At 67.8% G+C, this 57552-nt stretch carries 51 protein-coding genes (2 of these 51 cut by a window edge); 33 read left to right on the top strand and 18 right to left on the bottom strand.

Going from position 1 to position 57552, the window contains the following annotated elements; genetic code table 11:
- Positions 1 to 560, top strand: the 3' portion of a protein-coding gene (locus tag OG734_RS19065; protein WP_330288720.1) for an NADP-dependent oxidoreductase. It extends 427 nt beyond the left edge of the window; 560 of the gene's 987 nt are visible here — the last part of the coding sequence; its start codon lies beyond the left edge, outside the window; it ends in the stop codon at positions 558 to 560.
- Between the two features lie 215 nt (positions 561 to 775).
- Here the strand turns inward: OG734_RS19065 and OG734_RS19060 are convergent, their stop codons facing one another.
- Positions 776 to 3214 carry a SpoIIE family protein phosphatase gene (locus OG734_RS19060; protein WP_330288719.1) on the bottom strand — a complete coding sequence of 813 codons (2439 nt, stop codon included), beginning with the start codon at positions 3212 to 3214 and terminating at the stop codon, positions 776 to 778.
- Between the two features lie 218 nt (positions 3215 to 3432).
- Between OG734_RS19060 and OG734_RS19055 the strand changes: the two genes are divergently transcribed.
- A complete protein-coding gene (locus tag OG734_RS19055; protein ID WP_330288718.1) occupies positions 3433 to 4485 on the top strand; it encodes a LacI family DNA-binding transcriptional regulator in 1053 nt (350 codons plus the stop codon).
- A 43-nt stretch (positions 4486 to 4528) separates the two neighbouring features.
- On the opposite strand, the gene OG734_RS19050 is transcribed toward OG734_RS19055, so the two are convergent.
- Positions 4529 to 5791, bottom strand: coding sequence for an MFS transporter (locus OG734_RS19050; protein WP_330288717.1), 1263 nt, complete (start codon positions 5789 to 5791; stop codon positions 4529 to 4531).
- A 138-nt stretch (positions 5792 to 5929) separates the two neighbouring features.
- Here OG734_RS19050 and OG734_RS19045 point away from each other — a divergent pair, with 138 nt between their 5' ends.
- From OG734_RS19045 to OG734_RS19015, 7 genes are all read left to right on the top strand, one after another.
- The gene (locus OG734_RS19045) at positions 5930 to 6967 is read left to right on the top strand and encodes a Gfo/Idh/MocA family protein (protein WP_330288716.1); all 1038 of its coding nucleotides are present in this window, start codon (positions 5930 to 5932) and stop codon (positions 6965 to 6967) included.
- Positions 6968 to 6992: 25 nt separating this feature from the next.
- On the top strand, positions 6993 to 7463 hold the full coding sequence (locus OG734_RS19040) for a heme-degrading domain-containing protein (protein ID WP_330288715.1): 471 nt from the start codon (positions 6993 to 6995) through the stop codon (positions 7461 to 7463).
- Positions 7460 to 8377, top strand: coding sequence for a hypothetical protein (locus tag OG734_RS19035; RefSeq protein ID WP_330288714.1), 918 nt, complete (start codon positions 7460 to 7462; stop codon positions 8375 to 8377). The genes OG734_RS19040 and OG734_RS19035 overlap by 4 nt, the downstream gene beginning before the upstream one ends.
- A gap of 22 nt (positions 8378 to 8399) precedes the next feature.
- Positions 8400 to 9311 carry a sugar phosphate isomerase/epimerase family protein gene (locus OG734_RS19030; protein ID WP_330288713.1) on the top strand — a complete coding sequence of 304 codons (912 nt, stop codon included), beginning with the start codon at positions 8400 to 8402 and terminating at the stop codon, positions 9309 to 9311.
- A 23-nt stretch (positions 9312 to 9334) separates the two neighbouring features.
- Complete coding sequence (locus OG734_RS19025; protein ID WP_330288712.1) at positions 9335 to 10474, top strand: Gfo/Idh/MocA family protein; 1140 nt, start codon at positions 9335 to 9337, stop codon at positions 10472 to 10474.
- Positions 10475 to 10524: 50 nt separating this feature from the next.
- A complete protein-coding gene (locus OG734_RS19020) occupies positions 10525 to 11487 on the top strand; it encodes a sugar phosphate isomerase/epimerase family protein (RefSeq protein WP_330293708.1) in 963 nt (320 codons plus the stop codon).
- A 602-nt stretch (positions 11488 to 12089) separates the two neighbouring features.
- The gene (locus tag OG734_RS19015) at positions 12090 to 13385 is read left to right on the top strand and encodes a hypothetical protein (RefSeq protein ID WP_330288711.1); all 1296 of its coding nucleotides are present in this window, start codon (positions 12090 to 12092) and stop codon (positions 13383 to 13385) included.
- Here OG734_RS19015 and OG734_RS19010 read toward each other — a convergent pair.
- On the bottom strand, positions 13297 to 14682 hold the full coding sequence (locus tag OG734_RS19010) for a sporulation protein (protein WP_330288710.1): 1386 nt from the start codon (positions 14680 to 14682) through the stop codon (positions 13297 to 13299). The genes OG734_RS19015 and OG734_RS19010 overlap by 89 nt on opposite strands.
- 274 nt (positions 14683 to 14956) lie before the next feature.
- On the opposite strand from OG734_RS19010, the gene OG734_RS19005 reads away from it, so the two are divergent.
- Genes OG734_RS19005 through OG734_RS18995 form a run of 3 tightly spaced genes read left to right on the top strand, consistent with a single transcriptional unit; the run spans position 14957 to position 18562 of the window.
- The gene (locus OG734_RS19005; RefSeq protein WP_330288709.1) at positions 14957 to 16723 is read left to right on the top strand and encodes an asparagine synthetase B family protein; all 1767 of its coding nucleotides are present in this window, start codon (positions 14957 to 14959) and stop codon (positions 16721 to 16723) included.
- 28 nt (positions 16724 to 16751) lie between these two features.
- Entirely contained in the window at positions 16752 to 17189 is a 438-nt protein-coding gene (locus tag OG734_RS19000) for an NUDIX domain-containing protein (RefSeq protein WP_330288708.1), read from the top strand.
- Positions 17190 to 17242: 53 nt separating this feature from the next.
- The gene (locus tag OG734_RS18995) at positions 17243 to 18562 is read left to right on the top strand and encodes a UDP-glucose dehydrogenase family protein (RefSeq protein ID WP_330288707.1); all 1320 of its coding nucleotides are present in this window, start codon (positions 17243 to 17245) and stop codon (positions 18560 to 18562) included.
- A gap of 17 nt (positions 18563 to 18579) precedes the next feature.
- Here OG734_RS18995 and OG734_RS18990 read toward each other — a convergent pair whose 3' ends face one another.
- From OG734_RS18990 to OG734_RS18970, 5 genes are all read right to left on the bottom strand, one after another.
- The gene (locus OG734_RS18990) at positions 18580 to 19269 is read right to left on the bottom strand and encodes a hypothetical protein (protein WP_330288706.1); all 690 of its coding nucleotides are present in this window, start codon (positions 19267 to 19269) and stop codon (positions 18580 to 18582) included.
- Positions 19270 to 19309: 40 nt separating this feature from the next.
- Complete coding sequence (locus tag OG734_RS18985; RefSeq protein ID WP_330288705.1) at positions 19310 to 21607, bottom strand: hypothetical protein; 2298 nt, start codon at positions 21605 to 21607, stop codon at positions 19310 to 19312.
- A gap of 50 nt (positions 21608 to 21657) precedes the next feature.
- Positions 21658 to 22203 carry a hypothetical protein gene (locus tag OG734_RS18980; protein WP_330288704.1) on the bottom strand — a complete coding sequence of 182 codons (546 nt, stop codon included), beginning with the start codon at positions 22201 to 22203 and terminating at the stop codon, positions 21658 to 21660.
- 999 nt (positions 22204 to 23202) lie between these two features.
- The gene (locus OG734_RS18975; RefSeq protein ID WP_330288703.1) at positions 23203 to 23769 is read right to left on the bottom strand and encodes an ImmA/IrrE family metallo-endopeptidase; all 567 of its coding nucleotides are present in this window, start codon (positions 23767 to 23769) and stop codon (positions 23203 to 23205) included.
- Positions 23770 to 23771: 2 nt separating this feature from the next.
- Positions 23772 to 24254, bottom strand: a complete 483-nt coding sequence (locus OG734_RS18970; protein ID WP_330288702.1) for a helix-turn-helix domain-containing protein — start codon at positions 24252 to 24254, stop codon at positions 23772 to 23774.
- Positions 24255 to 24493: 239 nt separating this feature from the next.
- Between OG734_RS18970 and OG734_RS18965 the strand changes: the two genes are divergently transcribed.
- The 5 genes from OG734_RS18965 to OG734_RS18945 are packed head-to-tail and all read left to right on the top strand — an operon-like array spanning position 24494 to position 28197.
- On the top strand, positions 24494 to 25411 hold the full coding sequence (locus tag OG734_RS18965) for an AAA family ATPase (protein ID WP_330288701.1): 918 nt from the start codon (positions 24494 to 24496) through the stop codon (positions 25409 to 25411).
- On the top strand, positions 25408 to 25875 hold the full coding sequence (locus OG734_RS18960; protein ID WP_330288700.1) for a hypothetical protein: 468 nt from the start codon (positions 25408 to 25410) through the stop codon (positions 25873 to 25875). The genes OG734_RS18965 and OG734_RS18960 overlap by 4 nt, the downstream gene beginning before the upstream one ends.
- A complete protein-coding gene (locus OG734_RS18955) occupies positions 25872 to 26393 on the top strand; it encodes a hypothetical protein (protein WP_330288699.1) in 522 nt (173 codons plus the stop codon). The genes OG734_RS18960 and OG734_RS18955 overlap by 4 nt, the downstream gene beginning before the upstream one ends.
- Complete coding sequence (locus OG734_RS18950; RefSeq protein ID WP_330288698.1) at positions 26390 to 27277, top strand: CBASS oligonucleotide cyclase; 888 nt, start codon at positions 26390 to 26392, stop codon at positions 27275 to 27277. The genes OG734_RS18955 and OG734_RS18950 overlap by 4 nt, the downstream gene beginning before the upstream one ends.
- Complete coding sequence (locus OG734_RS18945; RefSeq protein WP_330288697.1) at positions 27274 to 28197, top strand: S-4TM family putative pore-forming effector; 924 nt, start codon at positions 27274 to 27276, stop codon at positions 28195 to 28197. Before OG734_RS18950 ends, OG734_RS18945 begins: the two co-directional genes overlap by 4 nt.
- On the opposite strand, the gene OG734_RS18940 is transcribed toward OG734_RS18945, so the two are convergent.
- The 3 genes from OG734_RS18940 to OG734_RS18930 form a co-directional block, all read right to left on the bottom strand.
- Positions 28183 to 28914, bottom strand: a complete 732-nt coding sequence (locus OG734_RS18940; RefSeq protein ID WP_330288696.1) for a hypothetical protein — start codon at positions 28912 to 28914, stop codon at positions 28183 to 28185. The genes OG734_RS18945 and OG734_RS18940 overlap by 15 nt on opposite strands.
- A gap of 45 nt (positions 28915 to 28959) precedes the next feature.
- Complete coding sequence (locus OG734_RS18935; RefSeq protein WP_330288695.1) at positions 28960 to 29421, bottom strand: hypothetical protein; 462 nt, start codon at positions 29419 to 29421, stop codon at positions 28960 to 28962.
- 1479 nt (positions 29422 to 30900) lie between these two features.
- Positions 30901 to 32304, bottom strand: a complete 1404-nt coding sequence (locus OG734_RS18930; protein ID WP_330288694.1) for a TerD family protein — start codon at positions 32302 to 32304, stop codon at positions 30901 to 30903.
- Between the two features lie 627 nt (positions 32305 to 32931).
- Here OG734_RS18930 and OG734_RS18925 point away from each other — a divergent pair.
- From OG734_RS18925 to OG734_RS18915, 3 genes are all read left to right on the top strand, one after another.
- The gene (locus tag OG734_RS18925; protein WP_330288693.1) at positions 32932 to 33321 is read left to right on the top strand and encodes a TerD family protein; all 390 of its coding nucleotides are present in this window, start codon (positions 32932 to 32934) and stop codon (positions 33319 to 33321) included.
- 366 nt (positions 33322 to 33687) lie between these two features.
- Positions 33688 to 34611, top strand: a complete 924-nt coding sequence (locus tag OG734_RS18920) for a nucleotidyltransferase domain-containing protein (RefSeq protein WP_330288692.1) — start codon at positions 33688 to 33690, stop codon at positions 34609 to 34611.
- A 64-nt stretch (positions 34612 to 34675) separates the two neighbouring features.
- Positions 34676 to 36625 (top strand): hypothetical protein, encoded by a 1950-nt coding sequence (locus OG734_RS18915; protein WP_330288691.1) that lies wholly within the window; start codon positions 34676 to 34678, stop codon positions 36623 to 36625.
- 238 nt (positions 36626 to 36863) lie between these two features.
- On the opposite strand, the gene OG734_RS18910 is transcribed toward OG734_RS18915, so the two are convergent.
- The 4 genes from OG734_RS18910 to OG734_RS18895 all read right to left on the bottom strand — a co-directional run bounded on the left by OG734_RS18910 (position 36864) and on the right by OG734_RS18895 (position 43412).
- Positions 36864 to 37265 (bottom strand): XRE family transcriptional regulator, encoded by a 402-nt coding sequence (locus OG734_RS18910; protein WP_330288690.1) that lies wholly within the window; start codon positions 37263 to 37265, stop codon positions 36864 to 36866.
- Between the two features lie 678 nt (positions 37266 to 37943).
- Positions 37944 to 38630, bottom strand: a complete 687-nt coding sequence (locus tag OG734_RS18905; RefSeq protein ID WP_330288689.1) for an RES family NAD+ phosphorylase — start codon at positions 38628 to 38630, stop codon at positions 37944 to 37946.
- Between the two features lie 266 nt (positions 38631 to 38896).
- Complete coding sequence (locus tag OG734_RS18900; RefSeq protein WP_330288688.1) at positions 38897 to 41254, bottom strand: WD40 repeat domain-containing protein; 2358 nt, start codon at positions 41252 to 41254, stop codon at positions 38897 to 38899.
- Entirely contained in the window at positions 41241 to 43412 is a 2172-nt protein-coding gene (locus OG734_RS18895) for a hypothetical protein (protein ID WP_330288687.1), read from the bottom strand. The genes OG734_RS18900 and OG734_RS18895 overlap by 14 nt, the downstream gene beginning before the upstream one ends.
- 20 nt (positions 43413 to 43432) lie before the next feature.
- On the opposite strand from OG734_RS18895, the gene OG734_RS18890 reads away from it, so the two are divergent.
- Both OG734_RS18890 and OG734_RS18885 read left to right on the top strand, forming a co-directional pair.
- A complete protein-coding gene (locus tag OG734_RS18890; RefSeq protein ID WP_330288686.1) occupies positions 43433 to 44911 on the top strand; it encodes an esterase/lipase family protein in 1479 nt (492 codons plus the stop codon).
- A gap of 164 nt (positions 44912 to 45075) precedes the next feature.
- Positions 45076 to 45345 carry a hypothetical protein gene (locus tag OG734_RS18885; RefSeq protein ID WP_330288685.1) on the top strand — a complete coding sequence of 90 codons (270 nt, stop codon included), beginning with the start codon at positions 45076 to 45078 and terminating at the stop codon, positions 45343 to 45345.
- Between the two features lie 1036 nt (positions 45346 to 46381).
- On the opposite strand, the gene OG734_RS18880 is transcribed toward OG734_RS18885, so the two are convergent.
- From OG734_RS18880 to OG734_RS18870, 3 genes are all read right to left on the bottom strand, one after another.
- A complete protein-coding gene (locus OG734_RS18880; protein WP_330288684.1) occupies positions 46382 to 46642 on the bottom strand; it encodes a hypothetical protein in 261 nt (86 codons plus the stop codon).
- Positions 46639 to 46839: a hypothetical protein gene (locus OG734_RS18875; protein ID WP_330288683.1), complete on the bottom strand. Its 201-nt coding sequence runs from the start codon at positions 46837 to 46839 to the stop codon at positions 46639 to 46641. Before OG734_RS18875 ends, OG734_RS18880 begins: the two co-directional genes overlap by 4 nt.
- A 104-nt stretch (positions 46840 to 46943) precedes the next feature.
- A complete protein-coding gene (locus OG734_RS18870; RefSeq protein WP_330288682.1) occupies positions 46944 to 47771 on the bottom strand; it encodes an ATP-dependent sacrificial sulfur transferase LarE in 828 nt (275 codons plus the stop codon).
- Between the two features lie 42 nt (positions 47772 to 47813).
- Between OG734_RS18870 and larB the strand changes: the two genes are divergently transcribed.
- From larB to asnB, 11 genes are all read left to right on the top strand, one after another.
- Entirely contained in the window at positions 47814 to 48581 is a 768-nt protein-coding gene (gene larB / locus OG734_RS18865; protein WP_330288681.1) for a nickel pincer cofactor biosynthesis protein LarB, read from the top strand.
- Positions 48574 to 49872: a nickel pincer cofactor biosynthesis protein LarC gene (gene larC, locus OG734_RS18860; RefSeq protein ID WP_330288680.1), complete on the top strand. Its 1299-nt coding sequence runs from the start codon at positions 48574 to 48576 to the stop codon at positions 49870 to 49872. The genes larB and larC overlap by 8 nt, the downstream gene beginning before the upstream one ends.
- Positions 49873 to 49972: 100 nt before the next feature.
- A complete protein-coding gene (locus tag OG734_RS18855) occupies positions 49973 to 50650 on the top strand; it encodes a cyclase family protein (RefSeq protein WP_330288679.1) in 678 nt (225 codons plus the stop codon).
- Entirely contained in the window at positions 50640 to 51854 is a 1215-nt protein-coding gene (locus OG734_RS18850) for a DUF362 domain-containing protein (protein ID WP_330288678.1), read from the top strand. The genes OG734_RS18855 and OG734_RS18850 overlap by 11 nt, the downstream gene beginning before the upstream one ends.
- Entirely contained in the window at positions 51851 to 53254 is a 1404-nt protein-coding gene (locus OG734_RS18845) for an anthranilate synthase component I family protein (protein ID WP_330288677.1), read from the top strand. The genes OG734_RS18850 and OG734_RS18845 overlap by 4 nt, the downstream gene beginning before the upstream one ends.
- Positions 53251 to 53856, top strand: coding sequence for an anthranilate synthase component II (locus tag OG734_RS18840; protein WP_330288676.1), 606 nt, complete (start codon positions 53251 to 53253; stop codon positions 53854 to 53856). The genes OG734_RS18845 and OG734_RS18840 overlap by 4 nt, the downstream gene beginning before the upstream one ends.
- Positions 53853 to 54938, top strand: a complete 1086-nt coding sequence (locus tag OG734_RS18835) for a phenazine biosynthesis protein (RefSeq protein ID WP_330288675.1) — start codon at positions 53853 to 53855, stop codon at positions 54936 to 54938. The genes OG734_RS18840 and OG734_RS18835 overlap by 4 nt, the downstream gene beginning before the upstream one ends.
- Complete coding sequence (locus OG734_RS18830) at positions 54938 to 56314, top strand: aldehyde dehydrogenase family protein (protein WP_330288674.1); 1377 nt, start codon at positions 54938 to 54940, stop codon at positions 56312 to 56314. The genes OG734_RS18835 and OG734_RS18830 overlap by 1 nt, the downstream gene beginning before the upstream one ends.
- Positions 56311 to 57033, top strand: a complete 723-nt coding sequence (locus OG734_RS18825; RefSeq protein WP_330288673.1) for an SDR family NAD(P)-dependent oxidoreductase — start codon at positions 56311 to 56313, stop codon at positions 57031 to 57033. Before OG734_RS18830 ends, OG734_RS18825 begins: the two co-directional genes overlap by 4 nt.
- Before the next feature lie 64 nt (positions 57034 to 57097).
- Complete coding sequence (locus OG734_RS18820; RefSeq protein WP_330288672.1) at positions 57098 to 57346, top strand: acyl carrier protein; 249 nt, start codon at positions 57098 to 57100, stop codon at positions 57344 to 57346.
- A 36-nt stretch (positions 57347 to 57382) separates the two neighbouring features.
- A protein-coding gene (asnB, locus tag OG734_RS18815) for an asparagine synthase (glutamine-hydrolyzing) (protein ID WP_330288671.1) crosses the window boundary here: on the top strand, positions 57383 to 57552 show its beginning. The gene runs 1681 nt beyond the window's last position; 170 of the gene's 1851 nt are visible here — the first part of the coding sequence; it begins with the start codon at positions 57383 to 57385; its stop codon lies off the right edge, out of view.

Genomic DNA, 57552 nt, shown 5'->3' with positions numbered 1-57552 from the left:
TGACCGCCCGGTGCGTCCTGGACTTCCTCGCGCTCGCCCCCGGTTCGACACTGGCCGTCACCGGAGCCGGCGGTGCCGTCGGCGGCTACGTTGTCGAGCTCGCCGCCGCGCAGGGCCTGCGCGTCGTCGCGGTGGCGTCCGAACAGGACGAGGAGTGGCTGCGCTCCCGCGGCGCCGACATCTTCGTCGCTCGCGGCGACGACATCGCACAGCGCGTGCTGGACGCCGTGCCCGGTGGAGTCGACGCCGTCGCGGACAGCGCCATGCTGCACGAGCGGATCACGCCGGCGATCCGCGACAACGGCCAGCTCGCGGTCCTGCGTTTCTGGGACGCCGATCCCGGCCGCGGCATCACCGTGTATCCCATTAACGTCCGCACACGCGTCACCGACACGGCGGCCATCACCCAGCTGCGCGAACAGGTCGAGTCAGGTGAGCTCACACTCCGAGTCGCGGCAACCCTGCCTGCGCACCAGGCAGCCGAGGCTCATCGGCAGCTCGAGAAGGGCGGCCTGCGGGGGCGGCTCGTCCTTGAGTTCCCGCCCGCAGCGGCTACCTGAGCCGCCCGGCTGGACCAACCAGTACGGGCAGGTGCCGACCAGCTGGCCCACCCCCACCTGGTGTTCCGCGCCGAAGAATGCGAGTCCGGGCCCACGCCCGCTCGAAGAGCACCGGTACCGGCATCATCGGCACAACCGCCGTATGGGCCGTGGCCCGGTGCTCTTTCGCGTGTGGCACAGAGCAGCCGGGACTCGCTCATCGTCAGTGCGCGCCTCTACGGGCTCACGGGGAGGGCCTGCTCCGCCCAGATGGTTTTGCCCTCGGTGGTTTGGCGGGTGCCCCAGGTGGCTGTGAGCTGGGCGACCAGGAGGAGGCCGCGGCCGCCTTCGTCGAAGGTGCGGGCGCGGCGCATGTGGGGGGCGGTTCCGCTGGCGTCGTCGACTTCGCAGATGAGGTTCCGGGCGTGGATCAGACGTAGCCGTATGGGTGGGGCGCCGTACCGGATGGCGTTGGTGACGAGTTCGCTGACGACCAGTTCGGTGACGAAGCAGGCGTCGTCCAGTCCCCAGGCCTCCAGTTGAGCGATGGCCTTCTTGCGGGCCTGGGCGACGGCGGCCGGGTCCGCAGGTATTTCCCAGGTGGCCACCCAGTTGCTGTCCAGTGCTTTGGTGCGGGCGAGGAGCAGGGCGACATCATCGGAGGGGCGGTCGGGAAGCAGGGCGACCAGAACAGCGGCGCACAGGTTGTCCAGGGACGAGGACGGCTGCGCCAGAGCCTGGCAGAGGAGGGACATGCTGACGTCGATGTCCCGCTTGCGGGACTCGATCAGCCCGTCGGAGTAGAGGGCGAGGAGGCTGCCCTCGGGCAGTTCGATGTCGGTTGATTCGAAGGGGAGTCCGCCCAGTCCCAGTGGGGGGCCGATCGGGAGGTCGAGCAGGGTCGCGGTGCCGTTGGGGGTGACCAGGACGGGTGCCGGGTGTCCGGCGAGGGCGATCGTGCAGTGGCGGGACACCGGGTCGTACACGGCGTACAGACAGGTCGCGCCGACATCCCCGGTGGTCTCCGCTCCTGGGTCCGGCTGTGGGGCGTCTTTCTCCTCGGTGGACAGGCGGGCGACGACGTCGTCGAGGTGGGTGAGGAGTTCGTCGGGGGGCAGGTCGATGTCGGCGAGGGTGAGCACGGCGGTGCGCAGCCGTCCCATGGTGGCGGAGGCGTGGATGCCGTGGCCGACGACATCGCCCACGACCAGTGCGACTCTGGCGCCGGACAGCGGGATGATGTCGAACCAGTCTCCTCCCACCCCGGCCCGGGCGCCGGCCGGCAGATAGCGGGAGGCAACGTCCACGGCGGCCTGCGTCGGCAGGGCCTGAGGCAGCAGGCTGCGCTGCAGGGCGACCGCGGTGGCGCGTTGGCGGGTGTAGCGGCGGGCGTTGTCGATGCAGACGGCCGCTCTGGCGGCCAGTTCTTCGGCCAGCAGCAGGTCGTCCTCGCGGAACACCTCGGGGTGCTGGTGGCGGATGAAGACGACGACGCCCAGGGTCGTGCCGCGGGCGGTCAGTGGCACCGTCATCACCGAGTGCATGCCGAAGTCGCGGACCCGGGCGGCCCGGCCCCGATCACGTGTCGTCCACTCGGTGATCGCGGGGTCGCTCGCCTCGTGCAGCAGGGCGCGTCCCGACCGGAGGCTCTCGACCGGTGGGGAACCCTCCGGGTAACTGTCCACCTGGCCCGGGGCGACGACCCCCTCGGGGGTTCCCGGGTTCACGGACCGGTGCGCGACGCGCAGCAGGGGGACGGGGCCGGGTGGCGTGCCTGTTTCCGGCAGTGGTTCATATGTGCCGTCGAGGGAGGGGAGTAGGTCGACGCTGACGAAGTCGGCGAATTCCGGGACGGCCACGTCAGCCAGTTCCTGAGCCGTCCGTGTCACGTCCAGGGTGCTGCCGATACGCCTACTGGCCTCCGCGAGCAGCATGAGCCGCTTTCGGGCCCAGTGCTGCTCGGTCATGTCGTGCATGGCCACACCTACACCCTGGACGTGACCGCCTTCGTCCTTGAGCGGGGTGAGGACAACGGACCATGCATGCTCGTGGCCCTCGCTGGGGGTACTCCCGAAGATCTCCAGGGTCTGCGGCTCACCTGTCTCCAGTGCCCGCAGCATGGACCGCTCCATCCTGTCCATCGACGGATGGTCCACGATCTCCGAAGCCCGCAGCCCGCGCACGTCGTCATCAGTGAGGGCCACGTCACGGTGGGTGGCCTTGTTGGCTAGGCGCATGCGCAACCCGGTGTCGTACACCGCCATGTGGCAGCCTGCGACTTGCTCATGGTCCCAGCTCATGAGTGTGCTGTCGTCGGGCGGGGGTCGCAGCCCTCTCAGTGCGGAAACCAGGAACCATTCGCGCTGCCCGTCGGCCAGCGCTCTTCTGTGTGCCAGGACCTTGGCTTCCAGGCGGTGGCCGTCGCGGTGCCGGAGGGCGATCCGCCCGTTCCACCTGGGCAGCTGTGTGAGGGAGCGCAGCACCGGTTCGTTGATCTCCTCGACCAGCAGACCAGCTGCGGGTTGTCCCACGATCTGCGTGGGCGAGTACCCCAGCAATCTCTCGGCCCCCGCATTCCACCCGGTCACGAGGCCGTGTCCGTCGACGGTGACGTTTGCACTGAGCGTCTCGTCGACGACGTAGGCGGACACCCCTGGCACCTCGTCGGTGGCCATGCGGCCCTCCCTCGCTGCTCAGCTCGCTCGCGCGGAGATCATCGCCGTTTTCCGGCACGTGACTCGGGACTGGCGCGGCATATTTCTCTATTATCCCGCTTGTGTGGTCAGGCGACCGGGGCAGCCGTCAGCGGCGGTGAGGTGGTAGCGGTTGAGCAGGTGGGCCATGGTCGCCCGTTCTCCGCGACCGCCGCCCCCCACATGCGAGACTGGCACGCATGACGACCGGCGTGGAGGGCTCGCGGATCCCCAGGAGGGGCAAGGGCTCCGGTCGACTGCCGACGATGCAGGACATCGCCGCCCATCTGGGTGTGTCTCGTCAGCTTGTCTCGCTGGTGATGAGAGGTGTACCGGGGCCGAGCGCGGAGTCGAGGGAGCGGATCCTCGCCGCCGCGGGTGAGCTCGGGTACCGGCCGAACGCGTCCGCGCGCCTGCTGCGTCAGAACCGCACCCGTCTGATCGGGATGATGTTCGAGATGCGCAACCCCTTCCAGGTGCGCTTCGTGGAGAGACTCTTCGTTCGGGCGGCGGAGAAGGGATTCGGGTTGGTGCTCGGCCCCGTGACGGTCGAGAGGTCTACGGATGCCGTCGTCGCCGAGCTGATGGAGGAGCGCGTCGAAGCCCTGGTCGCGTTCAACCCCGCCCCAGGATCGGCCGCGCTCGCCGAGGCGTGCGATCTCGTTCCTGTCGTCTGGCTGGGCGACTGGGTGCAGGCGCCCGAGGTCGACAACGTCCACGTCGACGAGGTCGAGGGGCTTCGTCTCGCGATCGAGCATCTGGTCGGCCTGGGGCACCGTGACATCGTCTACGTCGGCGGGCTCGGCGGGCGCGTGGGGCGGGACCGCGCCGACGCCTATCGCGCCGCGATGACCACGTTCGGGTTGTCCGATCAGGCCGAGGTGCTGTCCAGCGACTTCTGGGAAGAGGGCGGCGCCGCGGCCGCGAGGGAGATCGTCGCGCGTACTCGGCGTCCGACGGCCGTGGTGTGCTGCGGGGATCAGTGCGCGGCGGGCGTGATGGCGGTGTTCGCGCGGTCGGGGATCCGGGTACCTGAGGACGTCTCCGTCGTCGGATTCGACGACAGCTACCTCTCGTCGTTGTCGTATCACCGGTTGACGTCGGTGCGGCAGGACGTCGAGGCGACGGTCGAGGCGACGTTGGGATCGGTACTTGAGCGGCTTGACGGAGACGACGGTCCGCGCCGTGTCGTCGCCACGGCGACGACACTCGTGGTGCGCGAGTCGACGGGGCCGGCGCAGACCGGGGCGTGACGGGTTCCTGCTGTCCCGCCCCGGCTCCGTAGGCCGCGAGGGCTCAACGCACCCCACGGATGGGGATGATGACGGCGGCGCCGATCAGGGCGACGATGCCCGCGCACCAGAGCAGTGCCGGGTAGTTGTCTCCGCCGCCGAGGCCGAGGAGGAGAGCGCCGAGCGCGGGCGCGAAGGACTGCGGCAGCGAGTTGGCGATGTTCAGGACGCCGAGGTCCTTGCCCGGCTTCCCCGGATCGGGCAGCACATCGATCACGAGAGCGTTGTCGACCGCGGTGTACACGCCGTAGGCCAGGCCCATGACGATCTCGGCGATGTAGAAGTGGCCCACGGTGTCGGCGTAGACCAGCACGACGAGCCCGATACCGAAGAGCAGCGTCGAACCCGCGACGAAGATCTTGCGGCGGGCGAGCCTGTCGGACAGCCAGCCGGACAGTGCGGCGCTCGCCATCAGGGCGATGGTGTACAGGAGCACGCCGGTCGCGACGGCTGAGACCGCCCGCTCCTCGGTGAGCCCGAGGTGGTCCTGCATGTAGAAGAGCCGGAAGGTCGTGAACAGGAACATCGCGAGGACGATCATGAACCGCGACGCCCAGGCCAGACCGAAGTCCGGGTGCTTCACGGGATTGGTCCAGAACGCGCGGACGATGGCCATCACGGAGAAGGACTCCATGGGGGTCTCCGGGATGCGGTCGGGGGTGACCAGCACGTAGACGACCACGCAGGCGACACCGACGACACCGGGCACGATGAACAACAGCGGCAGGTTCGCGACGAGGAGCGCGGCCGCGTAGATGCCTGCCAGGATCGCGATGTTCTGGGCGAGGCCGAGGACGCTGGATGCCCGTCCGCGCTGCGACTCGGGCACGTTGTCGGCGAAGCTGGCCATGAGCGCGGCGAACGCCGCGTTGGACGCGAGCTGACACAGCAGCCACGACAGCGTCAGTGTCAGCACGTTCGTCGAGAGGGCCACCGCGGCGAGGCCGACGAGCAGGAACACGATGCCGCCCAGCAGCCACGGCCGACGTCGCCCCCATCGTGTCCGGGTCCGGTCGCTGAGTGCCCCGAACAGGGGATTGCCGAGGATCGCTCCGATGGAGCCGATCGACAGCGCCACCGCTACGACGGATGCCGGATTGCCGGGGTTCAGCTCCTGGGCCTTGAGCTGCATGCTCACGATGACGGGCGCAAGGATCGCCACGAAGATCCCGAACTGGGCGAGTCCGATCGCGGCGATGTACCAGTTACTGGCGGATCGGACGGGGATCTGGTTCGTGACGGGGGGTGCGGGAGTTCTCGTCGCCATCGACGCCTCCTTGAGTCGTGTGCCGAACGCCCGGCGGAGCGCTCACCGATGAGGCGATTTAGCTCGTGCTAACCTGGCGTTCGGCCGACTTTAGCTCGTGCCAAATGGTTTGCCTATAGCGACGTCGAGGAGCGTGACATGCTGCCGTCCCGTCTGCCGGAGCCCCACCTCTATCTGCCTGGCACCGGAGAGCCTTCGCTTCGCTGGGGCATCGTTGGCCCCGGCTGGATCGCCGGCGAGTTCGCGAAGGCCGTGCGCAACCACACTGCTCAGCAGATCGTGGCGGTCGCCTCCCGCTCCCTCGACCGAGCGTCAGCGTTTGCCGCCACCCACGGCATCGGCCTCGCCCTGGGATCCACGGAACAGCTCGTGACCCATCCCGATGTCGACGTGGTCTACGTCGCGACCCCGCAGAGCGAGCACCTCACCGTCGGCCTGGCGGCGATCGCGGGAGGCAAGCATGTGCTGATCGAGAAGCCCTTCACCGTGAGCGCGGCCGAGGCGAGGACCCTCGCCGACGCGGCGCGGGCCGCCGGGGTGCTGGTGATGGAGGCGATGTGGAGCCGCTATCTGCCGCATACCTCGGTCATCCGCCGGCTTCTCGCCGACGGCGCGCTCGGGGAGATCCGTACCGTCTTCGCCGATCACGGACAGGCGATCACGGCGGACCCTGAGCACCGCCTCTACCGACCCGAACTCGGTGGCGGGGCGCTGCTGGACCTGGGCATCTATCCGGTGCAGTTCGCCTCGATGGTGCTCGGGGCCCCCACCCGGGTGACTGCCGTCGGCGGCATGACCAAGACGGGCGTCGACGCCCACTCGACCCTGGTACTCACCCACGAACGCGACGCGCAGGCGACGCTCCACACCTCGATCCTGGCCCGCACCCCGATGACCGCCGTGATCGCCGGAAGTGAGGCGACGCTCAGCATCGACGGCATTTTCTACGCGCCGACCTCCTTCACCCTCTCCTCGGCAGGCGATCCCTTCGGCCCGGAGCTCACCTGGAGCGACCCGACGGGCCTCAAGCTGTTCGACGGGCTCTCGTGGGAGGCCACGGCACTGGCGCGCTTCGTCGGCGAGGGCCGCACCGAGTCACCCGTCCACACGCTCGACGAGACCATCTCGATCCTCGCCACCATCGACGAGGCGCGAGCCCAGATCGCCGCGTCCTGACCTGCGCACCCGGAGGAGGGACTCCATGACGGATCTCATCACCACACTGGAAGGTCAGGAGAAGGAGCTGGTCTTCGAGTCGTTCGACCACGCTGATGCCTGGCGACTGGGCTCGGGCATCACCGCGATCGCGAAGAAGGCCGGCCATGCGGTCGGCATCGACATCCGGCGGCCCGGCCTGATCCTGTTTCGCGCCGCCCTGCCAGGCATCACGCCCGATCAGGACATGTGGATCACCCGGAAAGCTGCGGTCGTGCTGCGTATGGAGGCCAGCAGCGCGCTGGTGGACGCCAGGCTGTCCGCGGCGGGGGTCGACCCCGCTGCGATCGGATGGCTGGGCGCGGAGTACGCGGTCACGGGAGGCTCGTTCCCCATCCGGGTCCGGGATGTCGGTGTCGTCGCGGCCGTCACCGCCTCCGGTCTGTCCTCGCAGGAGGATCACGACCTCATCGTCGAAGGCATCCGCGCCCACCTCGCCCACGGAGGCAGCGCATGAGCGAGCAGGTTCCCCCACGACGGCTGCGGAGCGGTCAGCGTGCCCGCATCCGGGTCTGGAACCGTGCGACAGGGGCAGCCCGCACCGTGTACGAGTCGCACGACCGCCTGTACGAGGCACCCAACTGGACACCCGACGGGCGCCTGCTCGTCAACGGCGACGGACTTCTGTGGACCCTCCCCACCGACGGATCGGCAGCGCCCCGGGCGGTGCCGATCCAGGGGCTGCCCGACGTCAACAACGACCACGTCCTGTCTCCCGACGGCACCACGGTGTTCGCCTCGGCGAACGACTGGCACATCTGGGAGGTCCCCCTCGCCGGCGGCGCCGCCCGCAGGATCACCGCCGAGGACGGCGGGATGCACTTCCTGCACGGCGTCAGCCCCGACGGACGCCGCCTCGGATACGTACGTCTGGAACCCGAAGGCGACAACTGGTGGGCTTCGGCCACCATCCACACCGTCGGCGTCGACGGGCGCGACGACGTCGCCGTCACCACCGATCCCGGACCGGCGGACGGGTGCGAGTGGACGCCCGACGGAGCCTGGATCCACTTCAACACCGAACAGTTCTCCCAGCAGCCCGGCCACGCCCAGCTCGCCCGCGTCAGGCCCGACGGGACCGAGTTGGAGCAGCTGACCTTCGACGAGCGCGTGAACTGGTTCCCGCACATCGCCCCGACCGGCGACGTCGCCGTCTACCTCAGCTACCCGCCCGGCACCACCGGCCACCCCGCCGACCTGCCCGTCGAGCTGCGCCTCGTGCCGGTCGACGCCTGGCAGAAACCCACCACGCTCGTCGCCCTCGACGGCGGCCAGGGCACGATCAACGTGCCCAGCTGGTCCCCGGACGCGTCGGCGTTCGCGTTCGTCGACTACCCCTTCGACCCACAGAACACCCCCGGCGGCCAGTGATCAAGAAAGGGACCCCGACCCCATGACCTCCCCGCCCCTCACGCGCCGTACGGCGATCAATCCGCTGCCCTGGATCCTGAGCGACGGCGGATACCGACTCGACCGGGCCGTCCTGGACGAAGCCATGACCGCACTGTCCGCCATCGGCTTCACGCACTTCACCATCGAACTGCCCCCGGAGATGAGCCCCGCCGACTACGGCACGCTCCTGGCCGACCACTCGCTCGCGGCGGCGCCCGGGTACTTCTGCGCCCCTTTCCACGAACGCGAGCGTCACCACGAGGCAGTCGAAGCGATCAAACGTCACGCACAGGCGCACCTCGAGCTCGGCGTCGACAGCGCGTTCATCGCCGCCGACCTGCTGCCCGATCGCATGGCACGACCCGCCGTCGGTACGGGACACGACGCCGACCGGACGCTGGTCGTGGCCGAAGGCCTCGCCGCCGCGGCCGAAGCGGCCGCCGCAGAGGGCGTGCGCTACGGGCTGCACCCCCATGTCGGCTCCGCCGTCGAGATCGAGCAAGAGGTGCGCGCGGTGCTGGATTCCACCGCGGGCAGCGCGCTGTGGTTCGGCCCCGACACCGGCCACCTGCGCTGGGCCGGCGCCGTACCCGAGAAGCTCGTCGCGGACTACGCGGACCGGGTGCTGAACGTCCACCTGAAGGACGTCGACGCCGAGGCGGCGGACACCGCACGGCAGCGCGGCGAGGACTACTTGACGGCGACCGGCCACTCGAAGGTGTGGATGGAGCCCGGCCGCGGCGCGATCGACTTCGATGCCGTCCTCGCCGCGCTCCCCGACGCCTTCGACGGTTGGTACGTCATCGAGGTGGACGTGCCGAACATCGGCACCCCCGCACAGAGCAGCGCCGCATCGCTGGCGTTCCTGCGACAGCACCCCCACTTCACGGCCACGGCCGGCGGTGCCGAATGAGCCCTCGACCGGGATCGCTCCGGGTGGCGATCATCGGGACCGGCATGATCGCGGCGGCACATCTGCGCGCGGCCCGGGACGCCGGTGCCGCGGTCGTCGGCGTGCTGGGCTCCCTCCCTGAGCGGTCCCTGGAGGCCGCGGAGCGGTGGGGTGTCGCAACCGGTTACCCGAGCCTGCCTGAGCTGCTGGAGGCACGGCCGGACGTCGTGCACATCTGCACGCCCAACAACACCCACATCGCCTACGCGCACGCCGTCGTCGAGGCCGGGCTCCACATGGTCGTCGAGAAGCCGATCGCCACCAGCCTGACCGAAGCGCGCGAGCTGGCGGCCGCCGTCCACGATGCCGGAACGGTCGCGACGGTGCCGTACGTGTACCGCTATCACCCCCTGGTGCGGGAGATCCGCAGCCGTCGCGAGTCGGGCGCTCTGGGCGAGCTGCTGCTCGTGCACGGTTCCTACCTTCAGGACTGGCTCGTTTCCCCCGACGCGTCGACCTGGCGGGTCGACCCCCGGACCGGCGGCGCCTCGCGCGCCTTCGCGGACATCGGATCGCACTGGGCGGATCTGGCCGAGTTCGTCTCCGGTGAGCGGTTCACCGCCGTGACCGCCAGCACGTCCATCGCCTATCCCACGCGCCCCGTCGCCTCCGGCCCCTCCTTCGGCGGCAGCGCGCACGGAGTGCGCGTGCCCGTCGAGACCGAGGACATCGCGGTCGCGACGTTCCGCACCGAACGGGGCATGCTCGCGAACACCGTGATCTCGCAGGTCTCCGCCGGCCGCAAGAACCGGCTGTGGCTGGAGCTCGACGGTTCGCTCGGATCGGCCGTGTTCGACCAGGAGCAGCCCGAGTCGGTCTGGTTCGGAACCGAGCGTGGTGCGACGGTCGTCCGTCGTGGCGAAGGTGAGGTCGCAGGCGACCAGGGACGACTCAACCGCGTGCCACCCGGCCACCCGCAGGGCTGGCCCGACGCGTTCGCGGCGTTCTGCGCCGACACCTACGCTGCCGTCAAAGGCGAACAGCGCACCGGACTTCCCACGATCGACGACGGCCTGCGATCCCTTGAGATCATCGACGCACTTTTGCACAGCGCCGCCACCGGTGACTGGACCGAGATCGGTGCCGCTGACACAGTGCTCACCGCCGAAACGGAGAAGTCGTGACACAGCAGTCCCGTCACCCGGTCACCCTCTTCACCGGCCAGTGGGCCGACATGCCCTTCGAGGAGCTGGCACGCCGCGCCGCCGAGTGGGGTTACGACGGCCTGGAGATCGCCGCCAGCGGTGACCACCTGGATCTCGCCCGCGCCGACGAGGACGACGCCTACGTGCAGTCCCGGCTCGACATCCTCGACCGCCACGGGCTGAAAGTGTGGGCCATCTCCAACCACCTGACCGGCCAGGCCGTGTGCGACGACCCCATCGACTTCCGCCACCAGGCGATCCTGCGCGACCACGTATGGGGCGACGGCGACGCCGAGGGCGTACGGCAGCGCGCCGCCGAGGACATGAAGCGGGCCGCCCGCGTGGCCCGCAAGCTCGGTGTCGACGTCGTCGTCGGCTTCACCGGATCGTCGATCTGGCCCTACGTCGCCATGTTCCCGCCCGTGCCCGGCGAGGTCATCGACCGCGGCTACGAGGACTTCGCGAACCGGTGGAACCCCATCCTCGACGTCTTCGACGCCGAGGGCGTGCGCTTCGCCCACGAGGTGCACCCCAGCGAGATCGCGTACGACTACTGGACCAGCGTGCGCACCCTGGAGGCCATCGACCGCCGCGCGGCCTTCGGGTTCAACTGGGACCCCTCGCACATGGCCTGGCAGGGCATCGACGTGGTGTCGTTCATCACCGACTTCTCCGACCGCATTTACCACGTGGACTGCAAGGACACCCGCATCCGCAAGGCCAGCGGCCGCCAGGGCGTCCTCGGCTCCCATCTGCCGTGGGGCGACCCGCGCCGCGGCTGGGACTTCGTCTCGACCGGACACGGCGACATCCCCTGGGAGGACGCCTTCCGGGCGCTCGCGTCGATCTGCTACGACGGCCCCATCTCCATCGAATGGGAAGACGCCGGCATGGACCGCCTACACGGCGCGGCCGAGGCCGTGCGCTACATCCGCTCCCTGCTGTGGAAGCTCCCCGAGGCGTCCTTCGACGCCGCCTTCAGCAACCAGTAGAGGGCGGGACCCACTGGTTGCGGGTCGCGGCGGATCGCGGACTGCTGCGGTCGCGATCGTCGGACCCGTTGGTTAACCTCCGTTCCCCCAGAGTGCTGCATGGCCTGGCCGTCCCAGTCGGCTCGTACGATCGTGGTGCGCATAGTTGAGGAGATCCCTCCGAACCAGCCGACGGAGTGGGCCGCGACAAGGGCGGTCGCCGGCAAGCTTGGGACCGACGCGGCCGAGACGAGGCCGCGTTCAGATGGGGCCGGCTGTGCGAGCTGCTCCAGGACCACGGCACCCTTGAGACGACCGGTACCGAGCAGGGCACGCACTGCACCGTCCAACGACGCGTCTCCGCGCTACTCACGCCCGCAGTCGGCTCGCACCATCGGTCGCTGCCTCCGTCTTGCCGGCCTCACCTCCGTCGGGCGGCAAGGGCGTCGGCAGGGTCATCTGCGGGGAGATGGCTGTGCTGTTGATAGGGCATTTCGTTTGGGTGTCGCTCCAGTCGGATACGCCGCCAGGCCGTGTCGAAGGAAGGGTGCCCCGACTGGCGGCAGCCGAGCGGACAATATCGACCCCGACTGGACCTGGGGCTTCGAGCGCCGGGGTGCACCGTGATCCAGACCCTGCGCGCCCAGCATGCGCTCGCGCACGAGGGCAGTCCCGTTCGGCTGAGTCTGAAGACCCGCCCCGAGGCATTGGATACCGGACTGACCGCGGCCTTCACCCGGGCCCTGGGGTACGGGATCGCCGAGGAAGTGGGACTACCTCCCGAAGCGGTGGCCAGTCTGACGGTCGACGGCCCAGAATGGCTGTCGAAGACGGTCAGCGACGTCCGAGTGACCTGGCAACCTGTTCCACACGCTGTACGGTCCGACGCCGTTGCCGAGATCATGTTCCTTGGCGCCGAAGGTGTTCCGACCGGGCGGTACGCCGGACGACTGATCGCACAACGTTCGGGCGAGCTGGGCGCCTCGGTCGAAGCCGACATCCACGGCGCCCGGTTGCAGCTGCTCGTCCCGTTCGACCAGCGCATAGAGGGGACGGTGCGATACTCCTTCGACCTCACCGGCCGAGAGCCCGCCGAGGCCATGAAAGTGCTGCGGCTCTATCAGCGCATCCTGCGTGGAGGCTCGCTTCGTATCAGCGTCGACGGCATCGACTTCGGCTCCGGGAAGCTGTCCACCAGAGGTACCGACGAGGACAATGCCGAGGTCGAGAAGCTGCTGTCGTACCTCACGGATTTGGAGATCGTGCAGCGCTACTGCGAGTCCTACTTCCCCGCGCCGCTCGTCTACAGCGGCGCCGAGCGCATCGACCTGCGGATCGCCCGCCTGCTCATCGAGGGCCGGTGTGTGGCCTACCGGTCGGCGCGCACCGTGACCATCACCCTCAACGGCCTGGACTTCCCAGTGCTTCGGACTGTCCTCGGCCCTCAGCCCCAATGCCTGCGCTTCGGTCCTCCCGGCTTCGAAGTCACCGTCGGCGGCCACACCCTGGACATTGGCCCCGTCCATCTGTTCCACGCCCACGTCACGGTCGACAACGGTCAGCAGGCCATCGCAGCGCTCAAGGCCGGGCGGGCTGCCGACACGAAGGTCGTCTTTCGCCCCCAGGACGGCGAGCACTTCCGCCTCTATCTTGCCGATGCCCCGGACGGCTCCCGTCCTCTGGCCCCTGTTCCTTGGCTACCCCGATCCCCGCTGAGGGCCCGCAGCGCTACCTCCAGCCGCAGGACGGTACCGATGACGATCCACTCGGAGGCCGGTCGCCGTGCATGCGCTGTAGATCGGCTTTGCCATGTGGGTCCTTCGGTCGGCCTCAGGCGGCGACACCGAGTTCCTTGCGGGTCCGGTGGACGAACTCCCGGACGGCCGGCTCGCGTCGCCAGGGGGCGAGGGCGGTGTTGAACTCGCGTACGTAGTCCTTGGCGCGGGCGGACTGGACGCGGGCGAGGATGTCGACGGACCGGTGGCCGAGTTCGAGGCCGTGGTCGCGGGCCTGGAGGTGGGCGGTTGCGACGATGGCGAGGCGCATGCCGACGGAGCGGGTGAAGGCGCCGGATGGCATGGCGGCGGCTTGTCTGTTCCAGGCGAGGGCGGCCTTGGGGTTCTTCAGGTCCCGGAAGATCTCGGCGGCGTCCGCGGACAGGCGGGAGTGCGCGTAGAAGTCGATCCACGCGGGCTCGTCACCGCCGTCGGTCTTCGCCTGGCCCAGCAGGCTCTCGGAGGTAGCGAGGGCTCGCGAGGCGGCCCGCGGGTCGTTTTCGCGAGCGTGAGCGCGGGCCTCGATCAGCTTGGTGAATGCCAGCACTCTCGGTGCGGCCTGTCCCTTGGCGCGGTTGAAGGCGCCCTGGGTCATGTCGATGGCTTCGGATGCGAAGCCGCGCATGAGGGTCTGCATGGCCATGGTGGTGAGTACGTAGCAGCCGAGCTGTACGTCGCCGCCGGCGCGGGCGAGGCGGAGGGCCTGGATGAAGTGGCGCTGGGCGGCTTCGTGCTGGCCGACATCGAATGCTGTCCATCCGGCCAGCCGGGACAACTCGGCGGTGACGGAGAAGAGTTCGCGGCCGATCTCGTCGGAAAAGCTGCCTTGAAGGAGTGGGGCGGCCCGGTGGTCGAGGCAGTCGGTGACGGAGTTGGCCTTCCAGTTCCCGCCGCCGTACTTGGAGTCCCAGCGGCGGGCGTCGTCGGCGGCGTCGCGCAGTTCGTCGAGGTCGGCCCGGCCGACCTGCTTCCCGCCGCTGTGATCGGCGGTCTCGTCGGCGGGGGTGACGAGCCATCGGGTGACGGGGGTGGTGAACGCGGAGGCGGCGAAGCCGGATCCGGCCAGGAAGTCGCGGCGGTTCACAGAGCTCCAGAACATGGTGGCGACGCGGACGGCGTCGGCGGGGTCCCTGGGGAAATCCAACCCCACCGACGCGTCGATTGTCTCTGCCTCGCCCATACCGATGTCGCCCAGGTCGACGGGCCGTCCCAGCCGCTCGCTGATGGCCTGCGCCAGCAGCTTCGGCACCGGCCACTTCGGCGTCATGCCGCGGCGGCACCAGTTCGCCACGGACGTGTGCGAGTAATCCGTCTCCATCCCGGAGCCGTGGGCGAGCTGGTTAACGCGCAGAGCCAGGGACTTGTGGCTCGCGCCGCAGGCCTCGATGAGCCGGGCCAGGTCCGTGTTGGGCGGACGGGGCCGGCGGACGGTCGATGCCACGACCTTCTCCCTTGCCGGTGACGGGAACACGGGTCGGCTCGAACAGATGGCTGAGCACGAAGAGCCGTACACATTCCGCGTGTTGGGTCACTGAGGGTATTGCCTCTGGCTGCCGGGTGAACCGCGTCTGCGAGTCGTGAGCCCCCGTGCGAGCCCTCCCCACACGCCTTTGGGGCAGCTGTGATGGAGGTCAGGGCCGCCGCCGGAACTGGATGGATCTCCTTCCGACGGTGGCCGCCGTCAAGGCATCACCACACTCGGGGGTGACCCAGAAATGTGCGGAATCGCAGGACTGGCCGGAGCCGACGCCGTCCGCCACGAGCACACGGTCGGTGCCATGGGCGCCTCGCAGGCCCACCGCGGCCCGGACGGCACCATGCACGCAGCGTCATCCGACGGGCGGGCGGTGCTGGCGATGAACACGCTGCTGGTCGTCGACCCGCAGGCGATGCCCGGCCCCTATCTCGACCGTGAGTCCGGCGTACTGTTGGCCTTCAACGGCGAGATCTACAACCACCGTCAGCAAGCGACTGCTTGGGGCATCCCGCTCGCCGCCCGGGAGACGGATGCGCACTTCGTGCTGCGGGCCTGGGCGAAGATCGGACCGTCCTGCCTGGACGGGCTGGACGGCATGTTCGCCCTCGCGGTCTACGACCCCCGGGTCGGGAAGCTGTACCTCGCGCGGGACCGGCTCGGCGAGAAGCCCCTCTACTGGCGTCTGGACGGCGGCCGGCTCGCGTTCGCCTCCGAGGTCACCACCCTGACCGGATACGGACCGGCCCCGCTGGTCCTGCGGCCGGAGGTGATGGCGTTGGAGACGCCGGTCGGCGTCGACACCCCCTTCCAGGGCATCCAACTGCTGGCTCCCGCGACCCTGTTGACCTTCGACGTTGCCACTGGCTCCCTCCACCAGCACACCGGGTGGTCGCTGACAGGCCGACAGCCCTTCGCCGGCACCTACACCGAGGCCCTGGCCCGGTTCTCCGTGGTCCTCGCCGAGCAGGTCCCGCTCAGGGCCCCGTCCTGCGACTTCGCGCTCTTACTGTCCGGGGGACTGGACTCGTCGGTGCTGGCCTACCTGCTGCGGCCGCCGGTCTGCGTCACCGTCCGCTACCCGGGCCAGGACCGGCTGGACGAGTCGCAGATCGCCGCGACGATCGCCCGGGACATCGGCGCCGAACTGGTGGTCGTCGAGCCGGATCACCTCGACTTCACCCGGGTCCTTCCGCACATGGTGGGCGCCCTTGACTACCCGATGGGCAACGCGTCCACGTTCTCCGAGTACATGGCCTACCGGAAGGTCGCCGACCTCGGCCTGCGGGTCGTCGTCGGCGGGCTCGGCCCGGACGAATTCCTCATGGGCTATGTCTGTCACGCACTGGTCCTCTTCGGCCCCGACGCTGTGCTGAACGCCGGAATGGATCCCTACCGGCCACTGGCCGCCAAGCTCATGCACACCGCCGGGGAGAGCCTTGATCCGGCGGAGGCGCTCACCCGGCTCGTTCTGCGCGGCCCGGACCCCGAGGGGCGCATCCGGGACCTGATCGCGAGCGTGATGGGCCGCTCCGATGGTGATCTGGCCCGCGCACTCACCCTCGCGGACCTGGCGACGGCCTGGCGGCCGCTGGTGATGACCAGCGACAAGCTTGCCTCTGCCTTTGCGTTGGAACGCCGGTCTCCCTATCTGGCGAGGGAGTTGGTCGAGCTGTCCTACCGGCTGCCCGCGGAGTACAAGATCTGCCACCCCGCCGAGGGCAAGCGGATCCTGCGGGACGCGGCGAAGGCCCTCGGGCTTCCCCGCGAGGTCTGGGGCAGCCGGGACAAACTCGGCTTCGCCAGCCCGGTCCCCGCCTGGTTGAACGGCCCCCTCGCGGCCTGGGCCGACGCCCAGATCCATACCTCCCTCACCGAGGCCCCGGTCTCATGGCGGCCCCTGCTGGAGGGCGGCCTCAAGCAGGGCGGCCGGTTCGACCGCACACGGATGCAGGCCCTGATGGCGTCGGTCTGGTTTCACGACCAGACGGTGAGGGCTGCCGCATGATCTGCAACTCGCTTACTACGGTGTCCGGATGCACCAGGACACCACCTCCGAAGTCCCGGCCACCGCCCGCGGCGCGGTCGCGATCATCACCAACCGCCACGGCGAACTCCTCCTCCATCTGCGGGACGACCTGCCGGGCGTCATCGCCTGGCCGAACCACTGGTCGGTCCTGGGCGGCGGCTGCGACCCCGGCGAACACCCGCACGAGGCGATCGTCCGCGAGCTCGACGAAGAAGCCGGCCTGGCCGTCACCGGCCTTACCGAGATCTTCGAGATCCGCGACGAGCACGGCTCCGGACAGCTGATCACCTTCTTCTCCGGCACCTGGGACGGCGACGAGACCGCCCTGCCGCTGGCCGAGGGCGTCAAGCTCCAGTTCTTCGCACCCGAACACCTCGACATCCTCACGATCCCGCCGTTCATCCGGGACGGGATCCACCGCCATCTGGCCGCCCGGCCCGCCTGACCGTGTCCTGCACGGGGCCGCCGGGCGGCGGCCCCACCAGGAAGGACACGCGCGTGAAGCTCACCGTCATCGGCTGCGGCTACCTCGGCGCCACCCACGCCGCCTGCATGGCCGAACTCGGCCACGAGGTCCTCGGCATGGACTGCGACATGGACAAGGTCGCGATCCTCAACTCCGGCAAGGCCCCCTTCCACGAACGCGACCTCGACGACCTGCTGGCCAAGCACACCGCGAGTGGCCGGTTGCGATTCACCCCCTCGTACGCGGAGGCCGCCGCCTTCGCCGAGCTGCACTTCATCGGCGTCGGCACCCCGCAACAGCCAGGCGAGATGGCCTACGACCTCACCCACCTGTTCTCCGCCGTACGCCAGCTCGCACCCCGCCTCCACAAGCCGGCCGTGGTGGCCGTCAAGTCCACCGTCCCGGTCGGCACCGCACCCCGCATCCGCGACCTGCTCCACAGCTACGCGCCCGTAGGGGATGCGGTCGAGGTCGCCTGGAACCCGGAGTTCCTGCGCGAATCCTTCGCCGTCGAGGACACCCTCACCCCGGACCGGCTCGTCCTCGGCTTCGACGCCGAGCACTCCTGGGCCGAGACGGTGCTGCGGCAGTGCTTCGAGCAGATCATCGAGGCGGGGACGCCGACGATCGTCACCGACTGGGCCACCGCCGAACTCGCGAAGGCCTCCGCGAACGCCTTCCTCGCCACGAAGATCTCGTTCATCAATGCAATGGCCGAGGTCTGCGAAGCCTCCGGCGCCGACGTCGGCCAACTCGCCGACATCCTCGGCCACGACGCCCGCATCGGCCGCCGCGGCATGCGGCCCGGCCTCGGTTTCGGCGGCGGCTGCCTGCCCAAGGACCTCCGCGGCTTCATGGCCCGCGCCGGCGAACTCGGCGTCGACCAGGCCCTGACCATCCTCCGCGAGGTCGACGCCATCAACAGCCGCCGCCGCGAGCGCGTGGTCGACCTCGCACGCGAACAGTGTGACGGCGACCTCACCGGCAAACGGATCACCGTCTGGGGCGCCGCCTTCAAACCCGACACCGACGACATCCGCGACTCACCCGCCCTCGCCGTCGCCCACAAACTCCACGAACTCGGCGCCACGGTCACCGTCACGGACCCCAAGGCCCTCGACAATGCCCGCAAACTGCACCCCGAACTCGACTACGTCGACGACCCGATCGCCGCCGTCCAGGACGCCGATCTGCTGCTGCACTTGACCGAGTGGGCACAGTTCAGCCGTATCGACCCCGCGCGGCTTGCCGCTCGCGCTGCGAGCCTGAAGGTGATCGACGGGCGAGGAACCCTCACTCCTGACATCTGGCGCGAAGCCTGCTGGACGTTCCGCGCCCTCGGCCGTCCCTGACAGTCTGCGCATCGAGCTCAGGCCCGTGCGTCCCAGTCGGCCGGTGCCTGGCTGTCGCCGTGCACCGTCCGCAGGCGTTCGGCCGGCTCTGTGGCCCCGAACTCCATCAGCGCTCTGCACAAGCGGTCGACGATGAACTGCTTGGCGTCCGTGGGCAGAGCGCCGAAGGACTTCTCCAGGAGGCGGGCCGTCTCCACCCACGCGGCTCCCGGCGCCTTCGCAGCCACCTGTTTGGCGATCTCGTCCATGGCGGTCACGGTTTCGGCACTGACCGCCGCTGGGGTCTCCAGCAGCAGCTGTGCCAGCGCGATGGTCGGGTCTTCGCGCAGCAGGTCGCGGAACCGAACGTACTGGGCGACGCGGAGTTGCTGTTCCTCGCGGGCAGCACGCGCGGCAGCCCGGATGCGCTCGTGGTCCCGGGCATCCTGCAGGTCTTCCGGCCGCGCATGGACGTGCACAGTGGCCCACTGCACGAGTACGCCCGTGCCGGCCAGGTTCGCCGGCTGTCCCAGACGGGCGTTCGCGCGGTACTCCAGCTCGGCGTGGGCGAGGATCGGGCAGTCGGCTGACAGGAGCACGACCTCGTCGATGACATGGCATGCGGCTGCCGCCGCGGGATCGTGGTGGCGGGAATCATCCGCCTCCCACTGGCCGTGGGCGCGAACATCGAAGCGGTAGCCGCCGTCCGCACTCGCGGCGGTGAACACGAGATCGATGGAGCCGGAGCGCGTGGGCGGGGAGCGGCGTCTAAACATCTGCTGCGCTGCCCTGCGGCCGGGGTCGGTGGGGGTCCGCGAGCTGGGTACGGCGGAGCAGGTCGGTGCGTAACTCGTTGCGCCCGCCTGCGTCGAGAGCGTGGCCTTGCAGCATCCAGTGCTCGGCGAGACGCACCAGGTTCAGGAAGCGCTGGCCGCGCAGGTCATCGGTGGGCGAGTCGTGGACAGCGCATACGAGAGTGGTCAGAACGCGTTCGGCCACGGGGCCGCGGGTTGCTGCTGAGTCCAACCAGACGATGCAGGCGCGCCGGGCCAGAGGGCTGGGGTCATCGGCCTCCAGGACGGTGCGCCAGCCGTCGACCACCCAGTCGGGGACCGGGGCCGAGCCGTCGCCGAGCAGCGAGGGCCGTCCGTTTTTGTCGAGTTGCAGCGTCAGGTTCAGGAACGCGCTGGCGGCGGCCCTGCGGAGCGTCTCCTGGTCGCTGCCGAACCAGGAGGTCAAAGTGGCGTGGAGCCTGGGGCGCAGCTCGTCGTCGCTCCACAGATGGTTGACGGCCTCTCCGACGGCGTCCGCGACACCGGGTTTGGTGGACAGCGCGAGATCGCCCAGCCGTCGGAGCATCTGCTGAGGGTGGGCAGGAGCGAGGGACTGGAACACCCGTGCCAGCGTCTGCTGGAGGGCGGCGGTGGTGTCCACATGCGTCATCCAGGTGCCCGTCGCGTTCCGGGTGAGCTGGCCGATCTCCGGATCGAGGCTGGCCGCGACCAGGAGGGCGTGGGCATGCGGGGCGAGGTTGCGGTCCGCGGACCAGTCGGTGGCCACCAGACGCAGCAGCCGTGTGGTTCGGGTGGCCTGGAGATGGTGGAGGGCCCAAGGAGCCATGCGTTCGGCGAGCTGCGTCCCTTGGGGGTGCTTCAGTTCCAGGCACAGCTGGGCGGTCCACTTGGTGAAGGCATTGATGAGTTCTGGCCGGTCACGCCAGAAGTACCTCACCACCGCTTCGGCGAAGCCGGGACCCGGGAACCGGAGGGAGCCGTCAGGAAGCAGCTCTGCCTTGATCTGCCGCGCGAGTTGGATCAGTCCGGGACCTTGCTGCCCCGACAGGGGTTCTGCTTTCTCACCCTTCTCTCCGAACGCCGAGGCGAGCGAGGCGATCCGTCGATGGACGTTCTCGACCGGTGCTCCGTCATACACCGCGGCCAGAAGCAGGTAGTTGCGCTCGTAGCTGTTGCGGCTGTCGTGGGCGTGCCACTCGGCCAGTACCTCCAGCCAGTCCGACAGGGCGTTCCCGGCTGCCTTCGCCACCACGTCGAGCTCGTCGTCGCCCAGCTCGGTTCCCCGGCCGGCATCAGCCAGGTACTGGGCCTCGCTCTGGGCGATAGCGCGTGCCCACTGCCTGATCTGCCCGGGGCGCCGCGGAAGGCCCTTCTTGAATTGGTGATGATCAGCCCAGGCCTCGGGCTTGGTGACACCGGCCGATCGCAGACAGCGGATGAACAGCTGGACCGGGTCGGGCGCCCGCGGTGTCAGGGCGAGCGCGCCGGCGCCGTGGCCGATACGGTCCCATAGCTCGGAGCTTGTGAGCACCACCAGGTAGGACCCGTCGTCCTCCAGGTCGACGACATGGCTCAGTTCGAGCCCGAAATCACAGCTGGACGGGATGCTCTCCTCGGTGGCGCGCAAGTCCAGAATCCAGCCGGTCCGCTTCCTGCCACGCAGACCTTCCATGCTGAAGCTGTCACCGGCGTCGCGGCGGACTCGGCGAAGCGTCAGATCCTCTCCTTCCATCGACCTCAGCAGATGGAGTGCCGCAGTCCAGCGTCCGCTTCCGAGTCCGTCGGCGACCAGGACGAGAACCTGGTTGTCCCTGAGCAGCTTGGCGGCTTCGTCCTCGTTGCCGATCGGCAGGTAGTCCGCGAGCTGCTGGTCGACCCATTCGATCGGCAGGGGCGCGCCGCTGTGGCGCTGCACTGCCTCGAACCACTGACCGACGAGCAGACCGTGATTGATGCCCGCGTGGACGCCGACCTGCGGGACAGCGGGCGTACGGCTCTCGCCGTCACGTTGCTCCGCGGACGGCAGCGGATCCTCTGGGCGAGCGGCGTCGGGAGTCGCCTGTTCCGTCTCACCGGCCGCCTCCGGAGACTCTTGTGCCCCGGCGATCGGTGCCTCCACCGGATCCGGCTCCGCCCGCGGGTCAGGGACACCGGAAACCGGGGCACCCGAGTCATCGGGCCCCTGGTCGGCCTGTGCCTCCGCTGGGATGTCCTCGCGGGGCTCTGCTTCAAGCCGGCCACGGGAATCGATGTCACTGGTGGGGGCGGTCATGCAGGAACTCCTCGTGGCTGATGGGCGTACGGGGACAGGGGGAGCGGGAGTCAGCCGTGGCTCTCGATGACGGAGGCCTTCATACCGACGACCTTCGCGCCGCGCTCCACGGACTTCGCGTCGATCACAGACCTGGCCCCGCCACGGATGGCGTCCTCCGCCTCCATCCCGATGACCTCACCTGCCACCCGCTCGTAGCGGTGTTCCGTGATCGGGCCGGTCTGCGCACGGCGCTCGCCCTCGAAGGTGAAACGCTGCCCGTAGACGTCTTCCAGCGCTTCACGCACCCGGCCGAGTGTCTGCAGCAACAGCAGGTCTGACGAGCTGACCTGCGCAGGGTCCCGCTGGTAGTGCGCCATGCTCAGGGCGAGAGCGTCCAATACCACGAGATGGGCATTCAGCCGATCGGGATCGGCCCGCAGTGGCAGCCGCAACGCGCCGACGAGTTGCGGCGGCACCTCGGGGGACGCTTCCGGCTCCGGAGGCCTGCCGGAGCGGTGACGGGACAGCAGCGCGTCCAAGCGTTGGTAGAGGAAGGTGAAGGTCGCCGGCAACGCGCTACTGGCGACCATGGACAGGTCCACGGCGTCGGACAAAGGCTTTCCTTTCTCGGGCATGCATTACGGGTCGAGAGCAGAGGCCGTCATTCATACCGCCATCGGCCCGTGACTCAAATGCGGACGTCCAGGAGTGGCGCAAACCGAACCAGGGTCCAGATAAGCCAACGGTTTTTCGCCAATGAATTCGGCCGTCCGGTTATCTTTCCAGGGTGCAAGTTATGCGAGTGTGGAATGTGACTACTGTGACTCTGGCGGTGTATGTGCAGGTGGATGCAATGAGGCAGGCGTGTGACTGTGACCGTAGGACCGGTACACAATTTCATCTGGGTGCCTCGCCGAACGGGCGGCTCGCCATGCGGCGTCAAACGAAAGAGCCCATCCCGAAGCCCGGATGATGCCTATCGCCCGTAAGCTTGTGATAGGTGAGAGTGCGAAGCGCAGCGCCATCAGATTCACGATGTGAGTGTGGCATTCGGCAGCTCATGGGCGGATTGATTTTCAAGCCAACATAAGAGTCCGTCCCGGGTAATTCGCGACCCGTAGCTATCGCCTATCTGTTCGAAGTGGTGAGTCGGGTGCGCACATTCGGCCAGACCGTCGGCGGTCGGCGTGACAGCAGGAAGACACGAGGCGGCAGGTGAACCCGGGGACGGTGTGCGCCTGCGCCCACTCTCTTTCTCGGAACTGCGGCCCGCGTTGGGCCGGGCACCGATCACGACCGCCGCAGGGTCGCTCGGTGTCAGATGACGCGGCGGCTGGTGAGGTGAGTGACGGTCGTGCTCAGCCACCGGCCGGGCACAGATGGACTTCACCGTGACCAGGTTGGCAAACCACTCGGTGGCTACAACCCGGGCGCGCGTCTCGTGTTCCAGAGATGCGCCAGCACCGGGGCCAGCATCAGACGGATTTCCATCACCACCCGGCAGACCCTGGGCGCGGCCATGGCCTCGGAGATGCGGTCAGTCGCAAGGAGTCGATACTCGACTGCCTGCGCGGCGTGCCCCGCACCTTGAACGGGCACTCGTCCAAGAGGGTTCACTGCCCTCGGGTCGACCGGCTGCGGCGTGCTTGGAGCAGGACGCCGCTGGTGTTGAGGCGGAAGCGGGCCATGGGCACGCTGACTCCGGTTGCGTCCGCGAGGGTCTGGGCGTCGGCGCCCGCGTACGCGTGGCGGAGCAGAAGCTCACGGGGCAGCAGGAGACAGCCGGCCAGCCAGTTGGCTTCCTCCTCCTGTTCGGGGTCGCACGTGAAGAACGCGTGCCCGCCGATCTGCTGCAGTTCACGTACCTCGTGGCCGAGCAGGACGTGGGCCAGCTCGTGGGCGATGTCGCTTATGGTGCGTGCGGGCTCGTTGCACGGGTTGTAGACGGCGACGGTACGGCCGCCCGGCAGATGGAACGTGGCGGCGGAAAACGCACCGGGCTGCACGCTTTCGAGCTCTCGCAGGCTGTCCATGCCGACCAGCTCCTGCGCGTCGATCACCTCGACGCGCAGGTGTGCGGCCAGCTGGCGGATGTCCGGCGGGACGTCGGAGCGCAGACCGAGCTGTGTGCGTACGCGGTCCGCCAGCCGTTCCGCTTCCGACTTGAACCCTCGGCGCACCCTTAACCCCTTTCCTGGGCGGAGCCGCCCGTGTCGGAGGCCGTCAGCTTGTTCTGCATGGTGGCGAGAAGGTCGGCGAGCATGCGGCTGGCCTGCGGGGTGAAAGTAGACGCCGCGCGCAAGTGAACCTTCACCTCGCTCTCGCGGGCGGCCAGGCTCCCGTAGAGCTCCTTGACCAGCCCGGCGATCTTCTCGGCCGCGGCATCCGTGAGGTTGGGGTCACGCGACAGATGGAACGCGATGACATCCGGGGTGCTCTCCGTACGGAGCCGCTGGGGCTGGAAGAAACGCTCGGGAGAGAGACCCAGCCAGTCGACGAGCCGGGTGAAGTTGGCGAGGTCGGGCAAGTGGCCCTTCTCCACCCGGGCGAGGGTGTTGAACGGCACGTCGGCCTGCTCCGCCGCCGCCCGCAGGCTCAGCCCCAACTGTGCGCGATGTTGCTGCACAAGTGTCTGCAGCGCCTCGATGTCGATGGGCTCGTCCACTCCCGCCACCTCCTTCCGCCGGGCGTCTTTCAGCGCACCGTAGCGTGGCGACTCTAGGACGATCACCTGTGACTGATCATCCCACCCCTCCGCTATGTGCCCCCGAACTCGGTTGTACCTCCATCGGTACACGTCGTACAGTGTGAGTCAACGCTGGTCTCTCTGGCTGTATTCCGGACCCCCAGCACCGCTGTGCACTTCTGTTCGCCATGTCCTGTGGATCCGGAAAGGACCGCCTGATGAGCGAAACCGCACGACTGCACGCCTTCCCCCGCTCCCTGCCCGATGAGGCGACACAGGGGATCGCAGATGCCCGACTGCTGCCGGACGAGGAGTTCCGGGAAGCCTGGTCGAGCATCGCAATGCCCACTGACATGAAGGAGCGGATGCTCCGCGGCGCGGTGTCCAGCATCCGCCTGCGCCAGGCCGTCCCCTTCGATGCCGTGCCGCTGCACGGCATCACCCTGCTCACGGGTGCCCCGGGGGTCGGCAAGACCACCGTCGCCCGCGGACTCGCAGACAAGATCGCCCGCACCCTCGGCTCACCCATCCCCTGGATGTTCCTCGAGATCGACCCCCACGCTCTGGCCAGCGCCTCCCTCGGCCGTAGCCAGCGCAGCGTGGAGACCCTGTTCGGCACCGTCATCGAGGAGATGGCGATCGCCGGGCCCCTGGTGGTGCTGGTCGACGAGGTCGAGACCCTCCTGACCGACCGCGCGGCCCTGTCCATGGACGCCAACCCCATCGACGTACATCGCGCCGTGGACGCGGCCCTCGTCGGACTCGACCGGCTCGCCCGCCGCCACACGGAGGTCTTCGTCCTCGCCACCAGCAACTTTCCCGATGCGATCGACCCGGCTCTTGCCTCCCGTGCGGACAACGTCATCCGGGTGCCGCTCCCCGACCGTACGGCCCGGCGCTGGATCCTGGAGCACACCGTCAGAGCGATCGCCCGCGCATTCCCCGGAGCCCAGGCGCTGACCGCGGACGAGGCCCTCGACGCAGCCGCCGAGCGCGGCGAGGGCCTGGACGGCCGGCGTCTGCGCAAGGCGGTCGCCGCCGCGTGCGCTTACCGGCCGGAGACCAAGGGCGACCCCAACGGTGTGACCGTCCAGGACCTCCTGGCTGCCCTCGACCACGCCCGGGAGACGGCATGAGTGTCATCGCACGCCGCATCGCCTCGGTGCCCCACCGCACCTCGTCCCAGACCTGGCAGGCGATCGTCGACCTTCTCGCCCCGGATACAGGCCCCGCCCGTACCGCCCTGCTCGCGGTTGCCGGACCGGGCTCCGTGACCATCGCCGAGGAGTACACCAGCAACTCCGCCATCGTGGTCCTGCCCGCAACGGGCCCGCGCATCAGGATCCGCACGGTGCACGGCGGTGACACCCTAGACGCCGCGCAGAGCGAGACGCCTCTGTCGTCACGCCCTCTGGAGCAGCCCGGCTGGCACTTGTCACTGCCCTGCGCCGAGGACGACCTCGACGAACTGCGCGCGGCCCTGGCCGGACACCCGCAGATCAGCGTCCGCGCCCTCGACGACGACGTACCTGACGACACCCAGGCTCACGCGCGCGCGTCCCGGATCGTCATCAACACCGACGAGTTGGAGCTGTCGTGAGCACTGCCGTCCACGTTAATACCCATGCGCACGCCGTCACCCATGTGTCGACCGGGCTCATCAGAGGCCTCCGGCGGATCGTCAAGGAGAGCGGGCTCGACCCGGCCAAGATGACCAACCAGTGGCCGATCCTGGAGAGCGGGGTCGAGGCCTGGCTCACCTCCCGGCACCTGCGTTCCCTGGTGCTGGAGATCCACGACCCGAGCCGCCGCTACGGTGACGACCTCGTCGGGCGCTTCGACTTCACCATCGACTACGGCTACTACCCGGATGCCGACGGCGAGTTGTGGCTCGACCCGGACACCGTCTACTACGCCGTCCGCAAGGCCGGTGCCGTTCCCTCCAGGTGCGACTACCGCATCGTCGCCGACAACAAGCCCGGTCGTCCGGACGTCGCCGGATGGTCCACGACCAGCCTGCGGTCCACGGCCGGATTCACCCGCCACGAGGTCGGCACCGCCATCGGCGGCGGCAGTCTCGGCACCGGACTCTCCTACTACGCCCGGACAGGATCATGATGAACGTCAATGAGGCCTTCGAGAAGTTCCGCAGCAACCTGGAGATCACATCGACGGAGTCCGCCCAGGCCAGCAACCGTCAGCAGCGCATGCGCGAGCAACTCGACGACAGCACCCTCGACATCGCCGACACCTTCCTCACCGGCGCCTACCGGCGGGCGACCAAGACCAAGCCGCTGGCGGACGTCGACATCATGGTCGTGCTTAACGACAGGGCCTACCTCGGCAAGCACCCGCACGAGGTCCTCGAAGCCGTACGCGCGATCCTGGCACCGATCTACGGCGAGGACCGGGTGTGCTGCGACCGGCGAGCGGTACGCGTTGACTTCGGCGTGAAACTGGTCGACGACCTCACCGGCGACGTGGTTTCCTTCGACGTCGTGCCCGCCTTCATCGAGGACGACCACTACCTGATCCCCGACGACGTGCTCGCCGAGTGGATCTCCACCAACCCAAAGATCCATGCGGACCTCGCGACCCAGGCGAACAAGGACTTCTCCGAGCAGTGGAAGCCCCTCGTCAAGATGGTCAAGACGTGGAACCGCGAGCACGGCCACCCCATCGAGGCATCGTTCCTCATCGAGGTCATGGCCCTGGAGCTGATCAAGGGTGACTGGGTCGGGCCCTACCCCAGGGAACTGCGCCAGTTCTTCGCCACCGCCGTCAACGCCATCACGGAGCGGTGGCCGGACCCGGCCCACCTGGGCCCGGATGTCTCCGACATGTTCGTCGGCCAGCCCGAGAAGCTCCAGGCCGCCCAGACAGCGCTGCGAGCCGCAGAAGCCGCGTGCACGGAGGCGCTCCGACTCGAACGCGCGGGCCGCACCGGCGATGCGCTGGCGACGTGGCAGCTCCTCTTCGGCCCCCTCTTCACCAAGTCATGACCACCGGCCAGCAGCCTCCCGTGCCCCCCGGCACCTCCAGCCGGATCAAGGAACGCCAGGACCAGCCGGAGCACCTCAACAGGCTGCTGGCGTACTCCCACCTGTACCGGGCGGCGATGTGGTGGCGCCGCATCAGAACCTGGGGCAACGTCCTCCTCGCCCTGACCGCGCCCCTCTTCGCGATCTTCTTCCCCGCGAGCGCGGGCACCCGCGGGGCCATCGCCGCTGCATGGCTGGTGCTCGGACGGACCGTGCTCTCCGGCCTGGAGCAGAGTGCCACCCTGCGCGCCGTGAACATCCAGGAGCTGTACGACACCAAGCTTTTTCACCTGCGCTGGAACCAAGCCCTGGTAGGCCGCCAACCTGTCCCCGACGACGTCTCCTCAGCTGCCCGTCGCATACCCGACCCCGCTCCCTATCTCGCCTGGTACAGCGTCGACCTGGGTGACACCCCTTGGCCCGGCGACGTCTTGTTGTGCCAGCGGCAGAGTGCGGTCTGGAGCCGACGGGATCACCACGCGTACGGCACCTTCCTGACGATCGTCGGAGGCACATGGACTCTCGCGGTCATCATCTTCGCGCTCGTACGCGACATGACGCTTCTCGACTTCCTCGTGGCGCTCTTCCTGCCCAGCGCAGCAGCGCTGCTCGACACCATCGAACTCGCTCGTAGCCATTGGCAGCAGTCCACCAAACGCCGTCAGGTCGAGGACGACATTCACGATGTGTGGGACAAGTACCAGGCCAGTCCCGGCGACATCCCCGTCGAAGAGTGCCGACGCCTCCAGGACGCCACCTATCTCCTGCGACGCGACGGCCCGCCCGTGCCCAACTGGTTCTACAAGCTGCGCCGGCCCGAAGCCGCCGCCGTCACGAACGAGGGCACCACAACCTTGCGCTCGTCATCAAACCCCAGTTGAACCCGCCGTTTCGTCGCCCTCGCCCTCTTCGCCGTCTTTCACCGCGGGCTCTTCCACCGCTTCGTTGTGAGGAATCCGAGGCGTACCATCGGCTTTTCGCAGTCGGCACTCCGCGATCGCGAGCTCGTCCTCGAGATCCGCCAGTGTCTGCTCGCCAATCAGCACAGCAACGCGACAACCATCATCGACAAGACGCACTCGGTCCCCGGAAACGGACACGCGCCGAACCAGGTCACTCAAACCAGAAGGCAGCGCTGAAATCGGCAGGGTATCGCTCGAAGCCAGCGGCACCTGCCCGGATGCGCATTGATGAAACAGCAGATTGAGCACACAATCCCGGCGTGCTGAGTTGCTTGAGCGATCACGTGCCAAGGCCTCCGAGACTGCGTCGCTGAGAAAATCCTCCGCACTCTTCCCTGTCGCTCTTGCCAACGTGCGGATCCGCCTTCTGTCCTCCGGAGTGAAAGGAATGCTCATGCGCAGCATTCCGTCCGGCCCGGGAAACAGGGTGCAGAGAACATCGATGGGAAGAGTCTCCTCAAGCCTGCGCCATACCTTTTTGATCGCCTGATTCATGCTCTTCGCCGATACGAGGACGGCGATGCGCTTACCGTCAGAAGACGAGGCCATCGGCATCCCGCCAGCTCGTTTTGCGGATTGCAGCTCAACACCGCTGACAGTTCGAGTCAGAATGATCTCGATGGCATGCAGGGACATCAATCCTCCAGGCGAAAGAAAGATTTACCGAGTCTTCTGGGCGGCTCAGTGGAGAGAAATCATGCCGTCAGGAATCCAGCCCTCTACGTAGCCCGACACCAAAAGGGCTACACCCTCTGGTGAGATCTCACGGTGGCGGTCCTTGAGCTCGCTGATCCCCCATCTGGCATGTTTTGTGGAAGTCCGCTGAATCGAGTCGGACTCCTCGGAGTCGATTCTTACAAGCAGGACGTGCGCAACCGTCGGGTGCTCGTGTTCCCAGCACTCGGAATCCTGCGTTTTGCGAACCCCGTAGACGGTTCCGTACTTGGGATTGTGGATCTGGAACTTATCGGCCAGGAATTGTGTGGCCGCGTCACGGAAATCGGCCTCGGGGTCGAGTAGTACCCGGGGGACCGTCCAGCCGCTGCAGCAGGTGCCGCACAGCATGAGGCGGTCCTCGTCGTCCACGAGGAGTAGGTAGGCGCAGCGGTCGAAGTGTGGCTGTGGGAGGTGTGAGTCAGGCACGGAGTAAGGCTGCACAGTGAGCTACTCAAGTAGCAACTTGAAGGCCGTCCGATGGGTGAGTGGCTGACCCGTGTCAGATGTGCGATGTGTGCCGACGCCGTGCCTGATCGGTCCGCCCGGGCTGCACAGGTGGCAGCGAATCAGGGCCTGCCCTGTCGAGTGCGACACGTGCCGTGAGCTGCAAGAACGCAAGAGGGACGTTTGAGATTCGCGCTACGGCGTTTTAGGGCTCTGCAGGGGATGGGGTCTGACCTGCGGCGATGGAATTTCCCACACATCCCACGAAGGCGGGGGCTTGTGGGAAACCTTGTCGATAAGTCCAGGAGATGCATTCTCGGCAAGGACACAAACCCGCTGGTCAGGAGTGGTGCCACGTCCCCTGCGTTGTTGCTCGTGCAGACAACATGGCGTACCAACTACTGACCAAGGACAGGGTAGCGGATGCGGACGGGTGCGGGTTGAGGGGATCGGGTCTGATGACCCCGGTGACGGATGCAGATGCTTCTGACCTGCTCGTTCTCTCGTTGACGAAGAGTCGGCAGCCGACGTTCAGAGGGTTGGAGGGGAACGCGGTTGGACCGTTCTGTCCCCTGCGTTGCTTTGTGGGTGGGCTTGGTGCTGCCACGGGGCGACCTGGCGTGAGGCCATCCCTGCGGGGCATGGGGCGGCGGTAGTGCCGAGAGTGCACATGGGTCTGTGGCCCGCCCGGTTGCGGGCGGCCGGTAGATCCGCTGCAGGCGATCCGGGCGGGGCGTCTGATGGTCTTGTGGGAACCTGGGCGGGCCGGACTCTTTCAGGGACTACATGCGCTTCAAAAGCGGCTGGACGGCGTTCGGTTCGCCCTGTGGTGAGCGGAGAAACATGTCCATGCAGGGATGCGTGGCTGCTGCGATGGCGTTGACTCGCGGCACCGCCGGTTCTTCGAGACCGCAGTCCGCGGAACCAGCTGTGCCTATCCACCCGGATTGCTCACAGGTTCAACGAGGAACACCGGGACCTGCCCGATGCGGGGAGCGCTTCTCGTTCATTCTCCTGAGTTCGCCGACGCGCTAAAAGGGCGCGAGGGAACCCTGGACATGCCGTACCGCCTGCGGCGCGGACCCTCGGACGTTGTGGTGTTCTCCCCTTGATTGACAACCCCGAATGGAATGCGGACGCGCGGAGTCATCTGGGACGTTCCTCTGAGATGCATTTCCTGGTCTTCGAAGAGTGCGCTTGAAGCAATTCTGATGACCGGCCGGTTTTCGAGGCTATAAGGTGGCACGGTGGCATCTCTTTTGTGTTGGAATGGTTTACTGGCCCCTTCGGTTGCGGAAATTGTATCCATTGGCGGGGCCCAGTCGGCCGCCAGTGTTTATGGATTCCGGAGGGTTCCGCCTTGCGGGGCGCGGCTTCCAAAGCACAGTCAGTGGCTGACCTGTACCGACCGCAGCCCAAGGGAATGTCAGCAGGGGTGAGAAGGGTTTCTTCGTCACCCCGTTATTCGACGTCGACCCCGTAGGCGCGGGCGAGGCCGTCGAGCCCGTCTGCCCAGCCCTGGCCGAGTGCTCGAAGTTTCCACACCGGATGGCCGTCGGCGCTGTGCCGGTAGAGCTCGACGATGACCATGGCTCGGATGGAGGGGTCGGCGGGAGGCATGAATGTCCAGGCGGTGCCGCCCGAGTAGTCCAGGTCCAGGGCTGCGTGAGTGAGGGATCCGCAGGTCAGGCCGGCGTCGACATCCATGTTGATCGCGACGGCCACCCGCCGAACCCGGTCGGGAAGGGCGGACAGATGGACTGTGGCGCGTTCGACCGTGTGCGTTCCCTCCTGCTGTTTGCCGAGGAGACGTGCGCTACCGCCGGCGGCGGAGGGCTGGTTGTAGAAGACGAAGTCCTCGTCATCGGCGACTCGGCCGTCATCCCCGACCAGGAACAAGGTGAGGTCGGCGTCGGCTCCGGCGAAGCTGAAAGAGGCGCGAAGTCCCAGCCAGGCTTCCTCGGGCAGGACGAGGGTCTGACCCGGGACGAGCGCCGCAGACGCGGCCGGAGGCACAACGGGCGCGGGATGTGGCCGAGCGGGAGTCTGCTGCTTCCACTCGGCGAACGGTCTGATCCGGTATGGCTCGTCGACCGTGGCCGGGTTACCGGGAGGCGTGTTGGTGCCGAGGGCGATGTCCAGGTCGGCAAGGGAGGGTTCGTCGGATTCGGGATCGTCCTGGGCGCCGTCCAGCAGGTCTTGGAGGCCTGATACGCGGGCGGCGTCCAGCGGCTTGAGCGTGCTCGAGAGGTTGCCGGAGGAGGTGGTCGTTACGGAGCAGGCGGTGTCCTGCCCGATGTCCAGGAAGCGCAGGGCGTCCTCTGGCTTCCGCCAGGGCGTTGACTCGATCGCATGCCGTGTCCAGCGGCCGTACACGACGAAACCGAGTCGCTGGGTGTCGGGCAGACGAGTGATGACGGCCAGGTCGATGGCCTCGATGCCGGGCGCGGTTGCGAAGCCCTCTTTGAGGGTGGCGACGATGTTGGAGCCCATGGCTGTCAGCCACCACAAGATCCGGTCGCGTTTGGTGAGGTTCTTCAGGGTCGGACGCCCGCTGGGTGTCAGGCCGGCGGTTTGGGTGGGCATTGTGTCGAGGTCCTGTTGTCGCATTACGACAGAGAGGACCGGGCCTTCCACGCCTACCGCGCAGCCGGCTGCCGGGTTGTCGGAGAAGGCGGTGTTCACTGCCTCGCAGACGGTGGCCTCGTCGTTGGAGAGCAGCGCGTCCCACCACTGCTCGACTTCGGTGGCCATCTGTTCCCGGACTGCGTGAAGACGTGCTGTCTCCGCGGCCAGGTAGGCGGGGGCGTCCTGTTGTGCGCGCTGTTTGGCAGCAGCCCGCTCGGTACGTGCCAGTCGGCCCACTCCTTGAAGGTGAAAGGCCTGGGCCTCGGCGAGAGCCCACGGCAGGCCGAGCTGTGGAGTTCCTGGGATCGGAGGCGGTTGTGCGGAGGCGAAGGACTGCAGGTGGACGCTGGTCATCTGCCGCCTCAGGTCTTGCAGCTGAGCGATGGCGGCATCACGCTCTGCCTCTTGTTGAGCTCGCTCCGCCTGGCGGCGCGCCCGCTCCAACTGGGCGACCGAGGGGGCGACCGACCGGGTCTGCGCGGTACGACGATGAGTGCTGGTCCGTCGGCGATTGCCGCTGAGGGAACTCGACGCGTAGAAGGGGCCGAGTCCCGTCGATACCCTCGCGCCGCCGCTGCCCACACTCAGCCTCGCCGCACGTGGACCGACGGAGGTCCGCACACCGCGTGTGGAGACCCGCACACTCAGCCCAGGCACACCGACACGGAAACCGAATCCCATGGCCACCCCTCTCTCCGGGGGCACAGTGTGGCACTGGCAGACGTTTCGGGAGTATGTACGAGCCTCATCCGCCTCTGGGAAGTTCGTCATCTGCGGTCGGGAGGTAGTGGCCGTACGCGGCTCAGAGGGCGAATTCTGTCCAAAGCCGGGACGGTCGGGCAGCAGGCGTCTAGCGTTTCCCTCTTGGCGATCAAGGGGGCGAGGATGCAGACGGCGTCGTTGCGTAAAGGGGAGAACACCGGGCTGATGACGGCGCCGGTGGTGCTGTCGGTGTCGGTTCAGGGCTTGGCCGCGGATGTCTCGGCGCTGTTGCTCGGAGCTGACGGCAGGGTTCGGAGTGACGACGACCTGGTCTTCTACAACCACCCTGCCCAAGACGGCGTTTCAATCGCCGGCTCGGCAGTCACGGCCGATCTTGTGCGCGCGCCGGCCGACGTGGACCGAATGGTTGTCGTGGTGAGCGCTGATCCGCTGCAGCCAGGTGCGGTCTTCACCCGGGGTCACCGAGGAGATGGCGCGCTTCCGGTGCAACACGACCGGCGTGGCCAAGCAGGTCCGACGGGGACCTGGTAGATCTTCAGCCTGATCAAGGCGCGCGCCGCTCCTCAGGTGAGAGAAGGGCGAGGTCTGCACTTCCCGTCGTCGTGAGCTGAGACCTGGAAAGCCGTTGCGCCGGGCGACGCCTCTCGGAGTGCCCACCCCTGTGGCGCTGTCGCAGTTCCGAGGAGCAGACCTGGCGTCCCAAGCCAGGCATTTGCGCAGCGCACTGCTGAGGGGTTGAGTTTCGTCGAGGGCGGCCCGCGCCCTGCCGCAGCAGGTCAGTAGGTGTGGATTCCGCAATGGCTGATCGTAACGACGGCTATTGACGATGGGAGCGGCAGCCGATAATCCCAGACAACCGGGATGGAGTGTTGTGAACCGCCCCTTTTTGCTTGGGGCATGGAGCTTACGATCGCCTGGGGGACGCAGAAGGCAGGGGGAGGGAGCGCGGTGAAACGCGAGCGGGCCACCACATTGGTGACGGAGATGCTGCAGCGTCTTCATGAGGGTGCCGGTTGGCCGCTGGAGTTGGTCGACGCCGTGTACTTGTTCGGCTCGTACGCGCGTGGCGCCCTGGAACCGCACGACGTGGATATTGCGGTGGACTTCCACCGCGACGAGCAGATGGACGCGCGTCTCGTCTCCTACCTGGTCTCCTCCGCACGGGATCCTCGGATCGATCTGCGCCAGGCGCTGATCGGGCGTCGTCGCGGCATCCAGTTCCAATGGGAGGCGTCCGAGCGGCAGCAGTTGGAGCGCGAAGGCGTTGCCATGCTTCTCCTGTGGCGCCGGGGGGACACGCTGGAGCAGGCACTCGCCGTGCTGCACGGCATCAAGGAGGACTCCAACGCCGGGCGGGCGCCGCGCGACGACATGATCGAGGAGTTCGAAGGCCTTGACCGGTACATCCCTCGGCCGATCCGTCACGACCTGGTCCAATGGCGGGACGCCGGACAGGTCACGATCTCCCGTCTCACCCTCCCCGACGCCGACGTCATGCCCCCAGGGCGCGAGACGGTGATGGCCATTGACGGTCGCTGGAACCTCGACAGCCCGCTGCGCCGAACCGCGCTTTCCGCGCTGGAGCATGCGCGGAGTCTGGGGGCGGCGATCGAGGACATCGAACTCGCCGGCGAAATGCTGTCCACCTCTACGCGGAGCTCAGGCCGGCCCAACGAGCCACGATGGTGGATCAACTGGCAGTGGCGCCGCTACCGGGCCATCCCCCGCTGTCTTGCCGAGGGCGATGGCTGGCTCGAGATCCCTCACCCGACCCGAGTCGGCCCGCTCGATGCCCTTCTGTTCGTTCCGGGTCTGCAGTGACCCGGGGCGGGACCTTTCGACATGCTGAGCACGCACACCGACATTCTTTGATGGAGAACCGCTCGTGACCGGCCAACACTCCGACCCTGTGCTGTCCTCTGAATTTCTCCTCACGGCGATGGCCGACCGCGGCCCGGACGACCCCGTGGTGCGGCTGGCGGCGCGGCAGGTCCGCTCGGACCAGCCCCGATACGACCGCTCCGTCCTCGCTGAGGCTCTTCTGTCGGGCCCTCATGCCGAGGATGCGCCCGCGTGGCTTCTGGAGGCGGCCGTGGCGGCGGATCTGGACGCCGAGACGGAACCGTCCCACTTCGACCGTCGGCCGATCCTGGTCCCGCTCGCGCTCGGGCACCCGTCATGTCCGGCGTCCCTGCGGGACCAGACACTGAAGCGGTGCACCGCTGAGCAGTTGGCCCAGTTCGGGAGCTCACGCGTCGCGGAGCGGCTCGCCGATGCGATTGCCGACGAGGTGCGTGCCCGCGGCGGTACGCCGCCGCCCATGACTCCCCAACTGCTGGAGGAACCCACCCCGGCCCACATCATGTTCCGGCAAGGCCCGCTGCACGACCTGGTGTTCGTGGCAGCTCGCGACACGCTTCCCACGGCCCCCGACTTCGGCGAGCCGGGCGAGGGAGAGGACGTCACGGAGAGGCTGGAGCGGCACAGCCGGGCGTACGAAGCCTGGGAGCGCATGTGGCGCCAAATACTCAATCAACATCTGGACCGTCACCGGGCGTTCGTGGACTGGGCCAGGGGCACCGATGCCGAGCGGACAATCGGCGACGAGTTGCTCGGCAGCCTGCCCTGGACGGTCGAGCCGGAACTGCTGACCGAGCTTGCCGAGGCCGACCTCAGACGTTTCCCCTACGAGCTCCTGCTGGCCCAGGCCTCCCGTATGCGCCGTGATGGAACGGACAAGCAGCAGGTCCTGGATCACTTCGCCGCGGAACTGCTCGCCCTCACGGACGAGGAGCAGACCCGCTTCCGTCGTCTCCTGGGCCGTGAGAGCACCACGCTGCTCGACATGGGGTGCGAGGCGCCCGTCACCTGGGTGCAGCACACCGCATCCGGAACCTGGCGTCACCTCCTCAACCCGGCGCAGGCCAAGGACGGATACCGATCGGTCGCCTGGCGGGCCTCCGCCACCACGCTCGCCGACCTCGCGGCGAGGTTCGCCGAGACGGCCGTCCGTGCCCTTCCCTTCTGGGAAGCCGAAGACCGGTACTCGGTCATCAACGCGGACAAGGTGGCCTGGGTACGCGACATGTTGCTCCACCTTCCGACGGTCACCGAGGACGTCAAGGCCGGGGTCCGCCCGATCGCCCGGCATGCGCGTAAACGGTTGGACCTTCGTCATCCCGGCCTTCAGGTGCGTTACGACCAGCGCCGCGAGATCGAGGAGATCCTCGACACCATCGAGCGCGTCCTTGCCGACCCGCCGTCGTCTGTCGGCGCGGATCGCCGCCGAAGCGCACTCGGTGCCCCGGGCGAGGTGACCGTGCGCGAACTGGCTGGCGTCCAGGTACAGGCACTGACCGAGTACCTGGACCGGCACCCCAGTGACGATTCCCTTGTCGAGAAGGCTCTCCTCGCCTGCGCCGCGAGCGGGCATCGATCCGACGACGACTTCGAGGAGGTACTGCGTCGGCACGGTTCCCCGGACACGGTGCTTCTCCGTCTCACCGAGGGCCTGCGCGGGAATCTCGGTGGTGGCCCGTCGTGGCGCGAGGCCTGGACTCGCCTGGTCCTGGCCAGGCCGGACATCAGGCTGGAACTGGTACGTGCCCTGCCGGCTTGGCCAGCGTTGCGCGCCCGTGGCGGCCGTCACGCGCGCGCACATCCGGCAGTGGTCTCCGCGGTACGCGAGGCCCTGGGCGCAGATCAGGGCGCGTGGGACCGATTCGCGACCTGCCCAGCCACCTACTCCGGGCCGACAGCCTGGCTGCGCCTGGGCGATCTGCTGGATGCTGCTATCACGGGAGCACCTTGGCCCAAGCCACCGGGCAGCCGATGAGCGGTCCGCGAGGGCTGAAGACACGGTTCCTGGCAGCAGGTGGGACTGCCGACGCGGTCCGGAACGCACCCTGGCCTCGGCTGACGGCTTGATGCGTTCGATGACGGAGAGGCAGTGGGCCTGTGACAGTTCCAAGGAGCTGTGTTTTCTTCTCCCGTGCATGGCAGTGCCGCCCCGCGGCACTGCCTATGGGGCGGCACAGGACTTTGCGCTGCCATGTGTATCCAGCTGCAGTGAGTCAGCCGCCGTCAACGTAGGCACGGGCGGCGACCATGACGTCCTTGAAGCGCCCGTCGGCGATCACCGTTAGAGGGGCTTCGTCCTCGAGCTGCGGGTTCATCCCGATCATCCAAGCACGCGCGGTGTAGAGGCTCTCGGCATCCTGGATGAGCTGGAAGACCTGCAGGGCCGCGCGGAGACGGTCTTCGGCTTCCTGGCGCGGCGCCGAATCACCGGAAGCCCACTTACCGACCTGTCGGGGATCGCTGATGTTGGTGATTCGAGCGGTCAGGCGCTGGCCGAGGTTGTCCTGCAGGAAACGGGCGATGTCCGCGATGGACATGCGCACGGTGGTGACGTGGGCTCGCTCGGCGCTTGCCGTGCTCTTGGCGGTTGCAGGATTGTCGGCTGTGGTGGCCATGGCATTTCCTCCCTCGTGCTTCTGACTGCACGCCTGGCCGGTGGACGGCCGGTCGCGTGTCAGGCAACGGGTGCAGGACTTGGCTGCGGACAACTCGGCCTGCTGCATGTCCGATGGACTGCAGATGAAGGCTCGACGCCGCTAGCTGTCTGTGACGCTTCTGATGGGTGGCTCCGTGGGGAAGCGTGACCTCTACGGACCCTGACGGCGCTAGACGCCTGTGGTCAGCATCGCTGCATGCCGGTCTCGGAGACAGATCCGGTGCGGGGCTGACTGAGGGGGTGCAGGCTGTGCAAGAGCTTGGTGCGACGCCAGTTGCTCAGATGGCTGGCCTGCGGAGCGCCGTCAGGAGGTATCAGCGCGATCGCAGGTGTGGCGATGGCGGCTGCTGGTAAGTGGCGGCTGGCTGTGTTCACGGTCTCTCCCCAATGGTTCATGAGTTAAGGCTACCCAGAATCCACCTCTAACTCCACCGTTTTTGCGCTAACTTCTGCTGCCTGATGATTCGTCAAGATCGGTTTGCTGGGCCGACATTGAATCACTGACATGCGGTTTTGACCCGCCCAGAGGTCTGACGGTGTCAGGTGGCGACTGGGGTTTTCCTTCGTTCGGGTTACGGGATTGGTGGAGGTTTCAAGGCGGGTATGACCAGGAAATGGTGGGTGTGATGCCGCTGCGTCAGCGGATGGTGAGTCCGTACTCCTCGGCGACTCTGCGCAGCCCCTCGGTCTCCGGCCAGATGGGCTGGCTCTCCACTTCCTCCAGGTCGACATCGTTGAAGATGGCCCAGCACTGACGCATCCCGAAGCGGGAGCGGTAGGCGATCCCGTGGACCAGCCGGCCCTGTTGCGGGTCGCGCTGGGCGATCGCCCAGGCGGCGATCTGGCGTGTCACCCTGCGGTTCGTGCCCTGGATGTGTTCGGGGGTCAAGTCGGTGATGTCGAACCGCTCCAACTCTTCCTTGAGCTCTTCCGACAGTGTGCGCAGGGTCTGCTCGTCGTCGACGTCCAAGAACTGTGCTTCCTTGGCCGGCTGTAATCGCACGAGCGTGTGGCGGGTGCGCCAGTCCTGGGGAAGGTGGCCGGGATTCATGAAGTAGGGCTCGTTCCAGTCGTCCCCGATGAATTCACGCAGTTCGGGATCTACGCGGAAAGGTTCCAGTGCCTCGGCGAAGCACCCGTCAAGGTCGGATGCGCAGTACAGGGTGCCGTAGCTCACCAGGCTCCACCGGTTGCCCCCCGAGCGGCTGTCGTCTTCCCGGCTGATCTTGTCGTACTTGCGCGGGTTCTTCGCCTTTCCCAGGCGCCAGACCCCGCGCTCCGGTGCCGGTATGAGACTCACCTTTAACGGTGTGCCCTCGCTCATGGGCCGCTCCTCACTCGGGTACTCACTTGCGCGTGTCGGTTCTCAGATCGAGTTTGCCGCTTGCCGCGTGTGTGGCAGGGGCGGGCGTGCTTCGCTGCGCTCGGAGGGCGAGGCTCCGTCTTCAGGACATCCGCCTCTCACGCACTCGCGGGTGCCCAGGCGTCTGAACGCGGCAGAACGATCATTTTCTGCCGCTGGGAAGGTAAGAACAGCCGATCCTGCCGATCCCATGAGGGGCGCACGAAGGATTTGAGGGGGCGCACGGCCTATCTCGTAGGTGATAGGTCCTCCAGGTCCAGCTCGAGAACGGCGACCCCGGCCTCTCCCGCCATGGTGAGGACGACACTGCTGGTCGATTGGCCGGAGAGATGCGCGGACAGCGTATGCACAGGACTTCCCGTGGCCAGCTGCAGAACACAGCGCGATGTCGCCGCTTCCCAGAATCGGATCGTGCCGTCCCGGGAGGAGCTGGCGACGTAGGGGCGAGGAACATCGGCGAATGTCGTCCAGGTGGTGATGGCCTCGACGGCATCGGTGTGTCCTTGGAGCGGCTCGCCGATGGGCGCGAGGGCAGCAAGATCCCACAGGCGCACAGTGCCGTCGTCTCCACCGCTGGCGAGGAAAGGAGGCAATCGCGAGAGGCCCGCGTTGATGGCCACGGCATTGACGAAGCCCTGCCGACAGTAGAAAACATGCCTGGGCGTACCGCCTGTGGTGTCCCACAGGCGCACTGCCCCATCAGTGCTGCCAGAGGCGAACCAGTCCGCGCCGACTCCGTCGGACGCCGCGGCCACCGTTCGAACGGTGTAGGGGTGCCGCCACAGTTGTAGCGGTTGTCCGCTGTCCAGGTCCCACCACCGGACTGTGAAGTCGTCGCCGCTGATGGCCAACCGTCGTCCACCGCAGGCCACGGTCGAGGCAAGGGTGCGTACCGGCTGGGAGTGCCCCTTGAGAAGGATGTCGGCAGCAGTGCCGCGCACGGGGTCCCAGGACCTGATGCTGTGGTCGGGTGCCGCCCAGAGGAGCAAGCGCCGGCCCTGGTTCTCCGGTGCCCAGGTGAGGGTGGGCGGGGGGCGCTCCGGGTCGCTGCCGAACGGGCCGGTGGCCGTGCCGCTGAGAGTGTCCCAGACCTGGGTCTGTGCGGTGGCGTAGCTGACGGCCAGGTGCGGGGCGGCAGCGGAGTCCGGGGTGATTGCCGCGGCCACCGCGGCGGGGGCTGTGGCGGTGCCCGAAATCGCGTGGTGGATGGCGCGGGTGTCCCACAGTCGGACGGTGTTGTCCCGGGCTGTGGAGGCGAGTCGATCGGTGCCGTCGGCAGAGATGGTGCGCAGGGCGGTCACGGTGTCCGTGTGCCCCGTGAGCTGACCGGTCCGCCGTTCGGCGCCGATGTCCCACAGAGCGATCGGTGGTCCCGAGGCTGCTGAGGCGAGCAGGTCCAAGCCGTCGATGTGCAGTGCCGCCAGGGCGGTGACGGGCTCTCCCTCCCCGGGGAAGATGGCTTGGGAGCCTGAGGCCGTGTCCCACAGAGTGATGGAACCGTCGCTGTGGCCGGTGGCGAACCGGCCGGGCACTGTCGTGTCGGTCAGGGACCTGACCGGAGCGCCGACAGGGTACTCATGCAGTAGCCGGTGATCTGCGATGTCCCAGATATTCAGTGTGTGGCCGACGCCGACCAGCACCTGCCGACCGCCGGGGCCGTCGGCGAGGGCCAGTGCGAATGCGGCCTGCTCCAACGGGTGGGCGTTCATGTCGGCCAGGTGGTGTTCCTCCGAGTGCTCGCGCCACAGTTTCACCGTGCCGTGTCCGTCGACCGCTGCCACGGTCAACGCCCCTGCGTCGTCGCGGTATCCGGTGACAGCGGAGGTCCAGGTGTGTCCACCGAACGCCCTGTGGTCGAGCAGTGTTGCTCGGACCGTGTCCCAGACGCGTACCGTGCCGTCGGTGCTGCCCGAGACAAGCGCTCCACCACCGGTGGAGTGCGGCACGAAGAACAGGCACCGCACATCACCATCGTGTGCGGGCATCCGATCGCCGACAGGTGCACCGGTGGTCGTGTCGATGAATTCGATGCTGCCCGACACATTGCCCAGGGCCAGAAGCGCGGCACCACCGGGGCCCTCGGCCGTGGTCAGCGACAGACTGCGGCGGCTGAGAGTCGCGAGCACGTTGGATGGGGGCGCCCATCGTGACCAGCGGACACACAGCCGGGAGCCCGCGAATTCTGCGGCCTCCTGAGGGAGGAGCTGGCGAGGGACGCCGGGAAAACGCAAAGCGGTGTAGGCCAGGTGCAGGCTAGAGCATCGGGAGGAAAGATCCGCATCCTGGAGGTAGGGCTCGACAGCAGCCCATGCAGTGAGCCACGCCCGGTCCGCGTGATGGGCGTGCGGCAGGTTGAGAAGCCCTCGGACACCGTCGCCGGTGATCCACGGCAGCAGGTCGGGCGGCACATGACTGTCATCCAGTTCGCCGCCGAGCGCGGCATGGTGAGCCAGATATCGGCTCAGATAGGGATGCGGCACGGTCACCGCATCAGGCCTGACCAAACGCGCCAGTGCGGCCGCGATGCGCGCATGAGTCTGCTGCTCACCGGCATGGGGATCTCTCTGCTGGTCATCCAGATTCATCCAAGGCCCTCCTCGTCTCCTGCGGCGGCAGCGGCCACCGGCGCAGCATGACTCCGAGTTGCTCGTGGGCGGGCCGGTACACGACATGGTCATCCTCGACGTCATGCGTGAGATATCCGGCGAGTCGGCCCACTAGAAGGCGCCGGATCTTCTCGTCGGCGTGATCGAGGCGGTTCTGCAGCAGCTCTGAGGCCACGGCCGGCCATACCTGGGCCCAGGGAATCCCCCGGCCCAGTCCGAAAGCGGTGGCGCGCAGCAGCGCGAGTGCCTCCTCCTTGTTCAGGCCGTCATCGGTGACCTGGTCGAGGTCCTGCTCGAACAGGCCCACCGTGCCTCGGTCGAGCTGTGAGAGCCACAGTGGGTCGCTGAGCAGCGTGGCTCCGTCGCGGCGGCGTAATTGTTCGGCGGCCAGACGCGCGTCGAGGAAGGACCGACCCACATGACGCGCCACACAGTCCGCTGCCGAGGCCACCACCGTCGGGTCGGTGCCCCAGACCGCGCCGGCCAACAGAGCGGCCGAGTAGGCAGCGATGTCCGCCTGCACCCCCTCACCATCCGTACGTACTACCTGCGCTGCCGGAAAGACGATCAGCAGTTCCTGCAACAGCCCTCGCAGTCCGGTGGCGACGGCTGCTTCCGGAGTACCCGGGCTGGTGCTGCGGACTCCGAGCAGAAGACGCAGTCCCGGGCGAGCGGGCGGCGATACGGCCGACATGAAGCCGACACCCTGCGGGGGGACGGAGATGCTGCCTGCGCTGCCGGGCACGCCGGCGCAGGCGGCGAGAGGCACGAGAACATCGCGAATGCAGGCGACCGCGTCGGGGGATTCGTCGAGGCCGTCGACGACCACAGTGACCGTGTCTTCCTGACGGGTCGTGAAGAAAGTCCGCAACCCTTCCTGCCATTGCCGCACTGCGTCTGTCGCCGGTTGCGCGCGGTCCTGCTCACAGCCCAGGCGGGTGCCGATGGCTTCGATCAGGCTCAACGGCCCGCGGTTGCGGGCGGACACTGCGACTTGGATGGACCCCTCGTCCGGAACGCTGTCCGCAGGTGCCTTGCTCACGGCCTCCGCGTAGCGCGGTGACGCTCGGAAGGCGGAATCGCTGAGGGTCACCGTCCGGGCCAGTACCGCGGACTTTCCACTGGCTGCGGTGCCCGTCACGATGAGGACGCCCGAAGGACCTCTGACGAAGCTCGTCAGCCGGCGGTTGAGTTCCTGGCGGCCGGAGAAGTACCAGCCGGGATCATCCTTGCTGGCGCGGCCGCTGGCGCGGTCCAGCCAGTACTCCAGTTCCTCGGGCGTGGCCGCGACCTCCTCCCTGGCTCGGGTGACCACCTGCGGCTTGGGCTGGTAGCCGGGGTTGGGCAGCGTAGGGACAGGGGCGCCGAGCTTGCCCTGGAGGACCGTTCGTGGGCCGGCCAGCGAGAGATCCCGCTCTTCGTTGAGTCGTTCGGTGGCCTGTTCCAGGGCCTGGATGAATTCGGAGATCGACAGGTGAGGGCGGGCGATACCGGCCGCGTCCTGCAGCCACTCGTAGGCCCTGCGCAGGACGACGGCGAACTCGCGGCCCAGTACCGGGAAACGGGTCGACGTTGTCGCCACGACGTTCAATGTCCTCTCCGCGGTCCCTGGCCGGGCAAGGTCGCGGGCGAGAGCCTTCAGCTCCACGTCGATGCCTTCCGCCTCACATGCGTTGACGATCACCAGCACATGGCGGGCGCGAGAGTCGAGAGCGGCGATGACGACCTCGTTCGTCGGCATGCCCGTCGCCAGCAGCCGATCGGTGTCAGTGCCTGGCAGGAGCAGAAAGTGTCTGGTGGATGTGCCGACAGCGCCGTGTGACGTGATGTACAGAACCAGCGCCTCGTCTTCTGTCGCCTCCCGAATGCCGGAGGCGTGCAGAAAGCGCTCCACATCATGACGTTCTTGCGGCGCACGCAGAACGGTCTGTACAAATCCGTTCCCCGGTGCCGGCGCGGCTTGCCACCACGCAGTCACGACCGACAGTTGTTCCTCGATGGCTTTGGCGAACTCGGGATCCCCGTCTTCCACGGTCACGATGACCAGTGAGCCGGAGTGCGCCACCCGCGCATCCTCTTCATCCTTTGACGAGTTGGCCTGCCCGGCTAAGCCAATCTCCCCGTGCTCCCCCTGCATGTTCTCTATTGTTCACAGCCATGAACCATCATGGGCCAGAACATGCGAAATCCGCAGCCGGCGCATCGGCTGTGGTCGCCGACCTCACCCAGGACGCCGTCGTCATCGTCCCGGGCATCATGGGCAGCGAGCTGTACGACACCGTCACGCAGAAGACCATCTGGGGCTTATCTGGCGTTTCATGGCTCCTGAAGGCATGGACCCGGTCCAAGGGCCTTGAGCCACTGCGCCTGACTCCGGAGGAGTTGGAAGGCAAGACCAACCGGATCAAGGCCACTCAGCTGATGCGCCACTCGTCCTGGACTCCCTACCTCCAGGGGTTCGAGCCTTACACCGACCTGATCAAGGCTGTCCGCGGTTGCGTCGCCGATTCGGCCGCCGTCTTGGAGTTCGCCTACGACTGGCGTCTGCCTGTCAGCGTTAACGGTCGCCTTTTGGCTGAGGCCGCACGCCGCCACCTGACTGCCTGGCGGCTGCATCCCGCCCACGATGCAGCCCGCCGCAACCGTGTCGACGAGCGACCCGCACGCCTCGTTTTCGTCGCCCACTCCATGGGAGGTCTCGTTACCCGCGCCGCCCTTGATGCCACGCACGACAGTGACTTGGCCGACGACACCCGCGCCGTCCTCACCCTTGGCACACCCTTCTACGGTGCGGTGAAAGCAACCGCGATCCTCAACACCGGGCGCGGCACCCCGGTCCCGCTCCCGCATCGGCAACTGCAGTCCATCTCGGCCACCATGCCCGGCCTCCATGACCTTCTGCCGCAGTACGCCTGCCTCGTCGACGGAAACAATGTCCGTCGCCTTACCCCCAGTGATGTGACAAGCATCGGCGGTACTGCCGAACTCGCCCAGGCAGCAGCTGACTTCCACGGAAAACAGGTCCACGTCATGCTGCCCGGGCACTGGGCCGTTGCCGGCACCAACCAGGCCACCATGCAAAGTCTCACGATCCGTGATGGCGTCGTCCAACCGCATCACCACGGAGCTCGCCAGCACAGAAGTGGCGACTTCATCCGCGACCCGCGCGGCGACCTGAAATTCTTCGACGTGATGGGTGACGGCACCGTCTACAAAGATTCCGCAGCCGTAGGACCCGCTGTCACACCACTTCCGCTCCACCACGGCGCCGTTGCCTCAGATCGCATCGCGCTCAAGGCCGTCGCGGAGATATTGAGGGACGACGAACACCTCGGGCCGCCCCAGGGCGCACCCGGCTGTGGACTGGAGGTCCCCGATCTTGTGGATGTCGGAGCCCCTTGGACCATCGCGCTCAGTGGCGTAGATTCCTTGGCCGGTCTCCGATGCGAAGTAGCTGACGTCGAGGGCCGGAACTCGCAGGCCCTCAAACTGGGCTGGGGCGACGGATACATCAAGGCCAGGACCATTGTGAGCGCTCCGGGTCTGTATCGCGTCATCGCCCGCACCATCGACGGACACACCATCACTCAACTTGTACTGGCCAGTGAACCCGGCACTATGCAGGAAGTGGATTAAGAGCGGGAGGCCCGCCACCGGGGTGCCTCGTCATCGGGCTCGTCCGGGCTTGCAAAGTGGAAGGGCACGCTGAAACGTCCGGCCAGAGCAGTGCCAGTTCTCACGGCTTCTTGTGACTCTGGCCAGGGCGGTACCTGTCCGTTGAAGATGCGGAGATCCGAGCCATGGCGGATCATCGCGAGCTCGACCTCGCCCTGCGGGGCGTCCAGGACAGCGACGAGCACCACGAACCAGCCGTCCGTGTCCCCGTCCCATATGGCTTCGACCGCAGCCGGCTGCCCGGGCAGCTGGCCGATGCGAGTGGCCAGCCTCTCCACATCCCTCGGGGGATCGGGTTGCCGGACGATTCGGTCAGCCAGGGCCTGATAGCGAGCCATCACCACGCGCTGGCAGTCGTGCAGGCCAGGATGCGGAGCCTGGGCGCCATCCTGTAGAACCTGAACCGCTTCCAGCGTCACCCGGATCGCCTGCAGCCGACGGTCACTCAGGACGAGAGCGTCGACTTGCTCACGTACCGGTGCCGGCAACGCATCCCACCACCATGTCTCCACAACGGCATTACAGCCGACCGAGTAGTGCCCGACTCCACTGGGGGCGGGGCCTGCGCCTGCTTGCGCAGCTTGTACGCCGACAGTTGCCGGTCGAAACCTCATGTGGTTGCGATGTTCTTGATGGCGCCGACGTGACCGTCGTCTACTGCCGCCCAGGGGAAGCGTTGAGGGCGCGATGGAGGGTTCAAACCGACGAGAGTATGAACCGCTTCAAGTGGCTGCGCGTCACTCGCAAGAAGAACCACCGGCGTGATCCCAGAACGCGCCTTGACCTGCAGCGATTCTCTGAGCGTTTCCGAATCGGCGGGTCTGCGTTCTGGAGCCATTTCCTGGCCCCCCGCTGACCTGCGGCGATGGAGTTTTCTACAAGCCCCACGAAGGCGGGGGCCTGTGGAAAACCTTGTCGAAAATCCAGGAAGTGGATCTTCGGTGAGGATCACAAGCCCGCTGGTCAGATGTGGTGCGACGTCCCTCCGCAGTGTCACTTGAGCAGACAGCGCGACGTACCAACGACCGACCAGGGACAGCGTAGCGGATGTGCGCCAGCGAGTGTCCTCTGTATAGGGGCAGCAAGGCGGGACGGCGAGCCGGACTACCTCTGACCTGCCGTTTCTGTGGCTTGCGGCGAATGATTGGTGGACGTCGCGGTACGCCGCCGCTGCCACTGGCCGGCGGCGAGCATGCCGAAGTTCGGGCCGACCAAGTGGCGGCACCGTCTGCGATGGCCGCCTCCACCACCGTCCCGATCCACGACCATCCCGGTCGACCACCGTCCCGCGCCGGTCCGCTCCGGGTGGAGCGGACCGCCCCTACTGACCTCTTCGGGGTGTTGCCGGGGGGACGTGCGCTGATCCCTTCGGTAGGCCGGTGCTATGCGGTACGCGGTACACGCAGGGTGGCGGACCAGCCGCGGGCCGGCTCAGTCGGTGGTGGCGGTGGGCTGGTCCCAGCCTTCCCAGTGCAGGAGGCGGCCGGTCCCGGCCTTGGCCTCGACACCGTGGTCGGTCATCTCGAATTCGCCGAAGGCCAGGACGTACAGGGCCGGATCACCGGGCGCGAATCCGACGTCGATCGGCCGGTGCAGGTCGGGCTCGGACGGCAGGCCACGGATGGACCAGTCGTCCGGGTCGGCCATCAGCAGGTGTCGGCCGAGTTTCGGTCGGCCCGGTGGCAGTGTCATCGGGGCCTCGTCACGAGCAGCGTGATCACCAGCTGTCCGGCGAGCGGGGAACCCGGCGGGGCGACGGCGAACTTGGTCGCCGCGACGTGTGCCTCGAAGTCCAGCATGGCTTGCTCCGGGGGCGGAAGCTGGTCATGGTTGGCGAGCAGGAACGTCGGCTGGGGCCCACGCTGAGGCTTGAACTTGGGGTCGGTCACCGGGATCCCGCCGATGAAGTCCGGCCAGCCGGACCATGCGTCTTTGCGGTATGCCGTCGCCCTCGGGCTGGTCCGGCTGCTTGCTCCCTGCCTCAGTTCACAGGTCAGGAGACTGATCCGGATCGGTAGTGGGTGAGCGTGCCGTGCACTACGAGTCCAGTGGACGAAAGGTGCTGCAGCACGCTGTCGATGAGGCCTGCGTTCGTCACATCGGTGTAGGTCTGCTCGTCCAGTTCGAGGCGGAACTGGTCTGCCAGGAGGCGGACACGCAGATCGCGCGGATGAACACCGGACTCGGTGAGGAAAAGGCGGGCCGCCGCTTCGGATCTCTCGACCAGGTTCAGCCGTCCGATCGTGACAGGGACACCGACAGCCAGCCGCGAGGCCAGGCAGGGACTGGCAGGTTTGTCCGCCACGTCGAGCTCCCAGGCCCGGGCCAGGGCTCGGATGGCGGACTTGTCGAATCCGGCGTCGGCCAGCGGTTCGACGACCCGGAGTTCCCGGGCGGCGCGCAGTCCCGGGCGATGCGGGGCCCGGCGGTCGCCCAGGTGGGTTCCGGTGGCGACGTGGCCCAGGCCACGTGTGACGGCCAGTTCGCTGAACGCGCTGAGCATGGTCTGTTTGCAGAAGTAGCAGCGGTCTCCGGCGTTCGCGCGATACCCGTCGACCGACAGCTCGTCGACCGGGACCAGGACGTGCTCGGCCCCCATCGCTTCCACGAGGCGCTGCGCGTGGGCGAGTTCCGTGCGGGCCAGGCTGGGGGAGTCCGCCGTCGCGGCAACGACCCTGCCCCGCGGCAGAGATCTCAGCGCGGCAGCCAGGAGGACGGTGGAATCCACACCGCCTGAGAACGCGACGACCACCCCGCCCAGGTCCGAGAGCCGGCCGAGCAGGCCCTCGACGATGGCCGAGAGGTCGGGGGGAGACGTCATGGGAGTCCTCGGAGTCATTGCGCTGACTGTTACTACTTGTCTATGTTTACTAGAGTGACATTCCCTCAACTAGACAGTCAACGTATTGTCGAGGTCGAGTCAACAGCTCGGCTCGACATCGATCGCCGTCGCCGGACAGGAGTGCCGGAGGTCGTCTTCGCTGAGGGCAAGACCCCCGATCAGTCACTGGAGTTGTTGGCCCGGCTGCGCGAAGCGGATCCCGGCAGTCCGGCTCTGGCCACGCGATGCCCCGACGAGGTGCTCTCCCGGGCCGCTGGTCACTTCGCCGGCGAACAGGTCGAGATCGACCGGCTGGGGCGCACCGTCGTGGTGGGCGAACTGCCCGTACCGCGGGGCGAGGTCGTGGTGCTCGCCGCCGGTACCTCGGATCTCCCGGTGGCGCGCGAGTGCCTCACCACACTTGCCGTACTGGGCACCACGGGACGGCTCATCGCGGATGTCGGCGTCGCCGGCCTCCACAGGCTGCTCGCAGTACTGCCGCAGCTGGACGGTGCGGCCTGCGCGGTCGTGATCGCCGGTATGGAGGGCGCGCTGCCGAGCGTGGTGGCGGGGCTGATCTCCGCACCTGTCGTAGCGGTACCCAGTCCGGTCGGTTACGGGGTGAGCGCCGGCGGATTCGTGGCTGCGATGGCCATGCTCTCGTCGTGCAGTCCCGGTGTTGCGGTGATGAACATCGGCAACGGTTTCGGAGCCGCCGTCCACGCCGCGAAGATCGCCCGGCAGACCGCGCCCGCAGCCCCCGCAGCCCCCGCAGCCCCCGCACGGAGCGAGGAGAGGTCGCATGACTGAGCACGCATCCACAGGGGGATCCCCCGAAGCGCTGCTGACAGCCCATCTCGACTGCTCCACAGGCGTAGCCGGAGACATGCTTCTCGGAGCGCTGCTGGACGCCGGCGCCAGCCTCGACAAGGTCAACCGGGCCATCGCCTCGCTCGGGATCCCGGGGCTCTCGATCAGCGCCCGTGCCGACCGGCGGGGCGGGTTGGCCTGCACCCGGGTGGATGTCGCCATGCCGTCCGTGCCTGACCGCGAGCGCCACCTCGGCGATGTGCAGGAGCTGTTGGACCGGGCCGAGGAGCTGAGCCCGGCCGCGGCGCACTTCGCACATCACACCTTCTCGCTCCTGGCCGACGCCGAGGCGACCGTCCACGGCACGAGCCGGGAGAAAGTTCATTTCCACGAGGTGGGGGCGTTCGACGCGCTCGCCGATGTGGTGGGCTGTGCTGCGGCGCTGGATGACCTCGGGCTTCTCGCCGAGGACGTGAAAGTCACCTGTACCGCACTCGAAGCGGGCACCGGACACGTCAGGGGTGCGCACGGGGTACTGCCGGTACCGGTCCCTGCGGTACTGGAGATCGCCCGTGTCTTCGGTCTGCCGTTGGCCGGCGGAGCGTTGCCCGGTGAGTGCACGACTCCCACGGGCGCCGCCCTGGTCGCCGCGCTGGCGCGGCCCGGTGATCCGCCGGCGATGCAGATCACCGCCGGCGGATACGGCGGCGGCACCCGGGAACTGCAGGATCGCCCCAACGTGACTCGAGTCATGATCGGCCGTTCGCCGCAGGCGCCCGCCTCCGGTCACGACACGGTGATCGTGCTGGAGAGCATGGTCGACGACATGGACCCGAGGCTGTGGCCGGGGACGCTGGAGGCGTTGCGCGCCGCCGGCGCATGGGACTGCTGGATCACCCAGGTGACGGGTCGTGGCGGACGCCCTGGCCAGCTGGTGACAGCGCTCTGCCGGGCAGGGAACCGCGCTGCGGTGTCCGGAGCCCTCTTCGCGCACACCTGCACGCTGGGCGTCCGGTGGTGGAGTGCCGAGCGGGAACTGATGCCTCGATCCATGACCCGGGTGGAGCTCGGGCCTGCCGACAACCGTCAGTCCGTGCGGGTGAAGATCGGAGGGAGCGGCGCGGAACGCACCGTTCAGCCGGAGTTCGTGGACGTCGCCAGTGCGGCAGCGGCTCTGGGCCGCCCGCAGCGCGCGATCAACGAGTGGGCGGTCAGGGCTTACTGGGACGAGTTCCGAGCCTCGGCCCTGGAAGCCTCCCCTCGGGACGGAACCGCCCACGACCGGAATTGACTTTTGTTAAGGGTCAGTCAATTATCACGGTGAATGCATTGACAACAGTCATCAATGTGCCGCAGTGTTGTCTCGCCATGATCGCGAACAAGGAGACATTGTGCCGCGGCTGATTGATCTGACGCACGGTTTCTACGAGGGAATGCCTTCCTATCCGGCACCGTGGTTCCCCAAGTTCACCGCCGAGCGAGCGATGACCCCCGAAAACGACCCGAACGGTACGGAACGTACGTTTTCCACGCTGCACCTGTTCCCCCACAACGCCACGCACATCGAGTACCGGTTGCACTTCTACCCCGGCGCCGAGGGCATCGACGCCGTGCCGCTGGAAACGCTGATAGGTCGCGCCTGCGTCGCCGACCTGTCGCACAAGGGGGACCTGGACCCGGTCACCGGCGAAGATCTGGAGAAGGAACTCGGCGAGGTCTGGCAGCGTGGCGACCGCCTCCTGATCAGGACCGATTACGTGCGCCGCGCCTGGGGGCGTGAGGACTACTGGGACAAGCCGCCGTACCTCACCCCGTCCGCGGCGGAGTGGGCCATCGACAACGGCGCTTGCCTCGTGGGCTTCGACTGTCTGACGGAGCGCCCCGGCGACCGTGAATCGCCGGTCCATCACGCACTGCTCGGGGCCGGCATTCCGCTGATCGAGTACTTGACCAACATGCACGAGCTGTCCCAGCAGGTGGTGCAGCTCATCGCACTGCCCGTCAAGGTCGCCGGAGTCGAGGCCGCTCCGGCGCGGGTCGTAGCCGTGGAGAACGACGATGCAAGTTGATTCCGTGAACCCACCGGCCGGAGCCGGCTACTCCGTAGCGCTCACTCGCACCGACCCGCGGGCCGACGTGGCGCAGATGGAGGCGGCCCTCGCTCGGCTGCTCGACCTGCTCGGCAACCCGCTGAGCGGACTCAAAGCCGGCCAGACCGTACTGATCAAGCCCAACATGTTCCAGGTGGAACCGGGTTTTCACGTAAGCCCCGCACTCCTTGCCGCCATCGCGAAAACCGTCGTCGACCACGGTGCCCGGGCCGTCGTCGCCGAACGCACTCATGCGTTGTTCGATGTGCTCCGCGACCACGAGGTGCACAAGTACGCGGACGTCATGAGCTTTGACGACATGCCCCTGCGCGTCACTCCCATCCCCGGCGCCACCTCGCTACGCGTTCCGCTGGCCATCCCCGAACTCATCCTGGACTGCGACTATTTCATCGGAGTTCCACAGCTGCGCACCCATGCCAGCGTCGTGTACTCGAATGCGATGAAGAACCTGGTGGGTCTGCTGCCGGGCTTCACCACCCGGATCGTGCACATGGCCGGGGTCGACGAATCCACCGTGGACCTCAATCTGCTTCGCCACCAGGATCTGGCGATTTCCGACGGCAGTACCGTGATCGAAGGCAACTACCCGATGCTGGGCGACCTTCGGGAGGCCGGCTTCCTGGCTGCCTCGTCCAACGCCGTCGCTCTCGACGTCGCCGTGGGTGAACTCGCCGGATTCAAGGCGCACGAGGTGGCCTATCTGCGCGACGCGCACAGCCGGGGCATGGGGCCGGAGGACCTCACCGACATCGAACTGCTGGGCACCCCGCTGGAGGAACTCTCCTTCACCATGCGCCGGGCACCCTCGGTGATCACCCCGCCTCGGGCCGGCATCCACATCCACGCGGACAACGCCTGTGCCGCCTGCCGTCGCTGGATAGCCGCGGCAATGGAGGCACTTGGCGACGACATCCGCCTCTGGGAAGGCGAGATGACGGTCGTCTCCGGCGCCCAGGCCGTCATGCCCGAACTGCGCGGTGCCGTGGTCCTCGTGGGTAACTGTCTGTACGAGAACCGGGACGCCGGCATCTATGTGGAGGGCTGCCCTCCGCGCGCCATTCAGCTCGCCGCGTTCCGCTATGCGATGGGGCAGAGCGTCACCGAGCAGGAACGAACGCAGTTCCGGGTCCCGGCCTCCTACGCGGGGGTGGATTCGGCATGACAGGCACGCCCATGGCAGATCCGGTCTCCATCATTTCCGCGCTGCGCGAGGGCGACACCGTCCACCGGTGCGAGAGGCTGCTACCCGGCCGCATGGACCCCGCGAATGCGGCCGCCGCGATGCGGGGCCATGGACGCATCCTGCTCGCCACCTCGTACGCCGGGGAGACACGACCCGGAGTCCTGGCAGTCGGTGAGCTCGCTCTGATCAGCTGCGGGCTGGCAGCGGAGCTGAATCGGAAACCCCGGCAGACGGCCCTGCACCGAGCCGTCCGGTTCATCGAGGACCTGAATTTCGCAGACGCCGAAGTGGCCGAGGAACGACGCTGGTTCGGCGTCATCGGCTACGACGCCGCACGTGACATCGAGCGGCTCAAGCCACGCGACGACACGGACCTACCCGTCTACGACTTCTTCGTCCCCGAGATCCTCATACGTTTCGAACCGGGCGCCGTGCGCGTCATCGGGCGCGGCGTCGACCCGTCCGCCGCCGCGCGCGCCTGCGCGCGGGCGGTCCGCCTGCTGACCGGCCCTGCTCCGCAGCCGCTGAAGACCCCCCGGGTGGGGGTCGGACAGTTCACGCTGACCCGCTCCGACTACCACAAAGCCGTTCAGCAGGCGAAACGCTACATCGTCAACGGAGACATCTTCCAAGTCGTACTGTCACTGGGGCTCACCGCCGAGGCCGATGCCGATGGACTCGCGCTCTACGCGGCGCTCAGTTCCTTCAACCCCTCGCCGTACCAGTTCTGGTACCGCAGCCGGGAGTTCGAAGTCGCCGGCTGCTCGCCGGAGCCATGCGTCACGCTGTCCGGCGGCGAGGCCCTCATCCGCCCGCTGGCCGGCACCCGCCCACGCGGCGCCGACGAGGCTGCCGACCGGCTGGCCGAGCAGGAGCTACTGGCGTCCGACAAGGAAGTGGCCGAACACCGAATGCTGGTCGACCTGGCCCGCAACGACCTCGGCCGGGTCTGCACTTCGGGCAGCATCAACGTTCCGCACCTCATGGAGGTGGACCGCTACTCGCACGTCATGCACCTCACCTCGGATGTCACCGGGCAGTTGCGGCCGGAACAGTCCGGGGCGGATCTGATCACGGCCACCTTCCCCGCGGGCACCATGACCGGCGCGCCCAAGATTCGCGCGATGGAGATCATCGACGAACTGGAACCGGTCGGCCGCGCCTTCTACTCGGGGGCCGTCGGCAGTTTCGGCGGCGAGGACGTCGATCTGTATCTGACCATTCGCAGCGTCGTCCTGCATCAGGGACAGGTACGGCTGCAGGCGGGCGGCGGCATCGTGTTCGACTCCGACCCCGAACAGGAATACGCCGAATGCCTGGCCAAACTCGGAGCCGCGGCCCGCGCCGTCGGAATCGACCTGGAGAGGGCGATCGGATGATCTGCGTCATCGACAACTACGATTCCTTTGTCTACAACCTCGTGCAGTATGCGGGCGCCCTCCGGGTGGAATGCCAGGTTTTCCGCAACGACGAGGTGTCGGTCGACACGATCGTGAAGCTCGCACCCGACCTCCTCCTCATTTCTCCAGGGCCCGGAAATCCGGACAGCGCCGGGATCTCGCTCGAAGCTGTTCGCTCCCTGGCGGGCCGTGTCCCGATCTTCGGCGTGTGCTTGGGACATCAGACGATCGGCCAGGTGTTCGGGGCTGAGGTCGTCCACGCGAAGAAGCCGATGCACGGAAAGTGCTCGCGGGTGACGCACGACGGTCGCGGAGTGTTCACCGGGCTCCCCTCACCCCTCACCGTGACGCGGTACCACTCGCTGGTCGTAGCCCCCGCCACACTGCCTCCGGAGATCGAGGTCAGCGCCTGGTCCGAGGACGGCGAGGTGATGGCCCTGCGGCACCGCGAACTTCATGTCGAGAGCGTTCAGTTCCACCCGGAATCGCTTTTCACCGAACACGGTCTCCGCATGGTGGAGAACGCATTGGTCGCCGCCCGCGGATTTCACAAGGCACGAGAAGGACTGGTATCGGCATGAGCCTCGAACTGCGGTCGCCCCTTGACAAGGAGGTCGGATCCCTCAGCGGGGAGGAACACCTGCGGGCTGTTCTGGAATGGCATTTCGGGGAGCAGACCGGATCGCCGTTCTGGCTGCGCAAAGCGGCCGGCCTCGGTTTCGACCCCCGAACCGACATCACGACTCTCGCGGACCTGCGACACTTCCCCGACGTCAGCGAGGAACTGCGCAAGGTCCCGGTCGACGATCTCTTCCCCGCAGGCTGTGCGGGACGGCCTTTCGGTGTGTACGAGTCGGGGGGCACCCTCGGAACCCCCAAGCGGATCGTCGAGAGCAGCTCCCGGACCCGCGCACTGGACTGGGTCAGCTCGGTTCTCACGGACCACGGATTCCCCATGGGATCCCATTGGCTGCACATCGGTCCGACGGGACCCCATATCGTCGGCCGCTCCATGCGGACCCTCGCCGAGGCACGGGGAGGGGTCTGCTTCACCATCGACTTCGACCCGCGGTGGGTGAAGCGTCTGATCGCCGACGGCCGCCGTGACGAAGCGGACGCCTACGTCCAGCACGTACTGGACCAGGCCGAACTGATCGTCGAGACCCAGCGGGTGGGCGTTCTGTTCATCACCCCGCCGGTGCTGGAGGCCCTCTGCGCCCGCCCGGAGCTGCACGACCGGCTCAAGGGGCAACTGCGAGGACTCATCTGGAGCGGTACCAGCATCAGCCCCACCACCTTGCGGCTGGTCGAGGAGGAGTTCTTCCCCGACACCGCGGTGGTCGGCCTGTACGGCAACAGCCTCATGGGCATCGCACCGCAGCTCCCGCACGGCTCCTACGACGGGTACCGCTGCGTCTTCCGCACCCACCAGCCGCAGGCCATGGTCGAAGTCATCGACCCGGACAACGGCCTGCGGGTTCCTGTGGGCGAACGCGGCCGAGTCCTCGTCCACCTGCTGAGCCAGGACATGTTCCTGCCGAACGTGGCGGAGCGGGACAGCGTCATCCGAGTAGGCACTCCAGAGGGCGCCCTGGGCGATGACATCGCCGAGATCCGTCCCTACTCACCTGCGGGCAGCACCATCATCGAAGGGGTCTACTAGTGAGCGGCGCCACCACCGGGCTGGTCCTGCACCCCCTGGTCGGCGGCGACGTCTGGGAGAGCGAGGACACGTCGACCCTGAACGGGGTGGACGGCCGGTTTCTCGCCGACGTACGGCAGGCACCTCCGCTCCTGGCCCAGATCGCCCTCAAACGGGCCGCGGAAGCCGCCGGGGGGCCGGTGCCGGCGGAGCTGCTGGCACGCGCCGGTCAGGCGTTCGCCGAGGAAGAGCTGGCCGGCGAGTCACCGCAGGAGTACTGCCGCAAGGCCACGCTCGCCGCCGGAATCCCCCACCGGGTCTTCGTCCACGCCCTGCGGTACATCAGGGACGGGCTCACCAACGCCCCCGCGGCTACCGCCGCCGAGTTGCCGCTCCCGTTGTCGTCCCCGGACCACGAGGTCCGGTGGACCCGCCGCGGGCGCACGCTCGCGGTGGTGGCACCCAGCAACCATCCCGAACCTCATCTGGCCTGGGCGAGGGCAGTGTCACTCGGCTACGGGGTCGTCGTACGCCCGGGCGGACGGGATCCCTTCACCCCGCTGAGGCTGGCCCACGCTCTGTACGCCGCGGGGCTGCCGAAGGGCCGGATCTCGATCCTGCCCGGCAGTCACGAGACGGCGGAGTTCCTGGTCAAGCACGCGGACCGGGCGCTCGTCTACGGGGGCCAGGACACCATGGCCCGTTGGGCGGGCCGGGAGTCGGTCGCGGTACGCGGCCCAGGCCGCAGCAAAGTACTGCTGTGCGGCGCCGCGGACGAGACATCCCTCGTGCATGTCGCCCACACCGTCGCCGCCGACGGCGGGACGCGGTGCACCAACACGTCGGTGGTCCTGACCACCGAGGACGTGGACGAGGTCGCCGCCGCACTCGCCACCGCGCTGGCCCGGCTGCCCCTCCTGCCCGTCCTCGACTCCCGGGCAGCACTTCCCGCATTCACCGCTGACCGCGCTCTTGCCCTCGCCGCAGAGGTCGACCGTCTCAGCCGCACAGGACTGCGTGTCCACCGCACGTCGGAGCCCGGACCGGACGGAACCGCCGAACTCGCCGACGGCTCCCGGACAGTGCCGGCAGCCGTCATGTCCACCCGGGATCCCGGCCATCCCGAGCTCGGCACCGAGCTTCCCTTCCCCTTCGTCCTGGTAGCGCCCTGGACCGCTGAACTGGGGACAAAACCGCTTCGGGACTCACTGGTTCTGACCGTTCTCGGGTCGTCCCCGGAACTTCTGGAGAAGATCGTGAACGACCCGACCGTACGCCGCGTCGTCGATGGGCCCGCCGACCCCTGGGTAAGCAGCCCGGGACTCCCGCACGACGGCAGCCTCACCACATTCCTGCTGGAGCCCAAGGCCGTCGTCCGGACGGGGGCGAACCGATGACGGCGCCCCGCACCGTGGTGGTGGCAGGGGCTTCCGGGGACCTCGGCCTCTGCCTCGTCCGGCGCTGTCTGGAACAAGGCGCCGAAGTGCTGGCCCAGTACCGGTCCCGGCCCGAGCGGCTCGCCGAACTCACCGGTTTCGGAGACCGGCTGGTGCTCGTTCAGGCGGACCTGTCCGACGACCAGGGCGCCACGGTGCTCGCCTCCGCGCTCCCCGGCCACTGGGACGGACTGGATCTGCTGGCCAACTGCGTGGGCGGAGCGCGCCCCGTGCCGATCGACGATCTGACTCCGGACGAGTTCCGAGCCTGCCTCCAGTCCAACGTGGAGGCACCGTACGCCGTACTCAAGGCCCTGCTCGCGCCGCTGGAAGAAGCACGCGGCAGCGTCGTCAACCTTTCCAGCGTCGCCGGCTTCACCGGTGGAGCCTTCGGGCCCCACTACGCGGCGGCCAAAGCCGCGGTCATCGGTCTCACCCGGTCCGCGGCCCGTGAACTCGGCGGTAGAGGGATCCGGGTGAACTGTGTGGCTCCGGGCCCGGTCGCGTCCGAGATGACCGACTCGCTCAGCGCGGCTGCCCTGGAGGGCGTGCTCGCGAGCACCGCCCTGGGCCGGGTGGTCCTCCCGGAGGAGATCGCGGACTCGATCCTCGCGCTGTCGGGTGCCACCGCCACCACCGGCCAGACCGTCGTCGTGGACGGCGGGCGCTATCTCCACTAGTGCGGACCACCTCCGCAGCTGATCGTTCGAACCGACAAAACCATTCCAAAAGGCGGATTGAAGCATGAGCGAAATTGGTTTCACCGAGCTGTTCGACCTTCTCAACGACTGCAACGGCGACGCGGACCCCGTCGAGCCGAGCGCGGACCTCGTAGACGCCACCTTCGATGCCCTGGGATTCGACTCGCTCACCCTCCTGAACGCCGTCGGCCGGCTGGAGCGGAGCCACGGCATCACGCTCTCCGACACCGTGGTCAGCGAGGCGAAGACCCCTCGTCAGTTGCTCGAACAGGTGAACGCGCAGCTCGCCTGACGCGTCCCGGTACTCCTCTACAGAAAGGTCACCGAGATGTGTGGAATCTCCGGTTGGCTCAGCTTCACCCGAGACCTCGGCCACGAGCGTTCACTGGTCCAGGCGATGACGGACACCATGATCTGCAGAGGTCCCGACGCCGACGGCGTGTGGATCTCCGAACACATCGCGTTCGGTCACCGGCGACTGTCCATCATCGATCTCGA

Source organism: Streptomyces sp. NBC_00576, from assembly GCF_036345175.1.
Lineage (GTDB): Bacteria > Actinomycetota > Actinomycetes > Streptomycetales > Streptomycetaceae > Streptomyces.
The sequence above is the reverse complement of the archived record's forward strand: the minus strand, read 5'-3'. Positions and strand labels throughout refer to the sequence as shown.

Excerpts from the sequence above, each read along its gene's own strand:
- OG734_RS19060 (WP_330288719.1), bottom strand. The coding sequence starts at position 3,214 with ATGGCCACCGACGAGGTGCCAGGGGTGTCCGCCTACGTCGTCGACGAG.
- OG734_RS19055 (WP_330288718.1), top strand. The coding sequence starts at position 3,433 with ATGACGACCGGCGTGGAGGGCTCGCGGATCCCCAGGAGGGGCAAGGGC.
- OG734_RS19050 (WP_330288717.1), bottom strand. The coding sequence starts at position 5,791 with ATGGCGACGAGAACTCCCGCACCCCCCGTCACGAACCAGATCCCCGTC.
- OG734_RS19045 (WP_330288716.1), top strand. The coding sequence starts at position 5,930 with ATGCTGCCGTCCCGTCTGCCGGAGCCCCACCTCTATCTGCCTGGCACC.
- OG734_RS19040 (WP_330288715.1), top strand. The coding sequence starts at position 6,993 with ATGACGGATCTCATCACCACACTGGAAGGTCAGGAGAAGGAGCTGGTC.
- OG734_RS19035 (WP_330288714.1), top strand. The coding sequence starts at position 7,460 with ATGAGCGAGCAGGTTCCCCCACGACGGCTGCGGAGCGGTCAGCGTGCC.
- OG734_RS19030 (WP_330288713.1), top strand. The coding sequence starts at position 8,400 with ATGACCTCCCCGCCCCTCACGCGCCGTACGGCGATCAATCCGCTGCCC.
- OG734_RS19020 (WP_330293708.1), top strand. The coding sequence starts at position 10,525 with ATGCCCTTCGAGGAGCTGGCACGCCGCGCCGCCGAGTGGGGTTACGAC.
- OG734_RS19005 (WP_330288709.1), top strand. The coding sequence starts at position 14,957 with ATGTGCGGAATCGCAGGACTGGCCGGAGCCGACGCCGTCCGCCACGAG.
- OG734_RS19000 (WP_330288708.1), top strand. The coding sequence starts at position 16,752 with ATGCACCAGGACACCACCTCCGAAGTCCCGGCCACCGCCCGCGGCGCG.
- OG734_RS18985 (WP_330288705.1), bottom strand. The coding sequence starts at position 21,607 with ATGACCGCCCCCACCAGTGACATCGATTCCCGTGGCCGGCTTGAAGCA.
- OG734_RS18965 (WP_330288701.1), top strand. The coding sequence starts at position 24,494 with ATGAGCGAAACCGCACGACTGCACGCCTTCCCCCGCTCCCTGCCCGAT.
- OG734_RS18960 (WP_330288700.1), top strand. The coding sequence starts at position 25,408 with ATGAGTGTCATCGCACGCCGCATCGCCTCGGTGCCCCACCGCACCTCG.
- OG734_RS18950 (WP_330288698.1), top strand. The coding sequence starts at position 26,390 with ATGATGAACGTCAATGAGGCCTTCGAGAAGTTCCGCAGCAACCTGGAG.
- OG734_RS18945 (WP_330288697.1), top strand. The coding sequence starts at position 27,274 with ATGACCACCGGCCAGCAGCCTCCCGTGCCCCCCGGCACCTCCAGCCGG.
- OG734_RS18940 (WP_330288696.1), bottom strand. The coding sequence starts at position 28,914 with ATGTCCCTGCATGCCATCGAGATCATTCTGACTCGAACTGTCAGCGGT.
- OG734_RS18920 (WP_330288692.1), top strand. The coding sequence starts at position 33,688 with ATGGAGCTTACGATCGCCTGGGGGACGCAGAAGGCAGGGGGAGGGAGC.
- OG734_RS18910 (WP_330288690.1), bottom strand. The coding sequence starts at position 37,265 with ATGGCCACCACAGCCGACAATCCTGCAACCGCCAAGAGCACGGCAAGC.
- OG734_RS18905 (WP_330288689.1), bottom strand. The coding sequence starts at position 38,630 with ATGAGCGAGGGCACACCGTTAAAGGTGAGTCTCATACCGGCACCGGAG.
- OG734_RS18900 (WP_330288688.1), bottom strand. The coding sequence starts at position 41,254 with ATGAATCTGGATGACCAGCAGAGAGATCCCCATGCCGGTGAGCAGCAG.
- OG734_RS18895 (WP_330288687.1), bottom strand. The coding sequence starts at position 43,412 with ATGCAGGGGGAGCACGGGGAGATTGGCTTAGCCGGGCAGGCCAACTCG.
- OG734_RS18890 (WP_330288686.1), top strand. The coding sequence starts at position 43,433 with ATGAACCATCATGGGCCAGAACATGCGAAATCCGCAGCCGGCGCATCG.
- OG734_RS18885 (WP_330288685.1), top strand. The coding sequence starts at position 45,076 with ATGGCGGATCATCGCGAGCTCGACCTCGCCCTGCGGGGCGTCCAGGAC.
- OG734_RS18880 (WP_330288684.1), bottom strand. The coding sequence starts at position 46,642 with ATGACACTGCCACCGGGCCGACCGAAACTCGGCCGACACCTGCTGATG.
- OG734_RS18870 (WP_330288682.1), bottom strand. The coding sequence starts at position 47,771 with ATGACGTCTCCCCCCGACCTCTCGGCCATCGTCGAGGGCCTGCTCGGC.
- larB (WP_330288681.1), top strand. The coding sequence starts at position 47,814 with ATGTTTACTAGAGTGACATTCCCTCAACTAGACAGTCAACGTATTGTC.
- larC (WP_330288680.1), top strand. The coding sequence starts at position 48,574 with ATGACTGAGCACGCATCCACAGGGGGATCCCCCGAAGCGCTGCTGACA.
- OG734_RS18850 (WP_330288678.1), top strand. The coding sequence starts at position 50,640 with ATGCAAGTTGATTCCGTGAACCCACCGGCCGGAGCCGGCTACTCCGTA.
- OG734_RS18845 (WP_330288677.1), top strand. The coding sequence starts at position 51,851 with ATGACAGGCACGCCCATGGCAGATCCGGTCTCCATCATTTCCGCGCTG.
- OG734_RS18840 (WP_330288676.1), top strand. The coding sequence starts at position 53,251 with ATGATCTGCGTCATCGACAACTACGATTCCTTTGTCTACAACCTCGTG.
- OG734_RS18835 (WP_330288675.1), top strand. The coding sequence starts at position 53,853 with ATGAGCCTCGAACTGCGGTCGCCCCTTGACAAGGAGGTCGGATCCCTC.
- OG734_RS18825 (WP_330288673.1), top strand. The coding sequence starts at position 56,311 with ATGACGGCGCCCCGCACCGTGGTGGTGGCAGGGGCTTCCGGGGACCTC.
- OG734_RS18820 (WP_330288672.1), top strand. The coding sequence starts at position 57,098 with ATGAGCGAAATTGGTTTCACCGAGCTGTTCGACCTTCTCAACGACTGC.